This window comes from Rothia sp. HMSC064F07 (assembly GCF_001837265.1).
GTDB lineage: Bacteria > Actinomycetota > Actinomycetes > Actinomycetales > Micrococcaceae > Rothia > Rothia mucilaginosa.
Window position 1 is genome coordinate 1,164,132 of the sequence record NZ_KV831926.1, and the last position, 57,671, is coordinate 1,221,802.

At 60.6% G+C, this 57,671-nt stretch carries 47 protein-coding genes and 1 tRNA gene (1 of these 48 only partly in view); 28 read left to right on the plus strand and 20 right to left on the minus strand.

What is annotated here, in order from left to right:
• The first annotated feature begins 134 nt into the window (after positions 1–134).
• The 24 genes from HMPREF2712_RS07090 to HMPREF2712_RS07205 all read left to right on the plus strand — a co-directional run bounded on the left by HMPREF2712_RS07090 (position 135) and on the right by HMPREF2712_RS07205 (position 31,729).
• Complete coding sequence (locus tag HMPREF2712_RS07090) at positions 135–908, plus strand: 16S rRNA (uracil(1498)-N(3))-methyltransferase (RefSeq protein WP_070819604.1); 774 nt, start codon at positions 135–137, stop codon at positions 906–908.
• 127 nt (positions 909–1,035) lie between these two features.
• Entirely contained in the window at positions 1,036–2,163 is a 1,128-nt protein-coding gene (locus HMPREF2712_RS07095) for a PhoH family protein (protein ID WP_070819605.1), read from the plus strand.
• A 3-nt stretch (positions 2,164–2,166) separates the two neighbouring features.
• Positions 2,167–2,688: an rRNA maturation RNase YbeY gene (gene ybeY / locus HMPREF2712_RS07100; RefSeq protein ID WP_005505992.1), complete on the plus strand. Its 522-nt coding sequence runs from the start codon at positions 2,167–2,169 to the stop codon at positions 2,686–2,688.
• Between the two features lie 9 nt (positions 2,689–2,697).
• On the plus strand, positions 2,698–4,164 hold the full coding sequence (locus HMPREF2712_RS07105) for a hemolysin family protein (protein ID WP_070819606.1): 1,467 nt from the start codon (positions 2,698–2,700) through the stop codon (positions 4,162–4,164).
• 125 nt (positions 4,165–4,289) lie between these two features.
• Positions 4,290–5,447, plus strand: a complete 1,158-nt coding sequence (locus HMPREF2712_RS07110; protein WP_210401014.1) for a GTPase Era — start codon at positions 4,290–4,292, stop codon at positions 5,445–5,447.
• Between the two features lie 280 nt (positions 5,448–5,727).
• Complete coding sequence (locus tag HMPREF2712_RS07115; protein ID WP_371326250.1) at positions 5,728–7,113, plus strand: LCP family protein; 1,386 nt, start codon at positions 5,728–5,730, stop codon at positions 7,111–7,113.
• Between the two features lie 418 nt (positions 7,114–7,531).
• The gene (gene leuA / locus HMPREF2712_RS07120) at positions 7,532–9,280 is read left to right on the plus strand and encodes a 2-isopropylmalate synthase (protein WP_070819608.1); all 1,749 of its coding nucleotides are present in this window, start codon (positions 7,532–7,534) and stop codon (positions 9,278–9,280) included.
• A gap of 184 nt (positions 9,281–9,464) precedes the next feature.
• Positions 9,465–10,367, plus strand: a complete 903-nt coding sequence (locus HMPREF2712_RS07125) for a hypothetical protein (protein WP_070819609.1) — start codon at positions 9,465–9,467, stop codon at positions 10,365–10,367.
• A gap of 244 nt (positions 10,368–10,611) precedes the next feature.
• Positions 10,612–11,460: an undecaprenyl-diphosphate phosphatase gene (locus HMPREF2712_RS07130; RefSeq protein WP_044150432.1), complete on the plus strand. Its 849-nt coding sequence runs from the start codon at positions 10,612–10,614 to the stop codon at positions 11,458–11,460.
• A 158-nt stretch (positions 11,461–11,618) separates the two neighbouring features.
• Positions 11,619–12,935 carry a cysteine--1-D-myo-inosityl 2-amino-2-deoxy-alpha-D-glucopyranoside ligase gene (mshC, locus tag HMPREF2712_RS07135; protein WP_070634052.1) on the plus strand — a complete coding sequence of 439 codons (1,317 nt, stop codon included), beginning with the start codon at positions 11,619–11,621 and terminating at the stop codon, positions 12,933–12,935.
• A gap of 1 nt (position 12,936) precedes the next feature.
• Positions 12,937–13,059 carry a hypothetical protein gene (locus tag HMPREF2712_RS09235; protein WP_012903526.1) on the plus strand — a complete coding sequence of 41 codons (123 nt, stop codon included), beginning with the start codon at positions 12,937–12,939 and terminating at the stop codon, positions 13,057–13,059.
• A gap of 226 nt (positions 13,060–13,285) precedes the next feature.
• Positions 13,286–14,356, plus strand: coding sequence for a tRNA (adenine-N1)-methyltransferase (locus HMPREF2712_RS07140; RefSeq protein ID WP_070819610.1), 1,071 nt, complete (start codon positions 13,286–13,288; stop codon positions 14,354–14,356).
• Positions 14,357–14,490: 134 nt separating this feature from the next.
• On the plus strand, positions 14,491–16,317 hold the full coding sequence (arc, locus tag HMPREF2712_RS07145) for a proteasome ATPase (RefSeq protein ID WP_070819611.1): 1,827 nt from the start codon (positions 14,491–14,493) through the stop codon (positions 16,315–16,317).
• Positions 16,318–16,480: 163 nt separating this feature from the next.
• Entirely contained in the window at positions 16,481–18,286 is a 1,806-nt protein-coding gene (gene dop, locus HMPREF2712_RS07150; protein ID WP_070819612.1) for a depupylase/deamidase Dop, read from the plus strand.
• Between the two features lie 194 nt (positions 18,287–18,480).
• The gene (locus HMPREF2712_RS07155) at positions 18,481–18,675 is read left to right on the plus strand and encodes a ubiquitin-like protein Pup (protein WP_005506016.1); all 195 of its coding nucleotides are present in this window, start codon (positions 18,481–18,483) and stop codon (positions 18,673–18,675) included.
• Between the two features lie 27 nt (positions 18,676–18,702).
• Positions 18,703–20,175, plus strand: coding sequence for a Pup--protein ligase (gene pafA / locus HMPREF2712_RS07160; RefSeq protein WP_070819613.1), 1,473 nt, complete (start codon positions 18,703–18,705; stop codon positions 20,173–20,175).
• A gap of 217 nt (positions 20,176–20,392) precedes the next feature.
• The gene (locus HMPREF2712_RS07165; RefSeq protein ID WP_070819614.1) at positions 20,393–21,433 is read left to right on the plus strand and encodes an FKBP-type peptidyl-prolyl cis-trans isomerase; all 1,041 of its coding nucleotides are present in this window, start codon (positions 20,393–20,395) and stop codon (positions 21,431–21,433) included.
• Between the two features lie 130 nt (positions 21,434–21,563).
• Complete coding sequence (locus HMPREF2712_RS07170; protein ID WP_005508667.1) at positions 21,564–21,959, plus strand: FKBP-type peptidyl-prolyl cis-trans isomerase; 396 nt, start codon at positions 21,564–21,566, stop codon at positions 21,957–21,959.
• 208 nt (positions 21,960–22,167) lie between these two features.
• Positions 22,168–24,435, plus strand: coding sequence for a WYL domain-containing transcriptional regulator (locus HMPREF2712_RS07175; protein ID WP_070819615.1), 2,268 nt, complete (start codon positions 22,168–22,170; stop codon positions 24,433–24,435).
• A gap of 437 nt (positions 24,436–24,872) precedes the next feature.
• Positions 24,873–25,118 carry a Sec-independent protein translocase subunit TatA gene (tatA, locus tag HMPREF2712_RS07185; RefSeq protein ID WP_005506024.1) on the plus strand — a complete coding sequence of 82 codons (246 nt, stop codon included), beginning with the start codon at positions 24,873–24,875 and terminating at the stop codon, positions 25,116–25,118.
• 133 nt (positions 25,119–25,251) lie between these two features.
• Positions 25,252–26,133 (plus strand): twin-arginine translocase subunit TatC, encoded by an 882-nt coding sequence (gene tatC / locus HMPREF2712_RS07190; RefSeq protein ID WP_070819616.1) that lies wholly within the window; start codon positions 25,252–25,254, stop codon positions 26,131–26,133.
• Between the two features lie 282 nt (positions 26,134–26,415).
• Positions 26,416–29,466 carry a DEAD/DEAH box helicase gene (locus tag HMPREF2712_RS07195; RefSeq protein WP_070819617.1) on the plus strand — a complete coding sequence of 1,017 codons (3,051 nt, stop codon included), beginning with the start codon at positions 26,416–26,418 and terminating at the stop codon, positions 29,464–29,466.
• A 227-nt stretch (positions 29,467–29,693) separates the two neighbouring features.
• Positions 29,694–30,872: an amidohydrolase gene (locus HMPREF2712_RS07200; protein ID WP_070819618.1), complete on the plus strand. Its 1,179-nt coding sequence runs from the start codon at positions 29,694–29,696 to the stop codon at positions 30,870–30,872.
• Between the two features lie 122 nt (positions 30,873–30,994).
• The gene (locus HMPREF2712_RS07205) at positions 30,995–31,729 is read left to right on the plus strand and encodes a polyprenol monophosphomannose synthase (protein ID WP_070819619.1); all 735 of its coding nucleotides are present in this window, start codon (positions 30,995–30,997) and stop codon (positions 31,727–31,729) included.
• A 245-nt stretch (positions 31,730–31,974) separates the two neighbouring features.
• On the opposite strand, the gene HMPREF2712_RS07210 is transcribed toward HMPREF2712_RS07205, so the two are convergent.
• The 6 genes from HMPREF2712_RS07210 to HMPREF2712_RS07235 form a co-directional block, all read right to left on the minus strand.
• Entirely contained in the window at positions 31,975–32,313 is a 339-nt protein-coding gene (locus tag HMPREF2712_RS07210; protein WP_005506034.1) for an RNA polymerase-binding protein RbpA, read from the minus strand.
• 189 nt (positions 32,314–32,502) lie between these two features.
• The gene (locus tag HMPREF2712_RS07215; RefSeq protein ID WP_070819620.1) at positions 32,503–33,498 is read right to left on the minus strand and encodes an SPFH domain-containing protein; all 996 of its coding nucleotides are present in this window, start codon (positions 33,496–33,498) and stop codon (positions 32,503–32,505) included.
• 93 nt (positions 33,499–33,591) lie between these two features.
• Positions 33,592–34,041 carry an NfeD family protein gene (locus HMPREF2712_RS07220; RefSeq protein WP_070616350.1) on the minus strand — a complete coding sequence of 150 codons (450 nt, stop codon included), beginning with the start codon at positions 34,039–34,041 and terminating at the stop codon, positions 33,592–33,594.
• 542 nt (positions 34,042–34,583) lie between these two features.
• A complete protein-coding gene (trpD, locus tag HMPREF2712_RS07225; RefSeq protein WP_070819621.1) occupies positions 34,584–35,654 on the minus strand; it encodes an anthranilate phosphoribosyltransferase in 1,071 nt (356 codons plus the stop codon).
• Between the two features lie 113 nt (positions 35,655–35,767).
• The gene (locus HMPREF2712_RS07230; protein ID WP_049347628.1) at positions 35,768–36,121 is read right to left on the minus strand and encodes a HesB/IscA family protein; all 354 of its coding nucleotides are present in this window, start codon (positions 36,119–36,121) and stop codon (positions 35,768–35,770) included.
• A 234-nt stretch (positions 36,122–36,355) separates the two neighbouring features.
• Positions 36,356–37,750 carry a M20/M25/M40 family metallo-hydrolase gene (locus HMPREF2712_RS07235; RefSeq protein ID WP_070819622.1) on the minus strand — a complete coding sequence of 465 codons (1,395 nt, stop codon included), beginning with the start codon at positions 37,748–37,750 and terminating at the stop codon, positions 36,356–36,358.
• Between the two features lie 115 nt (positions 37,751–37,865).
• Between HMPREF2712_RS07235 and HMPREF2712_RS07240 the strand changes: the two genes are divergently transcribed.
• On the plus strand, positions 37,866–38,495 hold the full coding sequence (locus HMPREF2712_RS07240) for a DUF3043 domain-containing protein (RefSeq protein ID WP_070819623.1): 630 nt from the start codon (positions 37,866–37,868) through the stop codon (positions 38,493–38,495).
• A gap of 169 nt (positions 38,496–38,664) precedes the next feature.
• Here the strand turns inward: HMPREF2712_RS07240 and HMPREF2712_RS07245 are convergent, their stop codons facing one another.
• The 7 genes from HMPREF2712_RS07245 to HMPREF2712_RS07275 form a co-directional block, all read right to left on the minus strand.
• Positions 38,665–39,321, minus strand: coding sequence for a DUF6318 family protein (locus HMPREF2712_RS07245; protein WP_070819624.1), 657 nt, complete (start codon positions 39,319–39,321; stop codon positions 38,665–38,667).
• 270 nt (positions 39,322–39,591) lie between these two features.
• On the minus strand, positions 39,592–40,680 hold the full coding sequence (locus HMPREF2712_RS07250; protein ID WP_049341239.1) for a quinone-dependent dihydroorotate dehydrogenase: 1,089 nt from the start codon (positions 40,678–40,680) through the stop codon (positions 39,592–39,594).
• Between the two features lie 69 nt (positions 40,681–40,749).
• Complete coding sequence (locus HMPREF2712_RS07255) at positions 40,750–41,541, minus strand: isoprenyl transferase (RefSeq protein ID WP_049341241.1); 792 nt, start codon at positions 41,539–41,541, stop codon at positions 40,750–40,752.
• A gap of 175 nt (positions 41,542–41,716) precedes the next feature.
• The gene (gene recO / locus HMPREF2712_RS07260; protein WP_070819625.1) at positions 41,717–42,568 is read right to left on the minus strand and encodes a DNA repair protein RecO; all 852 of its coding nucleotides are present in this window, start codon (positions 42,566–42,568) and stop codon (positions 41,717–41,719) included.
• 184 nt (positions 42,569–42,752) lie between these two features.
• Complete coding sequence (locus HMPREF2712_RS07265; RefSeq protein WP_005509088.1) at positions 42,753–43,028, minus strand: hypothetical protein; 276 nt, start codon at positions 43,026–43,028, stop codon at positions 42,753–42,755.
• Positions 43,029–43,426: 398 nt separating this feature from the next.
• Positions 43,427–44,386: an L-lactate dehydrogenase gene (locus HMPREF2712_RS07270; RefSeq protein ID WP_012903553.1), complete on the minus strand. Its 960-nt coding sequence runs from the start codon at positions 44,384–44,386 to the stop codon at positions 43,427–43,429.
• A 275-nt stretch (positions 44,387–44,661) separates the two neighbouring features.
• A complete protein-coding gene (locus HMPREF2712_RS07275; RefSeq protein ID WP_070819626.1) occupies positions 44,662–46,236 on the minus strand; it encodes an amidohydrolase in 1,575 nt (524 codons plus the stop codon).
• A gap of 339 nt (positions 46,237–46,575) precedes the next feature.
• On the opposite strand from HMPREF2712_RS07275, the gene HMPREF2712_RS07280 reads away from it, so the two are divergent.
• A complete protein-coding gene (locus tag HMPREF2712_RS07280; RefSeq protein ID WP_070819627.1) occupies positions 46,576–47,661 on the plus strand; it encodes a 2,3-butanediol dehydrogenase in 1,086 nt (361 codons plus the stop codon).
• 173 nt (positions 47,662–47,834) lie between these two features.
• Here the strand turns inward: HMPREF2712_RS07280 and HMPREF2712_RS07285 are convergent.
• Positions 47,835–47,920, minus strand: a tRNA-Leu gene (locus HMPREF2712_RS07285).
• Positions 47,921–48,142: 222 nt separating this feature from the next.
• On the opposite strand from HMPREF2712_RS07285, the gene pepN reads away from it, so the two are divergent.
• Together pepN and HMPREF2712_RS07295 are read left to right on the plus strand one after the other, a co-directional pair.
• Positions 48,143–50,815 (plus strand): aminopeptidase N, encoded by a 2,673-nt coding sequence (pepN, locus tag HMPREF2712_RS07290; protein ID WP_060824805.1) that lies wholly within the window; start codon positions 48,143–48,145, stop codon positions 50,813–50,815.
• 388 nt (positions 50,816–51,203) lie between these two features.
• Complete coding sequence (locus HMPREF2712_RS07295) at positions 51,204–52,457, plus strand: HIRAN domain-containing protein (protein WP_070634072.1); 1,254 nt, start codon at positions 51,204–51,206, stop codon at positions 52,455–52,457.
• A gap of 210 nt (positions 52,458–52,667) precedes the next feature.
• On the opposite strand, the gene HMPREF2712_RS07300 is transcribed toward HMPREF2712_RS07295, so the two are convergent.
• From HMPREF2712_RS07300 to HMPREF2712_RS07325, 6 genes are all read right to left on the minus strand, one after another.
• Positions 52,668–53,843, minus strand: a complete 1,176-nt coding sequence (locus tag HMPREF2712_RS07300) for an LCP family protein (protein WP_070819628.1) — start codon at positions 53,841–53,843, stop codon at positions 52,668–52,670.
• 326 nt (positions 53,844–54,169) lie between these two features.
• Positions 54,170–54,424, minus strand: coding sequence for a type B 50S ribosomal protein L31 (locus tag HMPREF2712_RS07305; protein ID WP_005506069.1), 255 nt, complete (start codon positions 54,422–54,424; stop codon positions 54,170–54,172).
• A gap of 252 nt (positions 54,425–54,676) precedes the next feature.
• On the minus strand, positions 54,677–55,555 hold the full coding sequence (locus HMPREF2712_RS07310; RefSeq protein WP_070629680.1) for a TrmH family RNA methyltransferase: 879 nt from the start codon (positions 55,553–55,555) through the stop codon (positions 54,677–54,679).
• Positions 55,552–56,340, minus strand: a complete 789-nt coding sequence (locus HMPREF2712_RS07315) for an ABC transporter ATP-binding protein (RefSeq protein WP_049327170.1) — start codon at positions 56,338–56,340, stop codon at positions 55,552–55,554. Before HMPREF2712_RS07315 ends, HMPREF2712_RS07310 begins: the two co-directional genes overlap by 4 nt.
• A gap of 227 nt (positions 56,341–56,567) precedes the next feature.
• On the minus strand, positions 56,568–57,311 hold the full coding sequence (locus HMPREF2712_RS07320; protein ID WP_049356976.1) for an SDR family oxidoreductase: 744 nt from the start codon (positions 57,309–57,311) through the stop codon (positions 56,568–56,570).
• A gap of 73 nt (positions 57,312–57,384) precedes the next feature.
• A protein-coding gene (locus tag HMPREF2712_RS07325) for a beta-ketoacyl-ACP reductase (RefSeq protein ID WP_005509097.1) crosses the window boundary here: on the minus strand, positions 57,385–57,671 show its final stretch. It continues 430 nt past the right edge of the window; the window shows 287 of its 717 coding nt (coding positions 431–717); its start codon lies off the right edge, out of view — the gene reads right to left on this strand; the stop codon is at positions 57,385–57,387.

A 57,671-nucleotide genomic window follows, 5' to 3' on the forward strand; every position in this document is an offset into this window, starting at 1 on the left:
GGGTGCGGTACTCAACCCGCACCCGCCGCTTTCCTGTCAGCACAGCACTGCACGCGCCCGCGCTAAGCAGCACACCTATTTCACACGCCACCCGCACACTACCCACGCTTTCAAACCGCACCTCAAGGAGAACCATGAGCGCCCCCATCTTCTACATCAGCACGGAAGAATATGACGCACTCACCCCCGGCGCCACCTGCGCGCTCAGCGGCTCCGAAGGCAAGCACGCCCTCGTCAAGCGCCTTGAGCTTGGCGAACGCATCGACCTGGGTGACGGCACCGGCCGCCGCGCACTCGGTACGGTCGCCTCCATTAACGCGGACGGTGTGAGCGTGCAGGTGCAGGAGCTGCGCGCAGAACGCAGCGTGCCCTCCATCTACTTGGTGCAGGCGCTCGCGAAGGACGGCCGCGACCTGCTCGCCATCGAGACGGCGACCGAGCTGGGCGTGTACGGTGTGCTTCCTTGGAGTGCGGACCGCTCCATCGTGCGCTGGAAGGGGGAGCGCGCATCCAAGGCACACACCAAGTGGCAGAACACCGTCACCGCCGCGGCGAAGCAGTCGCGCCGCGCGCTCATTCCCGAAGTGTACGACCTGTACAGCACCGCCGACCTGGTGGAGCTCATTGAAGAAGTTGCCGGCTCTGAGCAGTCCGCCGCCGTGTTCATCCTGCACGAGCAGGCGACCGAACGCCTCAGCGCCCTGGCACGCAAGCTTGTCGAGGCAGAGAACCTGCCCGAAGAAATCTACCTACTCGTCGGTCCTGAAGGCGGCATTAGTGACCGTGAAGTGCAGCTCTTCACCGACGCCGGCGCGCAGCTGGCACTGCTCGGTGACGAGGTGCTGCGTTCCTCCACCGCCGGTTCTGCCGCCATGTGTACCCTGAACGTGGTGCTGGGTCGCTGGTAGAGCGCCCGCTACTGGATTCCCTCCGATAGAACCTAGCTGACAGGAATCCAACTGACAGGCATCCACCAGGGCGTGGTGCATCACGCGCATCTATACTTGTAAATACATCACTAGCCAAGGAGCCCATATGACTACCTCCCGACCTCTCTCGACCGCGCGCACCGTATCCTTCAAGAGCGCCGCAGAAATGATCGCCGTGCTCGGCCCGCAGGACGCGCACCTGGCAATTATCGAGGACTACTTCGAGCAGATTAGCCTGCGTCCCAAGGACCTGGACGTGCTCATCACCGGCCCCTCCGAGGCCGTCAACACCGCCGCAAAGCTGCTGAACGAGCTGCGCGTACTCTCCAGCCACGACACACAGATTACCGTGCAGGTCATTCACCGCCTCATGGGCATGCTCGGCGACGAACTGAGCAACCCGGCGCACTCGCTGTCCGCCAGCATCCTCTCCACCCGCGGCACCACGATTCGCCCCAAGACCATTAACCAGAAGAAGTATGTGGACGCTATCGACGCGAACACCGTCATCTTCGGTATCGGCCCGGCGGGTACCGGTAAGACCTACCTCGCCATGGCGAAGGCTGTGCAGGCGCTGCAGACCCACGAAGTGAACCGCATTATCCTCACCCGCCCCGCCGTGGAGGCTGGCGAGCGTCTGGGCTTCCTGCCCGGCACCCTCAACGAGAAGATTGACCCGTACCTGCGCCCGCTCTACGATGCACTGCACGACATGCTCGAACCCGAAACCATCCCCAAGCTCATGGAGGCGGGCACCATTGAGGTCGCACCGCTGGCGTACATGCGCGGCCGCACCCTCAACGATGCATTCATCATCCTTGACGAGGCGCAGAACACCACCGCCGAGCAGATGAAGATGTTCTTGACCCGCCTGGGCTTCGGCTCGAAGATGGTCATTACCGGTGACATCACCCAGATTGACCTGCCCGGTGGTGCGGCCTCCGGTCTGAAGCAGGTGCGCAACATTCTGCAGGGTGTGGAGGATATTCACTTCAGCATCCTGGAATCCTCCGACGTAGTGCGCCACACCCTGGTGTCGAACATTGTGTCCGCCTACGACCAGTGGGGCGAAGACCAGAAGGCGATGGAACGCAAGCGCAACCGCAAGGTCAAGCGCGCCACCATCGAGGCCGTAGCCGAGAAGCTGTTGGACCGCGCAGGCATCAACGGCGGCTCCGAAAAGAACGCCGAGCAGAACCCCGACAACGCACAGACCACCCCGGAAGGACGCTAAACGGTGGCAGAGATCGAATTCGACTGTGAAGAACCCGCAACCGGTGCCGACCCGGCAACCGACGCCTTCATCCGCGAATCTTTCGAAGCGGTAGACACCGAGGTGCTCACCCGCCTCGTCGAGCACGCCTTCAAGCGCATGCACCTTGCCGATGACACCTACCTGTCCATCGCTATCGTGAACGAAGACGAAATGGAACGCGTGCACATCGAGTGGATGGACCTGCCCGGTGCAACCGACGTGATGAGCTTCCCCATGGACGAGCTGGAACCGGGAACCCCCGAAAACCCCTCCAGCGGCATGCTCGGCGACATCATCCTCTGCCCACCCGTCGCCGCACGTCAGGGCGCAGACGCGGGCCACAGCACCCTCGATGAGCTGTGCCTGCTCACCACCCACGGCATTCTGCACTGCCTCGGCTACGACCACGGCACCGCCGAAGAGGAAGCTGAAATGTTCGGCATTCAGCGCTCCATCCTCGAAGAGTTCCTGGGCCGCCCGGCACCGGTCGAAACCCGACACTAGGGGAGCGGCGTGGACATTCTACTCACAGCCCTCCTCGCCGTTCTCGCGCTCTGCCTGACCGTGGTCGCGGCAATCGCCGAAACCGCATTCACCTACCTGCCGCACAACGAGGCCGAGGAGGCAGTGGAGGCACACCCGGACACCCTCGGCGCCCGCGTCCTGCAACGCACCCTCGACGGTGACTCCGAGGCGTACACGCACCCGCTGCGCCTGACCCGCCTCATTGCGGCAGCCGCCGCAGTGCTCGCCACCATGACCTGCCTGCTGAACCTGGTCGAGGTGCACGCGCTCGCCGTCGTGCTGACCCTCGTGATTGTTGCGCTGGTGGGCTACCCGATTCTGCATGTGCTGGCGCGTGCTCTGGGCCGTAACCGCCCGGTCGCGTCTATTCGTATGCTGGCTCGCCCGGTGCACTACCTGTCGGTTCTGTTGAGCCCGGCGACCGGTCTGCTCGATAAGCTCAGCGTGCGCCTGGCGCCGGAACGTTCGGCTGAGGCCCCGGTGGGCGTGTTCGATGAGGAGGAGCTGCGCGAGTTCCTGGACCGCGCCTCCGACGCTGAAACCATCGAGGATGACGAGGCGCAGATGGTGCAGTCCGTCTTTGAGATGGACGATACCCGCATCCGTTCGCTCATGGTTCCGCGTACCGACATGCTCACCGCCAGCCGTGACACCCCTCTGCGTGAGGCGCTGAGCCTGTTCCTGCGTTCGGGTTATTCGCGTATGCCGGTGATTGGTGATTCGAGCGATGAGATTCTGGGTGTGCTCTACCTGAAGGACGCGATGCGCGCCTTCATCCTGCACGGTGAGGCGCCGGAGGGTACCGCCCTGCCGACCGTGGTTGAGCTGATGCGCCCGGCTCGTTTTGAGCCCGAGTCGAAGCGCGCCATGGACCTGCTGCGTGAGATGCAGCGTGAGTCCACGCACGTGGCGATCATTGTTGATGAGTACGGCGGCACCGCCGGTCTGATCACGCTTGAGGATCTGATTGAGGAGCTGGTCGGCGACATCTCTGACGAGTACGACCACGAACGTCCCGAGTACACGCTGAATGATGACGGCACGTTCCGTCTGTCTGCCCGCCTGGGTATTGATGAGCTGGGCGAGATTTTCGGTCGTGAACTCGAGGATGAAGATGTTGATACGGTGGGCGGTCTGCTCGCTAAGCATCTGGGCATGGTGCCGATTGTCGGTTCTGAGATTGAGATTGACGGCATTCATATTCGTGCGATTGGTTCGTCGGGCCGCCGCCACCAGGTGGATATGTTGCAGGCGTGGTATGAGCCGCCTCATGATGAGCAGCAGAACGCTGAAGGTTCCGCGGCATCTTCCTCGGAGCCTAATTCCGCGGAGGCCGCTGACATCTTCACCGTGGATACGGAGCCTCCCGCTGTGGCTGAGCCGCACGCGCATCCGGATCTTCCGGGAGATGCTACAGAGGCTGAACCGGCAACCGATCAGCACGGCAACCGCTAGATATCGAACATAGACGCCGCATTTTCCCTAACACACTTTGAGTCGGCCGCCCCGCCCCGGAAGGCGCAGGCAGATGAAGCTGGCACCCCATACACCCCGCACGGGGTTTGACAAGGAGAAACACAATGGACCAGGAGTACACCCCGCTCGATTTGAGCACTCTGGACTTGAGCACCCCGCTGCCGACCTACCCGGCGGATTTCCGTTCAGGCTTCGCGTCGCTGGTGGGCCGCCCGAATGCGGGTAAGTCTACTCTGACGAACGCTATGGTCGGTCAGAAGGTGGCTATCACCTCGAACCGTCCGCAGACGACCCGCCACACGATCCGCGGTATTGTGCACAAGGACGAGTACCAGCTGATTCTGGTGGACACCCCGGGTATTCACCGCCCCCGCACTCTGCTGGGTGAGCGTCTGAACGACCTGGTGGCGAGCACCCTTTCGCAGGTGGATGTGCTGGGCTTCTGCATTCCGGCGAATGAGAAGATTGGCCCGGGTGACCGTTACATTGCGTCGCAGCTGGTGGCGTCGAGCAATAAGCCGGTGGTTGCTATTGTGACGAAGGCTGACACTGTGAGCTCTGAGGAGCTGCGTGAGCAGCTGCTGGCTGTTGAGGCGCTCGGCGAGGAGGTCATGAGCGCTGAGCGTGCGGCTCGTGCTAAGCGTGCCGCGCATCGTGCGAAGCAGAAGGGTAAGGGCCCCAAGGGTAAGGGCGGCAAGAATGATGCTGTGCCTTTCGCGAAGGGTTCGGGTCCTGCGGCTAAGCGCCGTGCCGGTGAGGTTGCTGAGCCGATGCCGGTTGACGGTAAGGGCGGCTGGGCTGCAATTATCCCGGTGTCTGCTGTGAAGCATTTCCAGGTGGATGCGGTTGCTGACCTGCTGGCGCAGTACACTCCGCTGTCGCCGCCGCTGTACCCGGACGGTGAGCTGACCGATGAGCCGGAAGCAACCCTCATCGCGGAGCTGGTGCGTGAGGCTGCCCTGGAGGGTGCGCGCGAGGAGCTGCCCCACTCGATTGCTGTGACGGTTGAGGAGATGGAGTTCCGTGAGGGCCGCCCGGCGGATAACCCGCTGCTCGATGTGCACGTGAACCTGTATGTGGAGCGTGAGTCGCAGAAGTACATCATTATCGGTAAGGGCGGCTCGAACCTGCGCAAGATTGGTACGAAGGCTCGTGAGCAGATTGAGGCGATGCTCGGTACCCGCATTTATTTGAATATTCATGTGAAGGTTGCGAAGGAGTGGCAGTCTGACGCGCGTGCGTTGAACCGCCTGGGATTCTAGTAGCTTTCCTGAGCGCATCGCCCAGAGACTTTACCTTGCGAGGTAGCCCTGAGAGGCAGCCCCGAAAGGTTGCCTTCGGGAGCGGCCGCGCATCCTTAGTTTTCACCCGGTGGCTTGCAGAAATATGTGCATGCCTCCGGGTGAAACTTTTCACTCTCATTCGGCGCTCATAGGGAAGAGTGTTACTCTGAGAAAGCACTTGCTCACCGGCAGAAAGAGAAAAGGTATGCCCCAGGCACCTCGTTTACGAAGCACCGGTCGTCATATGCGCACGACGGTGATGACTTCAAACCGCAATAAGTGGATTGCTCTGCTTACTGCTTGCATGCTCGTCATTGTTGTTGGCTTTGGTGGCGTGTTGGCTCTGCGTATGCGCAATAATCTGCATACTCAGGAGCTGAACATCAGCAATTACAAGGACGGCCTGGAGAACGGCGCCTTGGACATTCTCGTGATTGGCTCCGATACCCGTAAGGGTAATAACGGTGCGTACGGTGATGAGGATGACCGCAATTCTGAGGCTCGCGCGGACGTGATGATGCTGCTGCAGATCAGCAAGGACCGTAAGAACGTGAGCGTGCTGTCGTTCCCGCGTGACTTGATGGTTGATGTGCCGCAGTGTACTGATCCTGAGAGTGGCACCGTGTACCCGGCTGAGGAGAACGTTCAGATTAACGAGTCTCTGTCTCGCGGTGGTGCCGGTTGTACTGTGGCGACCATTAGCAAGCTGACCGGTGTGAATATTGACCACTTCATGTTGGTGGACTTTAACGCTGTGAAGGAGCTGTCGAAGGTTGTTGGCGGCGTTCAGGTGTGTGTGGACGCTCCGATTGATGACGAGTACAGCGGCCTGAAGCTGCCTGCCGGTACTTCCACTGTTGAGGGTGAGCAGGCTCTTGCGTTCTTGCGTAGCCGCCACGGCTTCTCGGATGGTTCCGATATTGGTCGTATTCAGGCTCAGCAGGGCTTCTTGTCTTCGCTGTTGCGTAAGGTGAAGAGCGAGGGTACTCTGTCGAATCCGGGCCGTCTGATTAACATTGCTGAGGCGATTACTCAGAACGTGACGGTGGATAAGAACCTGGGCAATATCAGCACTCTGGTGGGTGTTGGTGCGGCTCTCGGCGGCGTGGACCTGTCGAATGTTGTGTTTGCGACGGTGCCGACTGAGCCGTGGAGCCAGGATGAGAACCGCCTGCAGGTTTCTGCGGATGCTGCGAATGTGTTCCAGCGTCTGCGTGACGATAAGTCGCTGAAGGAGGAGAAGGCTCCGGCAGCTGAGGCTACTTCTGCCGCTCCGGTTCAGCTGGATCGTACGGTTCCGGTGAGCGTGTACAATGCGACCGGTCTGGATGGTCGCTCGGCTACGATTGCTTCGGTGATTGAGGGCCTGGGCTACACGAATGTTACTCCGGGTACTTCCGCTAACCCGACGAACTTCACCACGGTGTTCTACTCGACCGGTTACGAGGCAGAGGCGAAGGAGATCGCCGCGAAGCTGAACGTGACCCGCGTGGTGGCGACCGAAGAGGTTCAGGGCGTGTCGGTGACGATTGGTACTGACTTCCCGTCCGGTGAGGCGATGGAGAAGCAGGAGGCTGCGATTGCGGGTAACGCGACCGGTCAGACTGCTGATCAGAATAAGTGCCAGACTGCTTTCGCCTACTAGGTTGTATCTAGCTAGGGCATAGCGCAGATGCGTGAATAGCGAATGAAGGGGCGTAGCGCCAGTAATGGTGGCTACGCCCCTTCGTCGTTAATTCTCGCCGTTAATTCTTTCCAGATGATGGACGGCGCCCCGGGCGCTGTGCCACCGCCTCCGGGCGCTGTGATAGCGTGGAGGTATGACTATTCACGGTGAGAGCATGCACGGGGTTACCCGCCCGGCAGTGAACCTGCTGCTTATTCGCCGGAACGGGGCACGCTAGAATCTGCCGCAACCGTTCCGGCTTTTTGACGCGGCATCTCACCTTCGCATCCTTTACGATGCACCGCCTTGAACACGGCAGCCGGGGGACCGATATCCCGGCAGGTACGAGCCCCGAAACTGGGGTAGAGCGAGACGGACCAACCCACAGGAATTCATGATGAAAAACCACCAGAAGCCCAGCCCCATGCCGGTACACAAGTACCGCCCTTTCCACGAGCAGATTGTTGTTGACCTGCCGGACCGCACCTGGCCGGATAAGGTCATTGAGAAGGCTCCGCGCTGGTGCGCAGTGGATCTGCGTGACGGCAACCAGGCGCTGATTGACCCCATGGACACCGACCGTAAGCTTGCGATGTTCAAGCTGCTGGTGAAGATGGGTTACAAGGAAATTGAGGTGGGTTTCCCCTCGGCGTCCCAGACTGACTTTGATTTTGTGCGCACCCTGATTGAGGACGGCCACATTCCTTCGGACGTGACCATTCAGGTTCTGGTGCAGGCGCGTGAGCACCTGATTGCCCGTACTTTTGAGGCGATTGAGGGCGCACCGCAGGCGATTGTGCACTTCTACAACTCGACTTCCGTGCTGCAGCGCCGCGTGGTGTTCCAGCAGGACCAGGAGGGCGTGCTGGACATCGCCCTGCAGGGTGCACGCCTGTGCCGCAAGTACGAAGAGCAGATGATCTCTGACACTAAGGTCATCTACGAGTACTCGCCCGAGTCTTTCACCGGCACCGAGCTGGAGTATGCGGCTCGCGTGGTGAACGCTGTGGCTGAGGAGCTGGAGGTCGGTCAGAACGGCCGCGAGCTGATTGTGAACCTGCCCGCTACCGTTGAGATGGCTACCCCGAACGTGTACGCCGACTCGGTCGAGTGGATGGACCGCAACCTGAACCACCGCGAGCACATTGTGCTGTCGCTGCACCCGCATAATGACCGCGGTACCGGCGTGGCTGCTGCTGAGCTGGGTTACTTGGCGGGTGCTGACCGTATTGAGGGTTGCCTCTTCGGTAATGGCGAGCGCACCGGTAACGTTGACCTGGTGACGTTGGGTCTGAACATGTACACCCAGGGTGTGGATCCGCAGATTGATTTCTCTGATATTGACGGTATCCGTAAGACTGTTGAGTACTGCAACCAGTTGAAGGTGCACGAGCGTTCGCCGTATGGTGGTGACCTGGTGTTCACTGCGTTCTCTGGTTCTCACCAGGACGCTATTAAGAAGGGCTTTGAGGCTCTGGAGCGTACCGCTGCTGAGGCGGGTAAGACCGTGGATGAGGTGTACTGGGAGGTTCCGTACCTGCCGATTGATCCTCGCGACCTGGGTCGTACCTACGAGGCGATTATTCGTGTGAACTCGCAGTCCGGTAAGGGCGGTATGGCGTACCTGCTGAAGCAGGATCACGGTCTGGATCTGCCGCGTCGTGCTCAGGTTGAGTTCTCGAAGATTGTTCAGGCTCGTACTGACGCTGAGGGTGGCGAGATGACCAGCCAGAAGCTGTGGAACATCTTCGCGGATGAGTACCTGCCTGCTGCTGATCCGCAGAACCGTTGGGGTAAGTACCGTATTGAGTCGATTAATATTGATTCGGCTGATACTGGTGCGACTACTCTGCGTGTTGGTCTGAACATTGATGGTCACACGTACACTCGTTCGGCTTCGGGTACCGGTCCGGTGGATGCTCTGCAGAACATCCTGTCGGGCGAGGGCGTGGATATTCGCGTGATGGATTATTCGGAGCACACTATGTCGTCTTCGTCGACTGCTAATGCTGCGTGCTACGTTGAGGCTGCTGTTGGTTCTCGCGTGCTGTGGGGTATTGGTGTGGACAACTCGACGACTCGTGCGGCGTTGAAGGCGATGATTTCGGCTGTGAACCGTGCGCTGCGTGATGAGCGCCAGGCATAGGCGATAGCGTACATGCTTTGTGCAAGGTTTTCGGGTGACCGCTGGTGGGTGACCGTTAGCCGTGCATGATGTGGGGGCGGGATGCATACTGGGAGTATGTATCCCGCCCTTACGCGTTTAATGTGCGCAGGTGTTGTGCGCATCGGCGTGCTGTGGGGCGAATAGTCTGCAGGGAGGAACTCTCATGAAAAGCTACGCGATGGTGTTTAGCCCCGTTGATGCGGCGGGCACCGATTTTTCTGTTCGTGCCTGGAATTATGAGCTGCGCGGTGGTGATGATACTGCTCTGCCTGCCGGTTCCGCCGAGGTGTGGGAGGCTGGCTGGGTGGGTTCGACCGGCCCCGGTATTGAGCAGGATCAGTGGCCGCGCAGTACGTTTACTGGTTTGCCGATGCAGCATATTTTTACGGTGAGGTTGCCGGGGGAGTACCTGCCGGATGCGCAGAAGTATCCGGGCGTGGTGGCGTTCTCTTTCTTCGCCGGTGATGGCCAGTTCGCTGAGGATGAGGCGACTGAGGGTGTTGCTAATGCTGCTAGTGATGACCCGTTTGAGGTGCAGTATGCGCAGGCGCGGGTGCATCCGTATCAGTTGTTGTTGCGCGATATTTTGGATGCCGAGTTTGCGGTGCTGTACCTGAGTGAGGAGGAGTTCTCATCCCGTACGGAGCCGCCGCAGGATGTGCGCCGGCCCGGTGAGCATCGTGGTGAGGAGGAGAGCTTCAGCGCCTGGGCTTTGGCGGATCGTCAGCAGCCGCTGGACCGTAAGCCTGCTCTGGTGGGGTGGGTTCCGACGGATGACCCGAATGCCGGTAAGATCCCCAGTGATGTGTTTGAGAATGTTGACCCGCAGACTGGCTATCTGAGTCCTTTCGATTGGGATGCTGAGGATTCGGCGTGGTTTGAGTGGGCGAAGCCGCTAATTGCGGTGGGTACTCACCTGGGTGGCACTCATTTTTATGCGCAGGCTCTGCCGGAGGGTCTGACGGCTCGTTATATTGAGTTCGATGAGTTTGATGTGCTGAATTTTGGGTGCGGTAGCGCTGTTTTTGATTTTGAGACTGGTGTTTTCGACTGGTCGTGCGGCTAGTACGCTTGCGCCGGAGAGCGCGCCGCTGACGCACCTTCGACGCGCCGGAGAGCGCGCATTTGAGGTGTTTGAGCGGTCTCCTTGAACCGTAGATGAACCGTGAATAAGCCCCGGATGTACCGCGGTGTACCTCCTGAAATGGCACCCTGAGCGTTTCAGAGTGTGGACGGGGCGGTTTGCGGAGGTTCCACATCACCTTCGGCGAACCGCCCCGGGCGGGTGCGCCTCCTGTATCCTTGAATGCGTGGAATGGATTCAAGCAATTATTTTGGGCTTTGTTCAGGGCCTGACCGAATTTCTGCCGATTTCGTCATCGGCGCATCTGAACATTGTTGGCCAGATCCTGCCGGAGAAGGCTGACCCGGGCGCCGCGTTTACCGCAATCACCCAGCTGGGTACTGAGACCGCGGTCTTGATTTTTTTCTGGCGCGATATTGTGCGCATTGTGAAGGCGTGGTTTGGCGCTCTTACCGGTCGTGTACCGCGCAATGACCCGGATGCCCGCATGGGTTGGCTGATTATTATTGGCTCCCTGCCCATCGGCGTTCTGGGCCTGCTGCTGGAAGACTACATTGACACCCAGTTCCGTAGCCTGTGGATTGTGGCGACTATGCTGATTGTCTTCGCTGTGTTCCTGGGTCTTGCGGACCGTTTTGGCCGCGAGCAGCGTGAGCTGAAGGACCTGACGTTCCGTCACGGCCTGCTGTACGGTTGCGCACAGGCGCTGGCACTGATCCCGGGTGTTTCCCGTTCGGGCGGTACGATTACTGCGGGTCTGTTCATGGGTTACACCCGTGAGGCTGCGGCACGTTACTCGTTCCTGCTGGCCATGCCCGCCGTGTTCATGTCTGGCCTGTACAAGACCTTCAAGGTGGTCACCGGCGAGGAGGCAACCGGCTTCTACGGTATTCCCTCGACTATCGTGGCTACTCTGGTTGCGTTTGTGGTGGGTTACCTGATGATTGGCTGGTTCCTGAAGTACGTGTCGTCGAAGTCCTACGGCATTTTCATCTGGTACCGTATTGCGCTCGGTATCCTGATTTTCGTTGGTCTGGGCACTGGCGTTCTGAACGCTACTTCTTCGGCGTTCTAAGGCTTTAGCCCTCAGCGTGATATGACATACCCGTCCGTGAGTTTCTCACGGGCGGGTATTCTTATTGGAGTAGATTTTTTGGCACCCGCATGCCTTGAGGTTGGGCAGCGGGTGTGGCGCGTCCACCGGTTGTGGGCGTTTTTACGGAAAGGAAACCCATGCGAGCTTGGGATGCCCCCGCCTCTGTGACTCTGCCCGGTCAGGCTGCGCTGCCGCGTATTTTTGATACTTCTGCCGGTGAGATTGTTCAGGTTCAGGAGGATAAGGCGGCGAGCCTGTACGTTTGCGGTATCACCCCGTACGACGCGACGCATATGGGTCACGCCTCCACCTATGTTGCTTTTGACTTGCTGCACCGCGCCTGGCTGGATGCGGGCGTGCCGGTAACGTACGTTCAGAACGTGACCGATGTGGACGACCCGCTGCTGGAGCGTGCGACCGCGACGAATGTTGATTGGCGTGAGCTGGCTGAGGATCAGACGGAGCTGTTCCGCACCGACATGAAGGCGCTGAACGTGATTCCGCCGGCGCACTATGTGGGTGTGGTGGAGTCCATTGAGTGGCTGTTCCCGCTGATTGAGGATTTGCTGCGCCGCGGTCTGGCGTACCGCGTGCCCGGTTTCACGGACGAGCAGGGTGTGGTGCATCCTGACGGTGACGTGTACCTGGATTTGAAGGCTGTGCGTGAGCTGCCCGCGAACGCTGAGGGCTACTCGTGGGCGCCGGGCGAGGTCTGCCACTTGAGCCGTGATGAGATGCTGGAGATTTTCGCTGAGCGCGGCGGCGACCCGAACCGTGCCGGTAAGCGTGACGCACTGGATCCGCTGCTGTGGCGTATTGAGCGTGAGGGCGAGCCGAGCTGGGATGCCGGCGAGCTGGGCGCGGGCCGCCCGGGCTGGCATATTGAGTGCACGATGATTGCCCGCCGTTTTGTGGATGGTTCGCTGACTGTTCAGGCGGGCGGTAACGACCTGACCTTCCCGCACCATGATTTGGGTGCGGGCCATTCGTGGGCTGTGTCTGCACGCCCGCACGCTAAGCATTACGCGCACACCGGCATGGTCGGTTTGGACGGCCACAAGATGAGCAAGTCCCGCGGTAACCTGGTGCTGGTTTCGCGTCTGCGCGCGGCAGGTGAGGACGCGAACGCGGTGCGTCTGGCGATTATGGGTCAGCATTACCGTTCGGATTGGTTCTGGACTGATGAGCTGCTGGAGCACGCGAAGGCCCGCCTGGATACGTACCGTCATGCGGTGTCGGTGGCTGAGGGCCGTGAGGGTTCCGAAGGTGTCACCGATGAGGCGGCTGTTGAGCTGCTGGCCGCTGTGCGTGAGGCGCTCGGCGAGGACCTGAACGCTCCGGCGGCGTTGGCGGCTGTGGATGCGTGGGCTGTGAAGGCTCTGGCGGACACCACCGTCGGCGGTGGCGCGCTGGTGCGTGACATCCTGGCGGCACGCCTGGGCGTGGTCCTCTAAGATGGCTGCGTCTGTCATTGAGGAGCTGTATGCTCTTCGCCCGTACGACCGTGAGGCGGTCGATGCGCTCGCCGCAGAGATGTTAGCTGAGGTTCGCACGTACGAGGCGCAGAAGGAAGCGTAGGGCTTCTGAGAGCAATAAGAGGTGGGTGACCCTGGACTATTCCAGAGTCACCCACCCCTTGCGTTTAACCGGTTGTAGAACCGGATGACTGGTTATCACGCCCGCGGGGTAATGCGCCACAGCCGATTTGCAGACTCCGCTAAAATAGAAAAGGACTTTTTCCGTCCGCAGTTCGCCGCAAAGCGCGAACAGCACAGACTGACCCAAACCCGAGGAGAATCACCCCGTGAGCAGCGGCACCCCCACCCCCACCGGCGCAATCAACCGCCGCGGCCCCTTCCGCCCCGGCGAACGCGTCCAAATCACTGACGAACGCGGCCGCATCACCACCATCACCCTCGCCGAAGGCGGCGAATACCACTCCCACAAGGGCTTCCTCAAGCATGACGACCTCATCGGCGCACCCGAAGGCACCGTCATCCCCAACACTCACGGCATCCTCTACCAGGCACTGCGCCCCCTCTACAAGGACTTCGTGCTCTCCATGCCGCGCGGCGCAGCCGTCGTCTACCCCAAGGACGCCGCCCAGATCATCGTCAAGGCAGACATCTTCCCCGGCGCACGCGTCGTCGAGGCCGGCGTCGGCTCCGGCGCACTGTCCATCGCGCTGCTACGTGCAGTCGGCGACTACGGTTGCGTACACTCCTTCGAACGTCGTGAAGAGTTCGCAGACGTCGCCCGCGGCAACATCGAAACCATGTTCGGCGGCCCCCACCCGGCGTGGAAGCTGAGCATCGGCGACCTGCAGGACACCCTGCCGCAGGTCGAAGAGCCCGGCAGCGTCGACCGCGTCGTACTCGACATGCTCGCCCCCTGGGAATGCCTGGACGCTGTAGCGGAGGCGCTCGCGCCCGGCGGCGTGCTCATCTGCTACGTTGCGACCGTGACCCAGATGTCCCGCCTGGTTGAGGGCATGCGCCTGGACGGCCGCTTCACCGAACCCGAATGCGACGAAACCATTGTGCGCGGCTGGCACGTGGAGGGCCTGGCGGTCCGCCCCGACCACCGCATGGTTGCACACACCGCGTTCCTGGTCGTGGCTCGTCGCCTGGCTGACGGTGCGGTGCGCCTGGCGCCGAAGCGTCGCGCGTCCAAGACTGACTTCTCTGAAGAGGATATGAACGCGTGGATCCCCATGAATGTGGGTGAGCGTGAGGTGACCGATAAGAAGATTCGCCGCGCCGCACGCGATGCGAAGAACCTTGCCGCTCACGCCGCACGCGCGAACGAGATTGCGCTCGAACAAAACGGCGCAGCCGCTGACACTGACTCTGCGGTGACTGAATCCGCCGAATAATTTGAACTACCTTTGACCTGCGGGGGCACGGGCGTTGCCTGGAGCCCCCGCAGTGCACTCACCAGGCTACTCACTGTGCCCAATCACCCGCACCGAGTAGCCGCCGATTAGGACGAACAGCTAAAGGAGCTACCGTGTCCACCCACGAATCTGCAGATCAGGCAGGAACCCCCCAGTACGGCACCGCCCACAGTGCAGCCAGCGCGGCGCCGCACTACTCGGCTGCTTTCGGGTCGACCTCCCTGCCCGGCAGTCAGCCCGTCAGCGCGCAGGAGTATGACGCCGTGCTGCGTCGACTCTCCGCGGCGGAGGCAACCCGCGACAATATGAGCCGACAGATTCGTGGTGCGGGGGAGAAGAACCGCAAGCTCGTTGAGGCAATCACCAGCATGCGTTACCAGGTGGAGCGTCTGCGCGCGTCCCTGTCGCAGAACGTTATGCCGCCGCTGAATTCGGCGATTGTGCTGGCGGTGCATGAGGGTCAGACCATGACCTACGAGCAGGTCGCGGACGATAAGACCCCCGCCGAGATTGACACCTACCTGGATGTTCAGGTGAGCGGCCGCATGATGCGTATTCCCGTGTCCCCGCTCATTGACCTGTCCACGCTGACCCCCGGCATGACCGTGCTGCTCAACGACAAGACCGAGGCGGTCGTTGCCCTAGACACCGAACCTTTCGGTGACGTGGTGACCGTGCGTGAGGTGCTGGATGAGCAGCGCGTGCTGGTTGATACGTCCTCGGGTGCTCAGCAGGTGGCGCGCGTGGCTGGTTCCCTCGACATTGAGCAGCTGCGCACCGGTGACGCGGTCACCCTTGACACGCGCACCCGCATGCTGACCTCGCAGGTTCCCGCCTCCCGCTCGCAGGAGCTGGTTCTGGAAGAGATCCCGGACGTCACCTACGAGCAGATTGGTGGCCTGGGCGCGCAGATCGAGCAGATTCGCGACGCGGTGGAGCTGCCGTACCTGCACCCCGAGATTTTTGAGCGCTACCACCTGGCGCCGCCCAAGGGCATTCTGCTGTACGGTCCTCCCGGTAACGGTAAGACCATGATTGCTAAGGCTGTGGCGAACTCCCTGGCGGCTCGTGCGGCTGCGCTGAACCCGGGTTCGGCTACTCGCGGCTACTTCTTGAACATTAAGGGCCCCGAGCTGCTGGATAAGTTCGTTGGTGAGACCGAACGTCAGATTCGCGATATTTTCGTTGCCGCCCGTGAGAAGGCGGAGGCGGGCCACCCGGTCGTCGTGTTCTTCGACGAGATGGAGTCGCTGTTCCGTATGCGCGGTTCGGGTCGTTCCTCCGATATTGAGACGACCATCGTGCCGCAGCTGCTTGCTGAAATTGACGGTGTGGAGTCGCTGCAGAACGTCATCGTTATTGGCGCGACCAACCGTGAAGACCTGATTGATGCCGCCGTGATGCGCCCGGGCCGACTCGACCTGAAAATCCGCATTAACCGCCCGGACGCCGCCGGTGCGGCTGAGATTTTCGGCCTGTACCTGACCGAGGACCTGCCCCTGGACGCGGCGGAGGTGGCTGCCGCCGGTTCGACCCGCGCCGCCCTGACCGCGATGATTGCAGCGGCGGCAGGTCAGCTGTACGCGCGCACCCCCTCCACGGCGTACGCTGTGGCGACCGTGGATTCTTCCATGACGGTCGGTTCTGGCGCGAGCGCGAACCTGTCCACGCACACGCTGTACCGCGGTGATTTCGCTTCGGGTGCGGTGATTCGCAATATTGTGGATCGCGCGAAGAAGGCGGCGATTAAGGAGCAGCTGCAGGCACTGACTGCCGGCGCTAACGCAGCCGGTGTGGGTATTGGCACCCGCCACCTGCTGGAGGCGGTGCGCGCCGAGTTTGAGGATCAGGTGGACTTGCCGCCGCTGCCCGATATCGAGGATGCGCTCACCGTTGCCGGTGTGCGTGGCCGCCTGGTGTCGGTGGAGCCGCCGCGCTAAGCCGCGCGCCCGCACCCGCACGAGCCGGGCGGCGCGCGCCCACTATGCTGTGCACCCACTAAGCTGCGCGCTCAGCCCACACCCCGCGCTTATCCCGCATCAACCCCAGCATTACCGCAGGTCCAAAGCCTTTAGATGGTATAGATTTTTTCAGGAGAACCCCATGAACTCCACCCCCAGCTACGGCGTGCACCGCATTATGGGTGCCGAAACCGAGTACGGCGTCATCGCCCCCTCCGCGCCGGGCACCAACCCGACCGTGCTGTCCGCACTGGTGGTCAACACCTACGCCAAGCTCGCGTTCCGCCGTGGCGCCGCCTTCCGCGAGGAGCTGCAGCGCCGCGCCCTGGCGGATGAGCTGACCGCCGAGCAGGCACGCCAGGCAGAGAACTACTCGACCCCCGAGGGTCAGTGGCTGGGTGAGTCTGAGTCGCCGCTACGTGATGCATTCGGTCAGGTGCAGGACGCCTCCACCGCCCACTCGAGCCAGATGACGCACACCCGCACCGAGCTGACCAGCGAAGACATCGCCCTGGAGATTATGCGTGAGGCGGGCGTTCAGGCACCGGGTGAACCCGCCGAGCCGCGTAGCGCCCTGGATGCGCTCGCCGGTGTGCACGGCCGCGGTGGTTTCCCGGAGCGTTTGGATTGGGACCGCGTGACCATGAATGCGATTCTGCCCAATGGTGCGCGCCTGTATGTGGACCACGCGCATCCGGAGTATTCCTCGCCGGAGGTTCTGACCCCCGCCGACGCGGTGCTCTATGACGCTGCCGGTGACGCGCTGGCGTACGAGTCACTGGTGGAGTTGGGCAACCACGCGCAGGATTTGCCGCAGGTGAAGCTGTACAAGAACAACACCGATTCGAAGGGTCAGTCCTACGGCGCGCACGAGAACTACCTAATCAGCCGCGAGGTTCCGTTCGAGCAGGTTGCGGATGCGCTCCTGCCGTTCTTTGCGACTCGCGCGATTTTTACGGGTGCGGGCCGTGTGGGTATTGGTACGCACGGTGAGGTTCCGGGTTTTCAGATTAGCTCGCGTGCTGATTTCTTTGAGCGCACGATTGGTCTGGAGACCACGATTCGCCGCCCGATTGTGAATACGCGCGATGAGCCGCATGCGGATGAGTCGAAGTACCGCCGCCTGCACGTGATTCCGGCGGACGCGAACCTGTCGCACTATTCGAACCTGTTGAAGTTTGGTACGGCGGCGCTGGTGATGAACCTGATTGAGTCGCACAGCGAGCAGGCTCCGGTGTTACCGGGTGTGCGCCTGTCTGATCCGGTGGCGGCGATGCACGCGGTCAGCCACGACCTATCGCTGTCTGTTCAGCTGCCGCTGGCGCCGTCTTCGGCGACCCTGCCGAACCCGGTGTCCACGAGTGGTTCGGCGAGTGCCCTGCAGATTCAGCGCGCCTACTATGAGGCCTCCCGTGCGCACGAGGAGTCAAACCCGGCGGGTGTGGATGCTGCGACCGCGCAGATTCTCAACCTGTGGGGTGAGGTTCTGGATGCCCTGGAAACCAACCCGCTCTCGCTGGCGGACCGTCTGGATTGGGTGGCGAAGTATGCGCTGGTGCGCGGTTATGTCGCTCAGGGCGTAGATTATGCGAATCCGAAGTTGAAGGCGTTGGATTTGCAGTACGCTGATATTGACCCGTCGAAGAGCCTGTATCACCGTCTGGTGTCGCGTGGCCGTATGCGCACGCTGTTCTCTGCTGAGCAGATTGAGCGTGCGACGACCGAGCCGCCGCGTGAGACGCGCGCGTTTTTGCGTGGCACGTTGATGGCGCGTTGGCCGGAGGAGATTCTGGGTATTAACTGGGATACGGTCTCGTGCCGTGGCAGGTATTCGAAGGATCTGACTCGTTTTACGATGATGGAGCCGACCCGGTACGGTGCCGCCCAGGTGGAGCCGCTGCTGGATGAGGTGAACCATTCGGATGAGCTGCTGAACCGCCTGCGCTAGTAGCGCCTCACAGCCGCAAACCCACATAAACTCATATTCTTCCCCGGGGCGAATACCCCCATTCGGAAGAGTAAAAACCACATAACCCACAGGTAGGGTGCAGGAAGGTCCGGGTACCAAAACCCTCACACCCCGCACCCGACCCCACTCAAAACTTATTTGTCCACAACCGAAAACCCCTTGAGGAGAGAACCATGAGCCGCGAACGCATCAGCGCACAGCAGACCGAAACCACCGCAGCCGAGCAGGAGCAGGAACTGACCCTCGCCGCCTCCCACGTTGTCTCTGACGTGAGCGAGGTCGACGACCTGCTCGACGAAATTGACGGCCTGCTCGCTGAGAACGCTGAAGACTTCGTCACCGGCTTCGTCCAGAAGGGCGGCGAGTAACCGGCGCACCTGCGCCGGGTCAGCATCATGGAACACCGTATTTTCGGCATTGAAAGCGAATTCGGGCTCAGCTACGTCCCGCACGGGCTCGGTCGGCTGAGCATCGAAGAGTCCGCCGCCGCCCTTTTCAAGCCCGTCCTGGATCAGTGGCGTTCAACGAACGTCTTCCTGCCCAACGGCGGTAGGCTCTACCTTGACGTGGGTTCGCACCCCGAGTACGCCTCCGCCGAATGCGGCAGCATTGACGAACTACTCGCGCAGGAACGCGCCGGTGAGCTGCTGTTCGCTGACCTGGCGCGTACCGCCCGCAAGCGCCTGCTCGCAGGCTCGGAGGGCCGCCCCCTCGACGGTGAACTGTACCTGTTCAAAAACAACGTGGATTCGGCAGGCAACTCCTACGGCAGCCACGAGAACTACCTGATCAGCCGCAAACTGCAGTTCAACGACCTGATTGCCCAGCTCGTGCCGTTCCTGGTGACCCGCCAGATTCTGGTTGGTGCCGGTAAGACCCACCCGAAGGGCGGCCCGGTGCCCGGCTCGACCGACCCGGCGTCCAGCACGGGTGTGCCGTCGTATTCGTTCTCGCAGCGTGCCGACCATATTTGGGAGGCGGCATCTACCTCAACCTCGCGCGCTCGCCCGCTCATTAACACCCGCGACGAGCCGCACGCGGACGCGTCGAAGTTCCGCCGCATGCACGTCATTAATGGTGACTCGAATATGGCGGAGCCGACGACCCTGCTGAAGATTGCCAGCACCGACCTGGTGCTGCGCATGCTGGAGGACCGCTTCCCGGTCACGAGCCTGGATATTGTGTCTGTTCCGGCGGCTCTGCGCGCTATCAGCCACGACCTGACCGGCACCGCAACCTTCGAAACCACCGATGGTAAGCACTACACAGCGTTGAGCGTTCAGCGTCACTACCTGGATGCGGCACGCCAGTACGTGCAGCAGTACGGCGCGCACCACCACCACGTGGAATACGCCCTGGACCTGTGGCAACGCACCCTGGACGCTATCGAGTCCGGCGACTACAGCAGCATTGACACTGAGATTGACTGGGCGATTAAGAAGAAGCTTCTGGATGCGTATATTGCCCGCGCCCGCGCGGCTGGTCAGCCTGCCGATTATGCGAGCGCCCGCATCCGTCAGCTGGATTTGGCGTACCACGACATCGACCCGGAGCGTAGCGTCTTCCACGCGCTGGTTCGTCGCGATGCGGTCAAGCGCATCCTGCCTGAGGGTGCTGCGGAGGCGGCGAAGACTGCGCCGCCGAACACTCGCGCTCTGCAGCGTTCGCGTTTCATTAATGCGGCGGTTGCGGCGGGGGAGCAGTTCACCGTGGATTGGGTGCATTTGAAGCTCAACGCCTACCCGCAGCACACGCTGGTGTGTAAGGACCCGTTCGCAACTGACAGTGAAGGCTTGGAGGAAGTGCTGACCCTGTTGGCGTCTAAGGCGCGTCAGCATCAGGAGGCGGCATTCCCGCCGCCCTGCTAAACAGCGCCGCTAAACAGCATTGCTAGAAACGCTCTGATGAGGGGAAACCCGCCGGCGGTCGGGGTTGTGGGCCTTCGGGAACACCCCGGCCGCGACACAGCCTGAACACAGCTACGTGCCGTAGCATAAAACAGCTAAACCTATACCTGTAAACTGTTCTGTGGCACACGGGCACTCACACGCCCCACTCGCACAGAAAACCCCAGAGGATAACACTATGACCAAACGCTCTAAGCTCACTATCTTTGGTGCCAGCACGGCTGCTCTCGCGCTTGCACTGTCTGCATGTGGCGCGCAGTCCAGCAGCGACCTGTCTAAGGTGCAGTACACCCTGAAGAACGCGACCGCTGAGCCTGAGGCGTCCTTCGCGACTCCCTTCGCCGCTTCTAGCCCCTCCGCGTACGTGATTGAGGAAGGCAACGGCGACTCCATCAATGATGGTGACTACGTGCTCGTTGAGGCTGCCGTGTTCAATGGCACCGACGGCAAGCTTAACGGTTCCACTTACTCCAGCGAGCCGATTCTGCTGCCGATTAACGATCAGCTGAAGCAGGCTGCACCGCAGGTGTACGAAACCCTGAAGAAGATTAAGGTTGGCGGCTCCTTCTCGTACACCACCAACGTTCTGCAGCAGCGCAGCACTGCGGGCGTGACCACCACGACCGCTTCGCCCGGCGCCGCAACCAACGTTGAGGTGTACACCGTGAAGACGAAGCTGCCCAAGTACGCAACCGGTAAGGCTGTTGAGGCTGACCCGTCGCTGCCGTCCTTCACTCTGGATGAGTCCACCGGCAAGGCTGAAATCAAGCTGCCCGATAACAAGCCGGAGGTCACCGAGCTGACCGCTAAGACCCTCATTGAGGGCGAGGGCGCCGAGGTCAAGGAAACCGATACCGTGTACGTGCGTTACATTGGCGTGCAGTACTCCGACGGTAAGGTCGTCGACGGCAACTATGACGCCGCCACCCCGATGGGCATCTCCCTGCAGGGCGTTATCAAGGGCTGGACTCAGGGTCTGAAGGGCAAGAAGGTCGGCTCTCGTGTTGAGCTGGTCATCCCGGCGGACCTGGCGTACGGTAACGACACCGGCGGTTCCAAGCCTTCCGGCTCCCTCGTGTTCGTGGTTGATATTCTGGGTGCGGAGGAGAACCCGCAGACCCTGCAGCGTGCCCAGGCGGCTTCTAGCGCAGCTGCTGCGGAGGCGAGCGCCTCGGCAACCGCAACCCCGGCAGCTACCGCTTCGGCTACCGCGCAGTAGCCCGGGATCCATATTTTCGGGACCCACGTTTTTACGTCACATTTTTATACCGCGCTCGCCGCCTATACGGCTTAGGCGGCGGGCGCACCCACTATTTCGATGTATGTCGAACCAATCAAAGGAGACACCCATGTCTTTCGGTCAGCGTAACCTCGACCGCGAAAAGCCCGAAATCGATTTCCCCGAAGGCGACGCCCCCACCGAGCTGGTCATCACCGACCTGATCGAGGGCGCAGGCGCTGAGGTTGTTCCCGGCTCCCGCGTGCTCACCCACTACGTTGGTGTGGCTTTCTCCACCGGTGAAGAGTTCGACGCATCCTGGAACCGCGGCGAGCCGCTGCCCTTCCAGGTGGGCGTTGGCCAGGTTATTCGCGGTTGGGATGAGGGTCTGCTCGGCATGAAGGTCGGCGGCCGTCGTCGCCTGGAGATTCCCGCCGACATGGCGTACGGTGACCGCGGCGCTGGTTCGGTCATTAAGCCCGGTGAGTCCCTGATTTTCGTGGTGGACCTGCTGGACGTCCGCTAAGGACTAGCAAGGTTCTCGCGTTTTTCGCGTGAGAGACGCGTAGCCCGGTGCTTTCTCCCGATTGTGGGAGGGGCGCCGGGCTTTTTTGTACTGGGCTTTTTATGCCGGGCTATCGGCGCGCCCGCGAGATTTTATGCCCGCGCATTCTTCCCGCAGCCACCCCATACGCTGAGCAAGTGCCGCGGAACACACACGGTATGATGGAATCATGTCCACCGCAGCTCAGCTTTACATGACTCTTCACCGCCTCGCCACCGCCGCCGAGGCGCCCGATACCGCAACCCGAACCCAAGGCATCAGCCGCAACGAGCTACTGACCCTGCTCGGCATTAGCACGCGCGCTAACGGCTCCCTCAGCGAGGCCCAGGAACGCGCCTTTGAACGAGCCAAGCAGACCCTGCGTGATGCCGGCGCGCGCATCACCCACGTGACCACGGACCTGGGGGAGCGCTACCGCCTCGAAACCAGCAACGCCGGAGAACTACCTGCCTGGAACCCCACCGCTGAGGAGTTCCGCCTCATCAACACCATCCTGCGCGGCTGGGAAGGCACCGAACTGCAGGATGACGCCTACCGCATCCTGCGTAAGATTGCGCTGACCAGCGAGAACCTCACCGATGAGGCGCTTGCCGCCGCGAAGATCCTGGACCCGAAGACCGGCAAGCGTCAGCGCGCGAAGAACCTGCACACCTACCGCGAGCCTCTTCAGCGCATTTACTTTAGCGATAACCCGCACCTGAATGAGCTGTTCACTGCCTATGCGGAGCGTAAGACGGTCACGTTCACCTATCAGACGGCTGCCGGGGCGACCCGCACGCAGGAGAAGGTCAGCGTTGCCGGTATTGGGTACCGTTACGGCACCTGGTATTTTGTCGGCTACTACACTGAGAGCTCGGAGCGTAAGGAGTACACGTTCCGTGCCAGCCGTATTCAGAAGCTCACGATGCTCTCACGTATCGATTCGACCCCCATCAACGCGACGTTCAACGCCAAGAACTGGCTTGAAGACATTAAGGGCTACGAAGAGAGCCTAATCGTTGCCGAGGTCAACGCCGATTCCACAGTCTCGGAGCCCTTCACCGTGCCCTCGTACGGCACGATTGATAGCGCCGTGGCGGCGACCAGCTACAGTTGCGTGATCGAGCCGCCCGAGGAATCGGAGGATGCCTCTACCCGTCAGCGTGACAGCTACGCCGCCCAGCAGCAGCTGTTGCGCACCCTCACCGACCTGCACAGTGGCGCGGTCGAAGACCCCGGCACCTGGGCAGATATCAACCAGCGCAACCGTAACAACTCCCTCGACGACCTTGTGGACCTGCTCCTGGGTCTGCACCGTGCCGACCGCTGGGCGAGCGCCCACGGTGAGGCGCCCATGCCGTTGAACCAGCTCAACGCCCTCTACAGCGTGGACACCGAGAAGAACCGTGCCCTCGGCAAAACCATTGCCGAGATTTTCGCACAGGTAGACACCGTGCCCTTCGAGTCTGACCCCAAGGACCCGGACGCGCTCAAGCCCACCTACATTAACCTGCTACCGGACTTTGACGGCGCCACCCCGAACACGCTGCTGAACTATGCGCGCCTTACTGACACTGAGCTCGCCATTCTCGTCTTTACCCTCTCTGCTGCAGATATTCTGCACCCGGCGGATGCGCGTCTGGGCAGTATCCGTGCGGCGCTCGCCGCCGCGTACCCGAACGCGCCCGTCTATGCCCAGCACCTGTGCTTCGCCCCGGAGGAGCCTCTGTTGCAGGAGGCGACTGCCGCCTTGAGTAGCGGCAACGCCGTAACCATTGGTTACGGTACCTCTGAGCGTGCCGCGGATCGTCTGGTGGACCCGTATGCGTTGGTGTTGCACCGCGACCACATGTACCTGCATGCGTGGTGCCGTACCGCTGAGGAACGCTACTATACCGCGCGCGGTGAGGAAGTCCCCGAGTACGTACCCGAGGCTTTTGCTCACGCAGCCACCGGCGAGGCGGGAAACAACGAGACTGCCGACAGCGCGGCGGCGGATAATGAAGCGGGGGAGAAGGAACCCAACTTCTGGCGTAACTTCCGCCTCACCCGCATCAACCACATTCACGAGGCGGGCGCGGGTCGTACCCACCCGGTCACCGGTGACACCGTTCCGCATTGGCACGCGCAGCAGCACAGTACTCAGACCAACCCGTTCGCTGAGTTGCGGATTCACCCGACCGAGCATATTCCCAGCGGTGAACCGCTCGATACTCTCACCGCAACGTACATGCGTCGAAGCACCCACCACGTGAAGAAGGCTTCACGCACCCAGTACGTGCGCATCCACTACTACAACAACGCCCACGGTGCTGGCGATAAGAACATTCTCGATACCGTCATTGCGCACCGAGGTGCCCTCGAACTGGTCGGTCCGGCGCACCTGCGCGCGGCGCTACTTGACCAGTTGCAAACCCTCAACGCGAGCAGCCGCAGGGGTGCGCCCGCAGAAAAATAGAACTTCACCCACTAGCAAAAACACCCTAAAAACCCATCTAAGGGGCCAAAACACTAACCTAAAACTTGTATAATGGTGCTCATGTCTTGGTGGTTCTGGATTTTGCTATGGGGCGCGCTCATCATCTGCTCGCTCCTCTATTTGGCATGGTTCACCTACAAAGCACTCACTCGCGGTTTCACACTCCTTGACGAAACCGTAACCTGGGTCGAGTCAATCGAGGGACAATTCGACGCAGCGCAAGCGAACGCAAGCCGAAAACTCCCGCGAGACACCACCCTCGGGGTATTCACACCCATCACTGAGGCATACAATAACTACGAACAAGGTAAGCAGACACGCAGGTCTGAGCGGATCAAGCGACGGGTCTCCCGACGAGATCGACTCGGCCAACCTCAAAACATCGGAGACCTGCTCTAACAGAAAGGCACACCACCATGGGCCAGATTTTCAGCCACCCCGCGACCATCATCGTCGTTATCCTCCTCATCGTCCTGCTCTTCGGCGCACCCAAGCTGCCCGGTATGGCACGCAGCCTCGGCCAGTCCATGCGCATCTTCAAGACCGAAGTTGAGGGCCTGAAGAACGACTCCAAGAAGGACCCCCGCGAGAAGGACGGCGAAGAGGTCGTCACCGCTGAGGTCGTAGACAACGGCAAGGACGGCAAGACCGAAACCAAGTAACGGTCCCGCCACCGACGCACCAAACCCGTGCCAGCCCACCGGCCGGCACGGGTTTTGCGGCACCACCCCATAAACACCCCACCAGACCCCCTCAGCCGAATCACACACGGCACCGACACCCAGAGGACACCACGTGGCAACACCTGACCAGGACGTGCGCAACCGCAAAATCAATCCTGAAGCACGCATGGAACTCAAGGAACACCTGCGCGAATTCCGCGACCGCCTCATCAAAGCGGCTATCGCAACCGTCATCGCAGCCATCATCGGTACGGTCTTCCTCTACCAGCCTTTCATCGATATGATCTCTGCACCCCTGCAGCAGATCAACGCAGAAACCGGCCGCAACGCAAACCTGAACTACGGTAGCGTCGCATCTCCTTTCGACCAGCTGCTGAAGGTCGGTATGTACATCGGCTTGGTAATCGCCTCTCCCGTCTGGCTCTACCAGGCACTGCGATTCCTGCTGCCGGCACTGCACACCAAGGAGAAGAAGTATCTCTTCGGCTTCCTCACCGCATCTATTTTCGCGTTTGCCTGCGGTGTCGCCATTTCGTACTTCACCCTCCCCGGCGTGGTCTACGCGCTGCTGAAGTTCACCCCCCTCAACGACAGTAACTACATTGACGCGGGCGTGTACATCTCCTTCATCTTGAAGTTCGTCGTTACATTCTCTTGCGCCTTCATCATCCCCGTGATTCTGGTCGGCATTAACATGCTGGGTCTAATCCGCGGTAAGACCATCCTGAAGTCTTGGCGCTGGGTTGTTGTGCTCGTTGCAGTGATTGCAGCGCTGACTGCACCCGGTAGCGACATCATGATGATGTTCGTGCTCATGGCGCCGCTACTGATCTTCTTCTTCGCAGCAATCCTCATCTGCATGATTAACGACAAGCGCCGCGACCGCAAGCTCGCAAAGCTGGCGCAGGGTGCAGACGAAGCAAGCCTGAACACCGCAACCAGCGCCGAAGACCTGGCGAAGATGGGTTACTTCGAGGACGAGAAGACTTCCTAAATTGAATAGCTCGCTTTGAGCAACCTAACCGAAAGGGGCGGGGTACAGAGAACCTGTATCCCGCCCCTTTCGCGTCCCCGGAAAGCGTCTCGAGGCGCACAGACGAAGAGGCGCACAGACGAATTTTTACAACGCCCGCCGGTACATCCCGGCAGAAACTGAGCATAAATTGCGCCGAAACTGTGCCGCCGGTGCGCTCGCTGTTCGCCCGTACCGGATTAGTGCCCATCCGGGATGCTTTCGGAAGGTGGGCGGTGGGCGAGCGGTTACACTGGACATACTATGAGCAAGCACCACGCACAGCACACATCCGACGCACACACTTCTAACTCTTCTAACGAGCAGACCGGCACCGACTACGCTGCCGCCTACGCCGCATCCCGAGAGCGCGCCGCATACGCGAAGACCGCCCTCGGGGCTTTTGAGGCGTCCCTTGATTTTCCGCTGGATGATTTTCAGCGTCAGGCGTGTGCCGCTGTGGAGGCGGACCGCTCCGTCCTCGTTGCCGCGCCTACGGGTGCCGGTAAGACCATTGTGGGTGAGTTCGGTATCTACCTGGCGTTGCGCCGCGGCATGAAGGCGTTCTACACGACCCCCATTAAGGCGCTGAGCAACCAGAAGTACCACGACTTTGTGCGCGCGTACGGCGAGGACTACGTGGGCCTGCTCACCGGCGATACGAGCATCAACACGGAAGCACCCGTGGTCGTGATGACCACCGAGGTGCTGCGCAACATGCTCTACGCCAACTCGACCACGCTGACCGGCCTGGGCTATGTGGTGATGGATGAGGTGCACTACCTGGCGGACCGTTTCCGTGGCGCGGTGTGGGAAGAGGCGATTATTCACCTTCCCGAGCACGTGAACGTCATTTCTCTGTCGGCTACGGTGTCGAACGTTGAGGAGTTCGGCGCGTGGCTGGATACGGTGCGCGGCGGCACGGACATTATTGTTTCTGAGCACCGTCCGGTGCCCCTGTGGCAGCACATGATGGTCGGTCACCGCGTGGTGGACCTGTTCGTACCCGAAGACAACTCCGCGCAGGGTAAGAACCAGGAGCCGGAGGAGAAGCTCTCCCGCAAGCAGGCGAAGAAGGCACAGAAAGCTAAGCAGCGCGGCGCAACCGTGGAGGCGGGCGCCAACCCTCTGCTTGCCGGTCTGCGCCTGAACCCGCAGCTGAAGGCGCTACGCCCCGGCTTCCGTTCCGCACCGGGCCGCGGACGCTACGGCGGCAAGCGTGAACGTTTCCGTCACCGCCGTGAAGGCTGGCTGAATGAGACGTTCAGCAGCGGCGAGCGCGGCCGCTCGGACCGTCGTGACCGTTTCAGCAACGATCGTTTCAGTAACGACCGGGACTTTGATGCGCGCGGTGAGCAGAAGCCTCTGCGTCCGCAGCGCATTACCCGCCCGGAGATGGTGCGCGCCCTCGACAAGCAGGGCCTGCTTCCCGCAATCTGCTTTATCTTCTCCCGAGCCGGTTGCGACGGCGCGGTCAGCCACTGCGTATCCGCCGATATTACGCTGACCACCCCCGAACAGCAGCAGACCATCCGCGCCTACATTGCGGAAGCGACCGCTCACCTGGACACCCGCGACCTAAACACCCTCGGCTACTACGAATGGCGTGACGGACTGATTCGCGGTATCGCCGCACACCACGCCGGCCTACTGCCCCTGTTCAAGGAGGTCGTCGAAACCCTCTTCGCCCAAGGCCTCATCAAGCTGGTCTTCGCCACCGAAACCCTCGCACTGGGCATCAACATGCCCGCCCGCACCGTCATCCTGGAAAAGCTCACCAAGTACAACGGCGAATCCCACGTGGACATCACCCCCGGCGAGTACACCCAGCTGACCGGACGCGCAGGCCGCCGCGGCATCGACATCGAAGGCCACGCCGTTGTCATGTGGCGCCCCGGCATGTCCCCAGAACACGTGGCAACCCTCGCCTCAACCCGCACCTACCCGCTGAACTCCTCATTCCGCCCCACCTACAACATGGCGGCAAACCTCATCGCCTCCTACGGCGCCGAACGCACCCGCAAAATCCTGGAATCCTCCTTCGCACAGTTCCAGGCAGACAAGTCGGTCGTCGGCGTCGCCTCCCGCGTACGCAAAAACGAAAGCGCCCTAGAAGGCTACCGCGAAGCCATGGCATGCCACCTGGGCGACTTCACCGAATACGTCCAGCTCAGCCGCCACATCGCCGAACTGGAAAAGAAAGCGTCTAAGAGCAACGAACGCCACGCACGCGCGCAGGCACACCACAGCATCCAGCAGCTACTGCCCGGCGACATCATCTACATTCCGCACGGCCGCTCCCGCGGCTACGCAGTCGTCATCACCCGTTCCGATTCGCACTCCGACCCGCGCATCGGCATCGTCACCGAGGATGCACACCAGCGCACCGCCTCAACCCGCGATTTCGAAGGCGCCGTCGAACCGGTCTCACGCATCAAAATCCCCAAGCGCCTAAGCCTCAAAACCGCCAAGGAACGCCGCGACACCGCAAGCCGCATGCGTCAGGCACTCTACGACGGCCGCGCCCCGCGTGCGCTCGCACAGCAGAACATCCCGGCTCGTCAGAACAGCATTGACGCTCAGCTGGAGGCTCTGCAGGCTCAGCTGCGTAACCACCCGTGCCACGGCTGCTCGGACCGTGCAAACCACATGCGTTGGGCTGAGCGCTGGCAGAAGCTCAACTCTGAGACGGAAGGGTTGCGCCGTCAGATTGCCCGCCGCACCAACACGATCGCTCAGGTCTTCAACCGCATTGCGCGTCTGCTGGAGAGCTACGGCTACGTCGAACGCACCGAAGACGGCGAGTTGTCGCTAACCACCGGCGGCCAGGCTCTGCGCCGTATCTACGGCGAGCGCGACCTACTGACCGCCCTGTGCCTAGACGCGCACTTCCTCGACGGACTGGAGCCCGCCGCCATCGCGGCAACCGTCGCCGCACTAACCTATCAGGGTAAGCGCGACGCCGTGGAATACCTGGCTCATTACCCGCACCCGTCCCTGCGCGCACCCATCGCGACGATTACGCAGCGCCTCGCCGACCTGAACGCAGCCGAGGAACAGTTCAAGGTCAACCCGACCCCCGCATGCGACTTCGGCCTGGTCGAACCCATGTACGCCTGGGCAAACGGCGCCCACCTCGCAAAGGCAATCGAGGACACCGGCCTTGCCGCCGGCGACTTCGTACGCTGGGCAAAGCAGGTACTGGACGCCCTAGACCAAATTGCGCACATCCGTTCCCTGGACCCGGTCATCCGCGCCCGCTGTGAAGAAGCAATTGAGGCGGTACGCCGCGGCGTAGTCGCACTCGACGTCTAACCCGCACCGTAGTGCTACACCGCACCCGACCAGCTCGGGCCACCACCCCCGCTACTGTGCATTGTTCTGCATCATCTAAGTTCCGCCTCATCTAAGGACGAACGAACTACCACAGGCAGCGGGGGTGCTTCTATACTCAAATGAGACGCTCAGCTAAGCTACGCGAGCACAATTGAAGTGCCCGCCCCGTGTGCGCCTCGGCGCGCCTCAAAGGTGAAAGGAATCTAATGTCTACCCGTATTTTTGTAGATGGTAGCGTGTACAGCCCGGTCGACCCGTACGCAACCGCAATGCTCGTCGAAGACGGCTTCGTCCGCTGGGTTGGTTCCGACTCCGGGGCACGCTCCATTGCCGACGAATCAGCCACCATCACCGAACTCGACGGCGCCCTACTAACCCCCGCCTTTGCACGCGCCCTAGCACCGGTCGCAGGCAAAGAAGCACCCGAAATCCTCGACTACCTGCAGGCATACCGCGCAGCCGGCTACCACACCCACACCCTACTCGCCGGCATGGAAGACGTACCCGACCTCGTCTCCGCGCTCAGCTACTACAGCGCCGAACACGGCGTACCCGACATCCGCCTCATCCTCAACGCCACCGGCGTAGAAACCGACGAACTCATCAGCGCCATCAAGGCACTACGCCCCCTCACCGAAGGCGAACGCGCCATCAAGGGCCTGCAGCTAGTCGGCATCTTTGTCGCACCCGCCGAAGCCCCCGCAGCAGCACAGGTAGCCGAAGACGCCGCACTCCTACTCTCCATCGACGCATCCACCAGCTTCACCACCGCAGCCGACGCCGCACTCGCCGTACGCGAAACCCGCCCCTGGCTGTCCATCCGCCTCGACGCAGCAACCAGCACCCCGCAGGACCCCATCACCGACGAATACCTCACCCAGCTGGCAGAAGCACGCATCAACCTCGGCCTCAGCGTTTGCGAACCCGAAGAAGACGAAACCGCCAACGACACCGTCCAAGCACTCCTCGCACACGCCGGGGGAGAAGCACGCGAATCTGTGGCATCCGTAGCCCGCCGCGCAAACGCAGCCGGCACCTCCATCGCGCTGGGCTCTGATGCTCAGCTGTACGCACCCGGCGCCTGGTCCCTCATCCGCGAACTCGTCAACGACGAATACGGCATCTCCGCACGCAGCGCCTTCGCCGCCCTCACCCGCGGCGTATACCGCCTAGCCCACGAAGAAAACCCCTTCACCGGCCAGTTCGCACCCGACACCCCAGCATTCGTAGCACAGTGGCGCGTAGAAGCCCTCATGGTCCAGGCACCCGACTCCCGCGTAGCATCGTGGAGTACCGACCCTCGTGCTCGCATTCCGCTGCTTCCGGTGTTGGATGAAGATTCGCCTCTGCCCATCCTGGAATCTATTTACACTGAAAGTAACTAATTTTTAGCTTGTCAGAGGCTTTTTAAGGGGTTTCAACCCCTCAATAATTCATTGATTTGAATGTTTACCCGGTATACTGGACATCTACCGGTCTGTTTTATATACACCTGTGAGGGAGTAATATGCGCGTTCTAACTGTCATCCCGACGTATAACGAGAAGGAGAACCTACCCATCGTGGTAGAGCGTCTTCGTAAGGCAGCTCCCGAGGTGGACATTCTCGTGGTGGATGATAACAGCCCCGACGGCACCGGCCAGATTGCTGATGAGCTGTCGGCTAAGGATTCCCAGATTCACGTTCTGCACCGCACCGTTAAGGACGGCCTGGGCGGCGCGTACCTTGCTGGCTTCGATTGGGGCCTTGAGGCAGGCTACGACGTTCTGATTGAGATGGACGCTGACTGCTCGCATCAGCCTGAGCAGCTTCCTTCTCTGGTTCGTGCCGTGGAGGCAGGCGCTGACCTGGCTATTGGTTCGCGTTACGTTCCCGGTGGCAAGACCAAGAACTGGCCGGCTCACCGTCAGATTCTCTCTCGCGGCGCTAACCTGTACACCCGCCTGATTCTGGGTACCTCCATTAAGGACATTACCGCTGGTTTCCGCGCGTACCGTCGTGAGGCCCTGCAGCGTCTGAACCTGGACGGTATTGACTCTAAGGGCTACGTGTTCCAGGTTGATCTGGCGTGGCGTTCTGAGCAGGCTGGCCTGAATATTGTTGAGGTTCCGATTACCTTCGTTGAGCGTGAGATTGGCGCTTCGAAGATGGACGGCAACATTATCTTTGACTCCATGTCTAAGGTGACTCGCTGGGGCATGACTAACCGCATTCAGAAGCTGAAGAAGGCTCTGGGCAAGTAAGACTCCTTGCTCAGACGCTTCTCGCACCTGAGATTTATACGAAAGGACCGGGGGCGGATACATAATGTATCCGCCCCCGGTCCTTTCACTTTCTGTAGCGCTCTTTCTTAGCTCACGCCTGACTCACGTACCGACTGAATCCAGCAACACAACGAGAAAGCCCGCTAAGAGCACGAGTGGCGCTTAGCGGGCTTTCTTTACAGCGCGGGCTTCTACAGCGTTTCTACGGCATGTCTACGGTGCTTTTAGAGCGCGTAGTGCTTGCGGTAGTATTCCAGGCGGTCTTCCAGAGTCTTTTCCAGCTCTTCGATGCTACGGCGTTCCATGAGCATATCCCAGTGGGTACGTGCGGGCTTCTCTTCTTCGGCGTCTGCGGTAGAGTCGCCGTTGACGAGGTATGCTTCCTTGCCGGACTTTGCGGTCCATACCGAGGGGATTTCTGCTTCTGCTGCGAAGGTCACGAAAACGCGGTCACCGTCAGCGGTACGGTATTCGACGCGCTGGCGGGGCGCGGGCTGTACGTTCGATTCGGTTTCCATCGACTGGGAACCCAGGCGCATACCGCGCAGGCTACGATCGCTCATTTTTCCTCCAGTGTCGTCGGGTGCGCTCTTTGGCGCTTTAGGCATAACGTTGGGCGGGGGAGAGCTATTCCCTCGAACGTTTACAAAACATCCATTATATCGGTAATAGTCTCCACCCGCCCAACGTGGTGGTATTTATTCGGCGTGATTTTTGGTGATTCACGCCTTTTTATGCGTTAGATTTCGCGTTTAGCCGTTGATGCCGTAGCTTCCGGGTGCCTGCGGTGCGCTCTTGGGTGCCTCTGCTGCGGGCTTCTTCGGTGCGTCCGCAAGGTCGGATGCGGGCAGGGTGCCGAATGCGTTGCCCAGGCCGCGCAGTGCATCGCCGAGTTCGGTCGGGATGAACCAGAGCTTGTTGGCGTCGCCTTCGGCGAGCTTGGGCAGGGTCTGCAGGTACTGGTAGGTGAGCAGCTGCTGGCTGGGGTTGGATTCGTGAATTGCTGCGAAGACCTTCTGCACGGCTTCTGCTTCACCGTTTGCGCGCAGGATTGCGGACTGTGCGTCACCTTCTGCACGAAGGATTTGCGCCTGCTTTTCACCCTCTGCACGCAGGATTGCGGCGCGGGATTCACCTTCTGCAGTCAGAATGTCGGACTGCTTCTGGCCTTCTGCGGTGAGGATTGCGGCGCGACGGTCACGCTCTGCACGCATCTGCTTCTCCATGGAGTCCTGGATGGACACCGGGGGCTGGATTTCCTTGATGTCCACGCGGGAGACGCGCAGGCCCCAGCGGCCGGTGGTGGAGTCGAGTACACCTCGCAGTTCAGCGTTGATCTGGTCGCGGGAGGTGAGGGTCTGCTCCAGGTTCAGGCCACCGACGACGTTACGCAGGGTTGCGCTGGTCAGCTCGTCTACGGCGCGAATGTAGTTGGTGATTTCGTAGGTTGCCGAGCGCGGGTCGGTGACCTGGAAGTACACGACGGTGTCGATGCCGACCACGAGGTTATCTTCGGTAATCACGGACTGCGCGGGGAAGGAAACGACCTGTTCGCGCAGGTCGATGAGGGGCAGCACGCGGTCAACTACAGGGATGACGATGTGCAGGCCGGGGTTGAGAACGGCGTGGAATTTACCCAGTCGTTCGACGATGCCGGCTCGTCCCTGCGGGATGACGCGCACGGTCTTTGCGAGCATCGTCAGCACGAAGAGGATGAGTAGGACCGTCAGAATAAGGCTGATAGGCATTGTTTCTCCTTATCGGTGAGTTATATGGTGTGTTCTAGGGCATCTGAATTGGCATTTGGAGCCAGTATTCAGATGGGTCTTAGTTTGTTGGTCTTAGTCATGGGGGAGAGGCTCTACGATTGCGGTAGCACCCTCAATGGCTCGTACCCTCGCGTGTGATCCTGCTACGAGCGTTCCGGAGGCGGTGCGCGCCGTCCAGGTGTCGCCAGCCAGTACCACCAAACCGGTTTCGCTAGTCACATCTTGAGTGACGCGCACCTCAGCACCAACGAGTGCTTCGGCATTAGTGACAGCTCCGGTGGCTGATTTATTGAGCTTTTTCAGCAGCGGCGGGCGCAGGCCAAGAACCAGAATCAGGCAGATCACCACGAAAATAACGGTTCGAATCAGCATGTTATCCACGAAGGGCGATATTGCTGCGGTGATGCCTGCGCTAATCGCCAGCATAAGAAAGAACAGGTCGAGGCTGAGCATTTCTATGACGGCGAAAACGAGGGCGAGTGCAACCCAGAGTGTCCAGGGTGTCTCAAAGAGCCAATCCACGAGTTTTCTCCTTTGGTGTACATCAACCGGCGTGGTTGACGTTGGATCTGCACACGAGGCGACAGCACCTTCGTGATGCGGGGTATATCCATTATTTCAGGTGGATTGAGTGCTGGCGACAGTTCTGGTGACCGAGTGAGGTTAATACATGAACTGTTAAGACTTTATTTAGATACGGGGAATCTTTGGTTCATTCTAGGCCTCCCTAAAAAGCCGATAATATACATTATGTAAAGTAGACCTATTTTTCACTACCCCACCGACTGCTCACCGGTGCTTTCTACGCTCAGGCTGGCACAGGTCAAACCTGTGCTCCTCGCAGTGCGACTACACTGTTCCATCCGCGGTTCTGAACTCCGCTATTCTGAGCTCCACGCGCCTTGCGTCTTCCTCGACACTCAGCCGCACGCTCACATGCCCCGAACCTTCGGGCTCCTCAACGCATCCCGTTAAACGACAAACACCCGAGACTCCACACCTTTCGGTGCGCCCCATCTCGGGTGTTTGTCATCAGCTACTGAGCTTCTTTATGCTGGGCTTCTTTATTCTGCGTGCTTTTCGCTGAACTCTACCCATGCGTTGAGCACACGCTCCGCTGCACCGGATGCAATGGATTCGCGTGCATCAGCCAAAGCCTGAGTGAAGCGGGTCTCAAAGCTCTCCCCGTTGACCGGGCGGTACGCGACCAGGCCTGCGGCTGCGTTGATGAGCACAGCGTCGTGAATTGCGCGCAGCGGGCTCTTCGGGGCCTCGCCCTCCCCCGCCAAAATTGCGCGGAAAATGCCCGCGTTGTACTCGGCGTCGCCGCCTCGCAGCTGCTCCAGCGGTGCGTTCTGCAGACCGTACTCGGTCGGGTCAAAACGATACTCGGTCATCTCGCCGTCGACAGCCTCCCACAGGCGGCTCGTAGTCGCGATGGTCAGCTCGTCCAGGCCGTCATCACCGCGGAAAATCAGGGCGTGGTCGCCGCGCTCAGCGAAGACGTGAGCCATCTTCTCAGCCATGACCGGGTTAGCAACGCCGATAGCCGAAGACTTCACGCGAGCCGGGTTCGTCATGGGGCCCAGGTAGTTGAACGCGGTCGGAATGCCCAGCAGGCGGCGGGTCGGGCCCACGTGGCGCATTGCCGGGTGGAAAGTCATCGCAAATAGGAACGTGATGCCGGTCTCGCGAGCGCATTCGGCGACTGCGGGAATGGGCATGTCGAGGCGGATTCCGAGGGCTTCAAGGACGTCTGCGGAGCCGGATTTGGAGGTGGAGGCGCGGTTGCCGTGTTTGACGACGGTGGCGCCGGTGCCTGCGATGACGAGGGCCGCCATGGTGGAGATGTTGACGGTGTTTTGCTGGTCGCCGCCGGTGCCGACGATGTCTACGGCGTGGGGGTCGATGTCGACGGTTTCGGCTTTGGCGATCATGCCGGCTGCGAGTGCGCCGAGTTCTTCGGGGGTTTCGCCTTTGGAGTGGAGGGCGGTGAGGAAGGATGCGAGGATCGGCTGTTCGGTTTGGCCGGTCATGATGTGGTCCATTGCCCAGGAGACTTCGGTGTCGGTGAGGTTTTGGTGTTTGACGAGCTGGTTGAGGATGTATTTCCAGGTGATTTCGTGCGTAGTCATGTGTTAAGTGTAAAACCCCCGCCGCGTATCTGCATGGTTGGGTGCAGTATGCGAGACGGGGGTTTGTTAGGCGTGTTGCACCGTGGGGTGCTTAGCGCTGGGGTGTCTTCGGTTTAGTGGAAGGAGTCACCGCATGCGCAGGAGCCTGCTGCATTGGGGTTGTCGATGGAGAAGCCCTGCTTTTCGATGGTGTCTTCGAAGTCGATGGTGGAGCCGTCGAGGTAGGGTGCGCTCATCTTATCGACGATGACCTCTACGCCGTCGAAGTCGCGGACTGCGTCGCCGTCGAGGACGCGCTCGTCGAAGTAGAGCTGGTAGATGAGGCCGGAGCAGCCGCCGGGCTGGACGGCGATGCGCAGGCGCAGGTCGGTGCGGCCTTCCTGTTCGAGGAGGGTGCGGACCTTGGTCTGTGCTACTTCGGTGAGGTTGACGCCGTGGGTCGGCAGTTCGGTGGTGGTTTCACTCATTGGTGTTGTCCTTTTGTTTGGTTGGTTGCCCGTGTGCGCCGCGTGTGGGTGCGTGTGGGCGTTTTAGCCTTCACGATACGCGCCCGAGTGTTTGATGTACAACCTAGGGTGTGCATAGTTCGCCGGGGGCGTGAGTGTTGGTGTGGGGGCTTGACATGTAATTCTGCTTCTAGGATACCGAAAAAGTGGGGGTTGGGGTTTGTGACCCTTCTCCCCCACTTTTTGTGGATGTTCCTAGCGAGCGCCGAGTGCGCTCAGAAGCAGTGCCTCCGCGAGGATTGCGTTCTTGAAGTCCGGGATGTAGAGGGACTCGTTGGCGCTGTGTGCGCGGGTGTCGGGGTCTTCTACGCCGGTGACGAGGATCTGTGCCTGCGGGAAGAGGTCCTTCAGGTCGGAGATGAACGGGATGGAGCCGCCCATGCCGGTCTGTACGGGTTCTACGTCCCAGGCGGCGCGCATTGCGTCGAGGGCGGTCTGTGCACCGTCTGCGTCGACTTCGGTGGCGACGGGCATGCCGGAGTCGACGGCGGTGTAGTTCGCCTGGGCACCGTGGGGTGCGTGTGCCTTGATGTGTTCGGCAAGTGCGCGGTGTGCGTTTTCGGGGTTGTCGCCGGGTGCTAGGCGGGTGCTGATGCGTGCGCGGGATACGACGGCGAGGGTGTTGGAGGAGGTTGCGATGGAGGGGATGTCCATGCCGATGACGGAGATTGCCGGCTGGGTCCACAGGCGGGAGGCAACGGATCCGGTGCCTGCCAGGGGTACGGTGTCGAGGATGCCGGAGTCGTTGCGGAAGTCTGCTTCGGCGTATTCGAGTTCGGGTTCGGGGGCGCGGTGCAGACCTTCGACGGCTACGGCGCCGGTTGCGTCATGCAGGGTGGCGAGTAGCTGCGCCATGAGGGTGTGTGCGTCGAGCATGGGGCCGCCGAACATGCCGGAGTGGATGGCGTGGCTACCGACGCGCACTTCGATGTCGCCGGATGCGACGCCGCGCAGGCTGGTGGTGAGTGCGGGTACGCCGGCACGCCAGTTGGCGGAGTCTGCGACGACAATGTAGTCGGCGGACAGTTCCTCACGGTATGTGTTGAGGAAGGAGACGAAGGAGGGTGAGCCTGCCTCTTCTTCGCCTTCGATGAAGAGCTTCACACCGAGATTGAAGTCATCGCCGAGAGTTTCGTTGAGGGCTGCGAGCGCGGCGAGGTGCACGAGGATGCCTGCCTTGTCGTCTGCTGCACCGCGGCCGTAGAGGCGGTCGCCCTTGCGGGTTGCGACGAAGGGGTCGGTGTCCCACAGGTCGAGGTTGCCGGCGGGCTGCACGTCGTGGTGGGCGTAGAGCAGGATGGTTGGGTAGCCTTCTGCGGCGGGGCGGGAGGCGATGACGGCGGGCATGCCCTGCTTTTCGGTGCCGTCGGCGGTGGTGTAGGTGGCACGTTCGATGCGTACGTTGTTGAAGCCTGCCTTGGTTGCGAGCGCGGCGACTGCCTCGGCGCTGCGGTCTACCTGGGTGAGGTCGTGCGATTCCCAGGCGATGGAGGGGATGGCGACGAGCTCGGTGAGGGTCTGCAGGGTTGCTTCGAAGTTTTTGGTGACGGCGTCGCGTAGGGCGCTGTGGTGGGTGAATTCAGTAGTCATGTTTCTACCTTACCCCCACCTTACCCGCTGCCGCCGGGTGGTTGGGGTTGTTTCAGTTGCTGGTGTGGGCTTGTGGGGGCGGGTTTGGTGTGTGCCGTTCGGGTATGATGGGAGGGTGTTTGGTCGTAAGAAAGAGAAGGCTGAAGCGGAAGCTGTTCAGCCGCAGGTTGTAGAGGAGCCTCAGGCTCCGGTTAATCCGAAGTTCACCCCGAAGAAGGGCCGTCCTACTCCTTCGCGTAAGGAGCAGCAGGCGGCTCGTCGTCAGCCTCTGGTTGTTAGTGACCGTAAGGAGGCGAAGGCTCGTGAACGTGAGGCGATGGCGAAGGCTCGTGAGCGTCAGAATGATGCGTTGATGGGTGGCGATCAGCGTTACCTGCCCGCCGTGGACCGTGGTTCGCAGCGCCGTTATATCCGTGATTATGTGGATGCGCGCCGTAACCTTGGCGATTTTATGTTGGCTGTGCTGCTGGTTCTGCTTATTGGTGGCTGGATTGCTCAGGGTGTGTCGGGTACGTCTAGCGTTGGTGCAACGGTTTATTACGGTTCCGTGTACGCAATGTATGCGCTGATGATTCTGTGGGTTGTTGACTACTTTATTTTGTGGCGCAGCCTGAAGAAGAAGCTGATTGCGAAGTTCGGTGAGGTTCAGCGTGGTTCTGGCATGTATGCGTTTAACCGTGTAATGATGATTCGTCGTATGCGCCGCCCGGTTCCGATGGTGAAGTACGGCGAGTACCCGCACTAAGTCGTTAGTGCCTTATAGGTGCTTGGGGAGAGGTCCTGAAGGTTCAGGCCTCTCCCCTATTTTTATGCCCGCTAATCCTCTATACGCGAGAAGCCACATGTGTTTCGAGAAGCTACTTCTTTGGTGGCTTTTCGAAACACATGTGGCTTCTGGACGAATGTATCCGTGCCTAGGCTTCGATTCGGGAGTAGAGGATCTCCCATCTACCGTCGCGGTGTTCGAGGGCGAATGTGTAGATTTCTTCTTCCTTGTCGCTGCTCCAGGTTTCTTGGCGGCCGTCGGGTTCCACTTCGGTGTGTTTGTCCCATTCGTGGCTGGTTTTCAGGTAGTAGGTTTGGCGGTCGTCGCTCCAGGGTATGCCTTCGGGTTCGAAGTGTTCGATGCCGTCGATGACCCATCCGCCGCGCTGGTAGAGCGCTTCTACTTCCTTGTAGATTTTGAGTTCTCCGTCGTTTGAGGCGGAGAGGAATTCGCGGGCTTTGCTGTAGTCGCCGGTTTGGACGCCGTAGTTGATCCATTGGTTCCAGGCGTCCATGGTTTTGAGGATGCCGTCGGGGGTCTTTGCGCGGTATCCGTTTTCGGGGGCGTTGGGTTTGGGGACGTTCTGGGCGGGGCCTTTGGCATCTGCTTTGCGGTATTCGCCGTTACCGACGTTGTTGCCAGCACTGCTGCTTGAGCTGCTGTTGGTGGCAGGCGTGCCGGAGGCTGTGGATCCGTCTCCTGCAGTTGTGATGTCGTGCGGCACGCAGGCGGCGAGTAGGGTGCTGAGGCTGATGAATGTGCCGCCGGTCAGCATTGAGCGGCGGTTCAGAATGTTGGGGTTCATGGTTGGTCCTCCACATCGTTGTAGTGCATGGTCTCCCGCTTATCTCCATTATGCGCGAGCATACATCTTAAACGTCCAGAAGCCACATGTGTTTCGAAAAGCTACTTCTTTAGTGGCTTTTCGAAACACATGTGGCTTTTCGGCTGAATAGAGGGCACACAAAAGGGGCACCGCCTCCACCCCCTACGGGTAGAGAACGGTGCCCCCTTTCAGCACGCCGGGAGCGTGAGGCTCCCTCCCCCGCCAGTCACCCGGCGGGGCGTAAACCTTCTAGCGGCGAGCGCGGCGCAGCTTCACCAGGCCACGGTTAATGTGTGCCGCCCAGAGCGGACCCTCATACAGGAACGCGGTGTAGCCCTGCACCAGGTCAGCGCCAGCGTCCAGGCGCTCCTGCACATCCTCAGCGGTGGTCACGCCGCCAACGGAGATGATGGCGAGGTCGTCTCCAATTTCGCGCTTGAGCAGGCGCAGCACCTCCAGGGAGCGCGGCTTCAGCGGCGCACCGGAAAGGCCGCCGGCACCGATTTCCTTGACCTTGGTCATGTCGCTGGTCAGGCCCAGGCCGTCGCGGGCGATGGTGGTGTTGGTTGCGATGATGCCGTCCAGCTTCAGCTCCTTAGCCAGGGCTGCCACCTCGATCACGTCCTCATCGACCAGATCCGGCGCGATCTTCACGGTCAGCGGTACGTGGCGGTTGGGGCATACGCGGTCTGCCTCTTCACGCACGGCGGCAAGCAGCGGGCGCAACGACTCGATAGCCTGCAGGGTGCGCAGACCCGGAGTGTTCGGGGAAGAAACGTTGACGACCAGGTAGTCTGCCTGCGGTGCCAGGGTGCGGGTAGAAATCAGGTAGTCCTCGATAGCGTTCTCAAGCTCAACGACCTTGGTCTTGCCGATGTTCACGCCGATAACCGGGCGTACAGCGCCGCGGTATTCGGTTTCTAGGTCTGCGCGGGCGGCAGCAACGCGCGGGCCTGCCGCTGCGGCACCGTCATTGTTGAAGCCCATGCGGTTGATGACCGCCTTATCTTCCACAAGGCGGAAGAGGCGCGGCTGCGGGTTGCCGGGCTGCGCCTGACCGGTAATAGTACCGATCTCGACGTGGCCGAAGCCGATACCAGCCAGCGCGGCAATGCCCTTACCGCCCTTGTCGAAGCCTGCAGCCAGGCCGAACGGCGAAGGGAAAGTAATGCCCATGACGGTGGTTGCCAGTTCGGGGGCGGGCTGGAAGTACTTGCGCAGCGCGCGGGTGATGCCGACGTTGCGCAGGGTCTGAACGCCCCAGAAGCCGACGTGGTGTGCCTTCTCGGGGTCCATGCCCTTGAAGAAGATGTTGAAGAAGGTCGGGTAGATGCGCATTTGTTCTCCCTAAGGTTGGAGGGTATGGGTGGTTTATGGGGCTATGAGCCGGGACTGTATGCCGAGCCGCTACTTGTCGTTGGCGACGGCGTCGACAGCGCCACCGTAGCGGCGGTCGCGGCGCGCATACTCTTCGACAGCTTCCCAGAGGGTGCGGCGGTCAACGTCGGGCCAGAGCACGTTCATGAAAATCATCTCGGCGTAGGCGCTCTGCCACAGCAGGAAGTTCGAGATGCGCTGCTCGCCGGAGGAACGCAGGAACAGGTCAACGTCGGGCAGGTCGGGCTCGTCCAGGTACTTCTGGATGGTCTTTTCGGTAATGTTGCCGGGCTTGATCTTGCCCGCCACAGCGTCCGCTGCGATAGCTGCCGCCGCGTCAGCGATTTCTGCGCGGCCGCCGTAGTTCACGCACATGGTGAGGGTGCAGACGGTGTTGTCGATGGTTTCGCGCTCGCAGTGTTCGAGCTCTTCGATGACGTTCTTCCACAGCTTGGGTCGGCGGCCAGCCCAGCGGATGCGCACACCCCAGGTTTTGAGGGTTGCCAGCTGACGCTGCAGCACCTCGGTGGAGAAACGCATGATGAACGCGACTTCGCTGGGTGAGCGCTTCCAGTTTTCGGTGGAGAACGCGTAGGCGGTCACGTACGGGATGCCCATTTCGATAGCGCCCGCGACAACGTCCAGCAGTGCCGCCTCGCCGGCGCGGTGGCCCTCGGTGCGGGGCAGGCCGCGTTCGTTTGCCCAGCGTCCGTTACCGTCCATGACGACGGCGACGTGCTGCGGAATGAACTTCTTCGGGATCGGCGGCGGGGTTGCCCCGGTGGGGTGTGCGGGCGGGGGTACGGGCTGGGTGCGTGCCATGTGTGCCTTTCTTCCCTGGCGGGTTCTCCCCCGGGGTCGTTTGCCTAGATATGCGCCAGATATAAACCTGGCGTGCTGTTAGCTATTTTACCGTGACATAGCGCGCATGGGCGGGTGCTTCGGGGTTTATTTTGCCCTCTGATTGATGCCCGATTTACGCACCGAAGTGTATCTTTTACGACGCAGGAATTTCTGCCTCGAGGGCGCTCGCCGTTTTGAGGGGATGCTCGAGCAGGTTCTGGGTGGTTTTCAGGTAGAGTTCCAGAATTTTGGAGGCGACCGGCACCGGCGCCGCGTCAATAGTCGCCCAGGCGCGTGGATCCGCCGATGCGGTGGCGAGCGCATAGCCGAGCTCTTCGGCACGCAGGCCGGTCAGGGGTGTGTCGGTGGCGGGTGCACATTGGGGGCAGAGGACCGTGTGGTGCCCGTAGGTGTGGGCGGTGTGGAAGGCAATGTACCTGCCGCTTCCGCTTGTAGCGCCGGGGGTACTACTGTCTGCCCCGTTATCGCCCCGGCCATCGGTGCTCGCGAGCGGGTTGCCGCATCGGGTGCAGTTCTCCCCGATGAGCGGCCAGCCGGCGGCGTTCATGCTGCGCGCCAGGTAGCGGGTCAGGATCCTCTGCGGCACGTGCTGCCCGTGCGCGAGCGCGGCAAGCGCCCCATGGGTGAGGGTGTAAATATCGGCGGTGCTGTCGGTGTCTTTGGTGAGTGCTTCTGCCAGTTCGGCGATGGTGGAGGCGCACGTGTACGCATCGTAGTTAGCCATGATGGGTGCGGTGTAGGCGTGCAGGGTTGCCGCCTGGGTGATGGTGTGCAGGTTGGTTCTGCCGCGGCTGAAGGACAGGTCGGTGTGCATGAACGGTTCGAGTCGTCCACCGAATTTGGAGGTGGGTTTGCGTACGGCTTTGGCGACGGCGTGGGTGATTCCGCCGTCGCGGGTGAGCATGATGATGATGCGGTCGGTTTCGCCGAGTTTTTGGGTGCGGAGGATGAGGGCGGCGTCGCGCCAGGTGCGGGGTTCGCTCACGGGTGTCTCCGTTCTCGGTACATGCTCGGTGGGTATCAGGCGGGCGGGTTTTCGGTGGGCTCTCAGTAGGCGGTGAGGGCAGGGGCTGCGGGGGTGTTGCGGGTACGGTTCGACCCCTGCCGTATTACCCCACATAGGGGGTACCGGTCAGGGGTCGGTCCGTAACGTATGGGCGAGGCGCTATTTAGTCCTCGTACTCGATATCGTCGTCGATGTCGTCTTCATCGTCGAGGATTTCTTCAAGGTCATCCTCGTCTTCATCACCGTAGACGCTCAAGGGGGTGACCTCGTTGTACGCCTCGAAGAGGGCATCTTCGTAGGCTTCGAAGGCGTTGGCGATTTCTACGTACGCCTCATCGACGGCAGAGTCGTGCTCGCCGGTTCGGTTGACGACGGCGGTCAGGTGCGCCTCCAGCGCGTCAAGGAGGCGGGTGAGTTCGGTGCGAGGATCAATGCTCATGCCATTATTCTACTACCTACGCGCCTATGGTGTGCGCCGGGCGGTCATACGGCGGTTTAAACGCGGAACTATGAACGGGTGCGGCAGGTCAATCGGCAGGTAAATTCGGTGCCGTGCAGAGAACACCAAAGCCAGAGCGGTAAGCCCGGTTAGTCAAGCCAGGCTGGGCAAGCCAAGCTGATAAAGCCAGATTGGGCAAGCGAAGCAGCACGCGACACATCAAGCCCCGCATAAAAACCTTACAGACACAGCGAACCCGCCGTCCCCAGCTTCCCCACTCCTCAAGGGGCGGGTGCCGGGTGCGGCGGGTTCTTCTGTCGGTTAGCTCAGCTTGACGCTGCGCCTACTGAATGTTTGCTTCTTACGGGTTGAGCCCGAGAGAATGAGAAGCCGGGTTTTTAGAAGCCCAGGGAAGCTGCGGATGCGCGGATTGCCTCAGCGGATGCCTTCAGCTGTGCCAGCTCGGCCTCGTTCATGGGAACCTCGAGCACGCGCTGGATGCCCTCGCGGTTGACGATGGTGGGCAGGGACAGTGCAACGTCCTTGAAGCCGTACAGCTCGCCTGCAATGGTGGTGGAGACGGGCAGCACTGCGTTCTGGCCGCCGAGGAATGCCTCAGCGATACGTGCGCCGGAGATACCGATTGCGTAGTTGGTGGAACCCTTGCCCTCGATGACCTTGTATGCTGCGCGCATAGCTTCGGTTGCCAGCTCTGCACGGACCTCTTCGGTGAAGACGGGCTTGCCGTCCTGCTCCCACTCGGTCAGGGGAACCATGCCGATGTTGGCTGCGGACCAGACGGGGAACTCGGAGTCGCCGTGCTCGCCAACAACGTTTGCGTGAACGCTCTTGATGGAGACACCAGCCTTGTTAGCAATCAGCCAACGCAGGCGGGAGGAGTCCAGAACGGTACCGGAGGACAGCACGCGGTTTGCGGGCAGGCCGGTAATCTTCTGAGCCACAACGGTGAGAACGTCACAGGGGTTGGTGACGAGCATGATGATTGCGTTGGGTGCTACGGACAGAATGTTCGGCAGCAGCTTCTCGAGGATTGCGACGTTTGCGCCTGCCAGTTCGAGGCGGGGCTGACCCGGCTTCTGGCGAGCACCTGCGGTGATGATGACCATGTCGCAGTCGCGCAACAGCTCGATGTCGTCGCCACCGGTTACGGTTGCTTCGTGTGCGAACATTGCGCCGTGTGCGATGTCCAGTGCTTCAGCGTGTGCGCGCTTGCCGTCGATGTCGTACAGGACGATTTCGTCTGCGGAGCCGCGGACCATAGCTGCGTATGCGGTTGCGCTACCGACGCCGCCTGCACCGATGACGCCGAGCTTGGTGGGGTTGTTGACACCGTTCATTGCTGTATGCCCTCTTTCGTGAGAGTTATCCGTGTGGTGCGAGAGGATTCTCGCGTGGTTTATCGGGAAGCGGGTGTGTGCCTCGGGGTTGAATTTCCTTGGGTGGGCGTCCTTCCCCGGTGAGCTTGCTTCGTTATGTTCTATTATGCCGCAGATTTTGCGTTTTGTGTTGGGATATTTTGCTTTTTTCGATGGGTGCTGGTGACTTTATGAGCTATGAGGGGTGTTTTTCACTCACAAAACCAAATAATGACGTTCTGACCTTTTGAGCAAGCTCACATGCCGCTAAAGTAGCCCTCCACATCTACCGCGCCTCCAGAAGCCTCAAAATCGGCACGGACCGCCTGAGCCAATTCGTCATCAACCAGGAAGTCCAAAGCCACAGAAGCCAACCCGAATGCCGCATCCAGGGCAGCATCAACCGCCGCCGGAGTGTCCGCACAGTGCGCGAACTCCACCGTGTGCATACCGGTACCCTCGGGCGCAATCTGAATGAGCGGGTGAATACCGGGCACGCGCAGGCTCACATTACCGAAATCGGTCGAAGCCGCCAGCGTGTCACTGACCGTGCCGGGCGGGTACGGGTGACGGCCCACCGAACGCTGAGCCGAAACCCAACGCTTCAGCAGCGGACGGTTCGTGCGCACCGGCATGGTCATCGGCGAAGAATCCCACGTCACCTCCGCGCTCACACCAGCCATGAGCGCCGCACCGCGCAGCACCTCCTCAACCCGTCGCGACAGCGCACGCAGAGTCGGCGCGTGCTTGGAACGGATATTAATGTGCAGGCTCGCGGTCGCAGGGATCAGATTCGGGGCGTCCCCGCCGTGGTCGATAATCGCGTGAATACGGTCAGAACCGGGAATCTGCTGACGCAACAACCCTAGGCCCTGATACGCCAGATTCGCCGCATCCAGGGCGTTACGACCCATAAACGGATGCGAGGAAGCGTGCGCACTCACGCCCGTATAGGTTACGCGGCATTCGCGGCGACCCAACCACGCCTGATCAGCCACATCCATAAAGTAGGGGTGCACCATGATGGCGGCATCCACCTGCTCGAATGCGCCGGCGCGTGCCATCAGCTCCTTACCGGCGTCGGATTCCTCGGCGGGCGTGCCGTAGTAGAGGACCCTGCCACTGAACGCTTCGGGGCCGGTAGCGAGCGCATCCGCCAGGGCAAGGAAAGCGCCCAGCCCGGATACCGCGATGACGTTGTGGCCGCAGCCGTGACCGATGCCCGGCAGCGCGTCATATTCGGAGAGAATCGCAATGGTGCGGTGCTTAGCGGGGTTGTAGTCGGCGCTGGTGAGCTCCACCTTGAACGCGGTGTCCAGACCGAAGGCGGGGTACTCAATCCTGAGGTTCGGGTAGGCTTCGCGGACCGCATCAACGAGCGTGCGGGAGGCAAAATACTCCTCGTAGGCAGTCTCAGGGTGCGCGTGAATCGCCATAAGAATTTCGGTCAGGGAGTCCGCGCGCGTGGCGACGGATTCGGCGAGGTCGCGGCGAATATGCGCCAGCCCGCTGTCTTCGTCGAGGCGGTGACCGTGCCCCTTTCCATGACCGTGGCGGTTGCCGTGGCTACGTTCCTGCTCGGGCTGACCGTTGTCAGCATGTCCCTGTTCGGGATGCGCGTGCCCGCGCTTGCGGCGGTGGTCAGCGGCACGCTTACGCTGCTCGGTTTCGAGGGCGAGGATTTCGGAGTACTCGCTACCGCGCACGCAATCAGCGTCGGGTGCGTCGTAGTGGCGGGTTATTGCGGCGGGTCGGTTCGGTGCCGTTCGACCGGAGCTGTCAGAAGTGGGCTGGGTGTGGGCGGCGGTGCCCTGTGCGTTCGCGTCAGTCATGCTTCTACGCTACCGTCTGCGCTCGCCGGGCGCTAGATGCTCGGGCGTGATGGAGTCGAAAACGCCCAAAAAGAAATTTGTGTCACATAAAAGAAAATTTGTATATATCCTAGGAATCTTTGATTCAGTGGAGTAGCGTTAAGCACATGGGAGCGACAATCCAGCCGCACCCATCACCATCCGGCGCTAGCGATGCGAATGCCGGCAGGACAGTTCACAACCGGTCCAAACCATGTCGTTTGGGCCTCTGTCAACGCTGTGACAGACCCATGGATGCGAACCGTACCGGCAAGCACACACCGCTGTGAGCGCCACAACCACGCTAAGGAGCTCCATCCCATGAAGGCAGCACGCTTCTACGACCGCCACGACATCCGCATTGAAGACATCCCCGCACCCGAAGCCGCTGCGGGCGAGGTTCTGGTCAAGGTCGCATGGTGCGGTATTTGCGGTACCGACCTGCACGAATACCTTGACGGCCCCATCTTCTGCCCCCAGCACGGTCATCCCCACCCCATTTCTGGTGAGGACTCCCCCGTCACCCTCGGTCACGAATTCTCCGGTGTTGTTGAGGCACTGGGCGAAGGCGTAGACGACCTGCAGGTTGGCGACCACGTTGTCGTCGAGCCCTACATCATTCGCGATGACGTCTACACCGGCCCCGACTCCAAGGACTACCACCTGTCCAAGGACATGAACTTCATCGGTCTGGCAGGTCGCGGTGGCGGTCTGTCCGAGAAGGTTGCCGTCAAGCGTCGCTGGGTTCACAAGATTCCTAACAACATTCCCCTGGACGAGGCTGCACTGATTGAGCCCCTGAGCGTTGGCTACCACGCTGTTGAGCGTGCAGGCGAGTTCGAAGAGGGCGCATTCGCACTGGTTACCGGTGCTGGCCCCATCGGTCTGCTGACCTCCGCAGTTCTGAAGGCTAAGGGCGCTAAGGTTATTATCTCCGAGCTGTCCCCGCTGCGTCGCCAGAAGGCTCTGGACTCCGGTGTTGCTGACTACGCTTTCTCCCCCGCAGAGACCGACGTTCTGGCTGAGATTCACAAGCTGACCGACGGCCGTGGCGCCGACATCGCGTTCGAGTGCACCTCCGTTCAGCCTGCACTGGACCTGATCCTGGATGCTCTCAAGCCCACCGGTAAGGTCGTCATCGTCTCCATTTGGGGTAAGCCCGCTTCCCTGGATGTTCAGAAGATTGTGCTCAAGGAGCTCGATATCCGCGGCACCATCGCATACGTGAACTCCCACCCGGAGACCATCAAGCTGGTTGAGTCCGGCAAGATTGACCTCAAGCCCTTCATCACCGGCAAGATCGCTGTGGAAGACTTGATTGACAAGGGCTTCGACACCCTGATCCACCACAACGAGACCGCTGTGAAGATTCTGGTCACCACCGACCCGGAGCGTCTGGCTGAGTAATACTGATTCGTTCAGTTTCAGCTGATGCAGCTGTTCTTCTAGCTTCCTTAGCGCAGCTAGTGTGGGGTGAGGTTCTTTCAAGGAGCCTCACCCCACTATTTTTTGCGTGCTTTTACCGGACATACAACCGAGCATACAAAAATCCCCGGTTCCGAAGAACCGGGGATTATCTGTGCGCGAGGGGGGACTTGAACCCCCACCCTCTAATACGAGGACTAGCACCTCAAGCTAGCGCGTCTGCCTATTCCGCCACCCGCGCAGGTGACTTTCGAACGTTTTCCTTTCGGTGCCGTTCGAAGCAACACGTAATACTATACGGGCTTTCTGGACACTCCGCAAATCGAAAGAGTATGTTCTGCATCACATATTCGAGGTTGACTGGTTCCCCACACCCCCGGCGATCTTCTCGCACCTTGAGTAATATGACCGGCACGCCCACTCAACTGCCATATTTTCGGTCATAACGACTAGAATAAAGAGCATGAATAATGAGAACCTCTCCCGCGAAGAAGCCGCAGAACGTTCGGCTCTCATCAGTGTCGACACCTACGACGTGCATGTCGACCTGACTAACGCCAAGGACCCCGAATTCGAGTCCTACCCCACCGTCACCACCGTCCGATTCTCCTGCAACACCCCCGGTGCAGAAACCTTCATCGACTACATCCACCACAGCGTCGACTCCGTTAAGCTCAACGGCACCGAACTGACCCTGGCTGATGTCGTCAACGGCGCACGCATCACCCTGCCCAACCTGCAGGCAGAAAACGTGCTCACCATCCACGGTCGCTCCTACTACTCCCGCTCCGGCGAAGGTATGCACCGCTACTTCGACCCCTCCGACGGTCGCGTCTACCTGTACACCCAGTACGAGCCCTCCGACTGCCGCCGAGTCTTCCCGAACTTCGAGCAGCCCGACCTGAAGGCAGTCTTCAACTTCCGCATCACCGCACCCAAGGACTGGGTCGTCAGCTCCAACGGCGTACTCGAATCCCAGGTCGTAGACCCCACCGACGACTCCATCACCAAGCGAGTCTTCTCCCCCACCGCAAAGATCTCCACCTACATCACCGCAATCGTTGCCGGCGAATACTTCACTGCAACCACCACCTACAAGCCCAAGAGCAAGGTCAACAGCGGTGACATCCCCCTGGTCGTATACTGCCGCCAGTCCCTCAAGCCGCACTTCGACTACGACCACATCTTCAAGGTCACCGAAAACGGCCTGGACTTCTTCCAGGACCTCTTCGACTACCCCTACCCGTACCCCAAGTACGAGCAGGCATTCGTACCCGAATACAACATCGGCGCAATGGAGAACCCCGGCCTGGTCACCTTCACCGAAGACTACATCTTTGTCTCCGGCGCAACCGAGGACGACCTCGAAGGCCGCACCAACACCATCTGCCACGAAATGGCACACATGTGGTTCGGCGACCTCGTCACCATGAAGTGGTGGGACGACCTGTGGCTCAAGGAATCCTTCGCAGACTTCATGGGCACCCTCGGCGCTAAGGAAGCCAACAACTTCAACGACGCATGGGTCACCTTCGCGAACAACCGCAAGGCATGGGCATACATGCAGGACCAGCTGCCCACCACCCACCCCATCGTCGCTGACATCCCCCACCTGGAAGCAGCATCGCAGAACTTCGACGGCATCACCTACGCAAAGGGCGCATCCGTGCTCAAGCAGCTGGTCGCCTACGTCGGCTTCGACACCTTCATCGAGGCAGCACGCGTGTACTTCAAGCGCTTCGAGTGGGGCAACACCTCTCTGAACGACTTCCTGCAGGTACTCAACGAGGTGTCCGGCCGCGACATGCAGGCATGGGCTAACGCATGGCTGCAGACCTCCGGCGTGTCCGCACTGGGCACCAAGCGCGTCTACGGTGAAGACGGCCAGCTCACCGACCTGATCCTCACCCAGGAACTGCCCGCACAGCAGCCCGCAGGTCTGGGCCGCCCCCACGTGGCAAAGCTGGAAACCTTCGCGCTGACCGACGGCAAGCTCACCTCCACCGGCCTGCTCTCCCTCGAGTACCCGGCAGAGCCCGTCTCCGAGCACCGCGTGGATCTCACCGAGGAGCAGAAGAAGCTCGTTGGTGAAGCTGACCTGCTCATGCTTAACGCAGAGGACCACACCTACGCCAAGGTTGCCCTGACCGACGAAGACGGCCTGCAGGCAGCTATCGAAGGTGTCTCCACCCTCGAATCCGCACTCTCCCGCGGTCTCATCTGGGGATCCCTCTGGGAGAACGTACGCGATGCACGCCTGCCCGTCACCACCTACGTCGACGCAGTCGTACGCAACGTCTCCAAGGAACCGAGCGCATCCCTGCTGGGCACCATGGTCAACAACGCACAGGTCGCTATCGCAACCTTCTCCGCACCCACCGGCCGCGAGCGCCTCTACGACGCTCTCTACGACGCATTCGCAGCCGCACTGGCGCAGGCTAAGCCCGGCTCCGACGAGCAGCTGATTCTGCTGCGCGCCCTGATTTCGGTCTCCACCAACGCGACCAAGGGTGAAGAGCTCTGCCGCGATATTGCCCGCGGTGCTTTCGAAGACACCACCGGCGATATTGCTGACGCAACCGGCATTCCTTACGACCAGAACCTGGGTTGGAGTGCACTGGGTGCGCTCGCAAGCCGCGACCTGGTGACCGTTGAGGATCTGGACCGTGCGGCGAAGTACAGCCCCTCCTCGATCTCTTCGAATGGTTACGCGTACGCGATTGCTGCCCTGCCCTCTGCTGAGCGTAAGGCTACCGCGTACAAGACCATCATGGAAGACGAGTCGCTGTCGAACGACGCTCTGGCTTCGACCATTAACGGTTTTGCTCGCGGCCCGGTTGAGCTGCGTGAGTCCTACTACGACTCCTACTTTGAGGCTCTGCTGCCCATTTGGGCGTCCCGTTCGATTGGTATGGCGACCCGCATTGTGCGTGGCCTGTACCCGAAGGCTCCGTACAACACCGGCTCCACCGAGGGTCTGGGCGTTGAGGGTAACCCCTCCGTTGCATTGGCTCAGCGTTGGCTGGAGGCGAACCCCGAGGCTCCTTCGGCTCTGCGTCGTCTGGTTCTGGAGGCTCAGGATCACGGCCACCGTTCGATTGTGGCTCAGAAGTTCAACGCCTCCCTGCAGGACTAAGCTGCATGGTTTGAGGGCTTGTGGCGGGGTGTGAGCCGGTATCTAGACTAGGTTCCACTCTCCCCCGCTAGGTTCTCTAGCCTCTTTGAGAGACTGCCGTTCGGCACGCTCCCGGTAACGTACCGGGACGTGCCGGGCGGTGGTCTTTTTCTGGCTCATCTATAGAATTCATAGCGGCGGTATGCCGTCCAAATATTTCCCTCATACAGTGGTTCACATACTGACAAGGGCACTTATTACCGGGGCAGTTTCGCCAGGGCGCAAAACTATATGCACCCGGTGCTAAAAGACAGATAAATGTCACCCGTTTTTGTGAGCTGTCCACGCTGAAAGCATGAGAGAATAGACTAGGTATCCGCTCGCTTAGACACATCAGAAGGAGTTTTCAGTGGTCGATTACGCACTCGGTGACCGCGGTAGCGTTGACATTGTCACCGATGATTACTACGAAGCAGAAACCCTCCAAATCTTTGAGGAACTGCACATCGACCGTGAACGTATCTGGTACGGTGAAGCGCGCCTCGTTCCCGAACCGGATAACCCCTACGAGCCCAATAGCATTGCCGTCTACATTGACGAATTCAAGGTAGGCCGCATGAGCCCGGCAGACTCCGCCGCGTACTGGGATTCCATTACCCGCGTGGTCGCCTCCGGTTACGAACCCATTGCGCACCTGCAGCTTTCCGCCGTTGCCGTGCGTGCTGAAGGCGGCGGCATGCACGTGAAGAGCACCGGTGTGCTCTCCCTGTCCGCACCCGGCTCTCTCTTCCCCCTCAACGACGCACCGACCCGCGCGACCCTGCTACCCCAGGGCCCGTCGATGAAGGTGCTTGATGAGAAGGAACACTCCGAATACCTGCACAGCATCCTGCCGCCCAGCGGTGAAGGTCGCGTGATTCTGACCCTGGAAGCGAACCAGCTCAAGACCTCCGACGGCCGTTTCGTTGACAGTGTTGAGGTGCGCCACGACCGCAAGCTCGTGGGCCGCCTGAGCACCCAGATGTCTGAGCAGCTGACGCCCGTCATCCGTTACGCTTTTGAGAACGACCGCCTCACCAGCGCGTGGGGCACTATCCGCGGTAACACCCTCGAGCTGTCCCTGACCGTTCAGGCTGCACGCCCCGCCGATATTCCGCAGGAATGGTACGAGACCCTGCCCAACAACGTTCCGGCTCTGCTACCCGTTGGTGAAGAGTACGATGTGCCCGCCGCATTCGTGCCCACCGAAGGTGAGCGTCACTACCTGGAGTCCTCCGCACAGCAGGCACCGAAGAGGCGTCGCGGTTTCATGAGCTCCCTGACCGGCGGCTCCTCCGCACCCGAGCCGGCTCGTAGCGAACTCGCCGCAGAGAAGCCCGTCATCGAGTACAGCATTGAGGAAGAAGAATACTACGAGCCGAACGAGCGTGACCGTCTGCTGAACCTGATCAAGGGTGCAGGCCTCGCCGTTCTGGTCGCCGGCCTGATTTCAATGCTGTGGACCCCGATGCTTGGCATCCTCATCGCTATCCTAGGTGGCGCTGTTGCGGCAGTCGCTTTCTACTTTGGCCGTCAGCCCTACCACGAAGGCTACGGGGACTACGACGAGTACGAGGAAGAATATGAAGAGACCGACGAGGCTGAAGAAGACTCGAAGGCATAAATTCCTCTGCTACAGGGCGTAAAGATACAACGCAACGATACAAAAGGGGCGGCTACCCCACTATCACGGTGAGGTAGCCGCCCCTTTCGTATGCCCTGTACGCTGCCCCCGAAGCCCCGCGAGAATGCAGAAAAGCCTCGTTAGAACCTGAGGTTAAAACTTGAGGGGGTGAAAGCCTCATCAGCTTTCACCCCCTCAAGGAGTCGGATCTTAGTCCTGGCCGTAAGTCGCCATGAACTGATCCATCGTATCATTCTGCAAAGCATGTGCCAGCTGCGCATTTGCAGCCTGATCTACAAAAATGATTGACTGACCATCATAGGACCAACCCGGACCTGCGTTCGGAAGAGTGGTCATACGCATCGTGGTATCACCGCTAGTCAGCACCGGAGCCGCAATCTGAGCAATCTGCGCTGCATTCAGACCCTGGTCCACGCGCATATAGTCGGTCAGAGACTCGATAGAAGACTGGAAAGATGCCACGTTGCTCAACGCACCCTTAGCCTTCATCGTGTTGTACAGGCCGCGCAGGAATGCACGCTGGTTACGCACACGCTGGTAGTCGCCATCAGCGAACGAGTAACGCTCACGAACAAAGCTCAAAGCGCCGCTACCATTAAGGTGCATCAGGCCCGGAGTAAAGGTCCAAACGTTACTGGTGAATGCGAAGGGAACCTGAACATCCACACCGCCAATGGCATTCACGAGAGACTTGAATCCTTCAAACTCAATTTCAGCCACATGGTCGATCTTGACGCCAACCAGGTTTTCGATGGTAGCAACCTGTAGGGAAACACCGCCGTAGTTCAGCGCCGCGTTCACCTTAGCCGTACCGTAACCGGGAATATCAACCCAGGTGTCACGCATAATCGAGATGATGTACACACCCTTGCCGTCAGCCGGGATGTGCATCAGCATGATGGTGTCCGCACGGGAACCGCTCACCAGAGCTGCATCAGCACCAGTACGGGTATCACTACCGAGCAACAGAATGTTCTTGCCGGGTCCCTTAATAACGCCGTAATTGTATCCGTTGTCCAAGATACCGTCGCCATCTGCATCGTGTTCGCTGGCGTTAGCTGCAAGAGCCGCAGCAGCATCGGTGGTACCGTTCTTGCCGGTATCCGAGTTGGCGACGGTCGGAGCCTTCAGCTCCGTCACGTTGAGCTTCTTAGCCTCGCCAAGATGCTCCTTAATTTTGCTGAGGTCTTCGTCCACCTTAGTGATGGAGTCGAACTTCTCGGTCTTGCTATCCCAGGTGTGGCCAGCACGCCAAATAAAGAAACCAATACCGAGGGTAATAACCAGCAGAAGAATCAGCAGGATCAGCAGGACACGCTTGACCCATTTCTTCTTCTGCGACGGTTCAGAGTGAGCGTCGCTCATTAAGTTGTCCTTTGTTTGAGGTGGTGATACGCGAGGCGCGTAGCGCATCCAGCGAAGTCTCTAGAGTACAGAGAGCCGGAAAATAACCCGCCGATATGGGGCGGTGCTGGAGGGCACAGAAAATGCACAGCTCGCAAAATACTTTCCCATTGTAACGCCGTCAGCGGGTCTACGCACCAGTGAGCGAAAGGTTTTACATTACAACTTTCCTCACGTTCACGCGAACCATTCTGCTACCCGCATAGAACGCGCAATGCCCCGCCTCCCTGAAAACCAAGGAGAACGGGGCATTGATTTCGCTAAAAAGCAAAACTGGGAAAGAAGATTTACTTCTTGCCGAAGTTGCCGAAGCGTGCGTTGAAGCGCTCGACGCGACCTGCGGAGTCCATGATGCGCTGCTTACCGGTGTAGAACGGGTGCGACTCGGACGAGATTTCAACCTCGACGATCGGGTACTCGTTGCCGTCTTCCCACTTCTCGGTCTTGTCCGAGGTCATGGTGGAACGGGTCAGGAAGACCTTGCCGGATGCGAGGTCGCGGAACAGAACCAGGTTGTAGTCCGGGTGGATTTCTGCCTTCATTGATTACCTTCTTCTGCTACTGGATTTTGCCAGTAGCCCTTATATAGATGGAGTAGGTTTTTCGATGTGCAGCTATCGAGAAAATCTCAGAGCGCATCACCATTGTGCCCGCATAGGGCGCGCACAACCCATTAAGGGTACCACCTTCACGGATTAAATCCCAGTACGTTCCCTCGCAGGCGCCAACCCGCACACCGCAAGGGCACCCCCAGAAGGCACTCACGCGGGTTAAGAATCAGGTGAGAACTCAGGTTATGAACGCGGGCGGGTCTCCCAGAACGCCACGGCACTCGCCGCCGCAACATTCAAAGAATCCACGCCGTGCGACATCGGAATCATCACCGTATCGTCACACGCAGCCAGGGTGCGGGGCGACAGTCCGTGCCCCTCCGTGCCCAGAATCAGCGCAAGCTTCTCATCCCGGCGGGCAGACAGCTCCTCCAGGGTCAGCGAGTCCTCTTCCAGTGCGAGCGCTGCGCTCTTAAAGCCCAGCTCGTGCAGGGCCTGCAGGTCTGCAGGCCACGACTCTAGGCGAGCCCACGGCACCTGAAAAACGGTACCCATCGACACGCGAATCGAGCGGCGATACAGCGGATCAGCGCACCGCGGAGTCACCAGTACAGCATCCACGTTCAGCGCGGCAGCCGAACGGAAAATAGCTCCCACATTCGTGTGGTCCACAATATCTTCCAGGATTGCCACGCGAGAGGCACCCTGCAGCAACTGCTCCAGAAGCTGCGGCGCAGGACGAGCCATCGCCGCCAACGCACCACGATGCAGATGAAAACCGGTCACCTGCTCCAGCTGCTCCTCACTACCCACATACGCGGGAGTGTCAGGATGGGCGCGCAAAACATCCGCCAAATCATCAGCCCACTTCTCACTCATCAGGAAAGAAACGGGCTGATGACCGGCAGCGAGCGCACGACGAATCACTTTGGAAGACTCCGCAATGTAAATACCCCACTGCGATTCCATGGCGCTACGGAGCTTCACATCGGTCAGCTGCGTGTAGTAGCGCAAAGCCTGCTCGGGTGCCTGCGCCAGAGCAGTGACCGACTCGATGGCGTAGACACGCTCGGCACGCTCAGCGATCTGTTCGGCGCTCAGCTGCTTCGGGGCACGGCTCATGCGCGCTTGAACGCGGAGTAACGACCCGCGGAGGTGACGGTCAGAGCCAGGTCCATGTCGTAGGTTGCTGCGAGGTTCGCCTCGGTAATGGTGGACAGGATCGGGCCGGCGGCGACCACGCCACCGTCACGGACCAGCAGGGCGTGGGTGAAGCCCGCCGGGATTTCCTCGAGGTGGTGGGTGATGAGCACGGTAGCCGGTGCGTAGGGGTCGGCGGCAAGTGCGGTCAGACGCTCGACCAGGTCCTCACGGCCGGAGATGTCCATGCCTGCGCCGGGCTCGTCCAGCAGCAGCAGTTCGGGGTCGGTCATGAGGGCGCGGGCAATCAGTGCACGCTTACGCTCGCCGTCGGAGAGGGAGCCGAAGGTGCGGTCAGCGAGGGTGTCGACACCCCATTCAGCCAGCAGCTCGGTGGCGCGCTCGTCGTCCATGACGTCGTATTCTTCCTTCCAGCGGCCGGATACAGCGTACGCTGCGGTCACGACAACGTCGGAAACCTTCTCGTTGGCGGGAATCTGGTTTGCCGAAGCACCGGAGGACAGACCAATGCGCGGGCGCAGGTCGAACACGTCAACAGCGCCGAGGGTCTCGTCAAGGATTTCAACCTCGCCGCTGGTCGGGTGCAGGCGGGCTGCCGCAACCGACAGCAGAGTGGACTTACCGGCGCCGTTGGGGCCCAGAACAACCCAGCGTTCACCTTCGTTCACAGTCCAGGAAACGTCGTTGAGAATCTTGCGGCCGCCGCGAATCACGGAGACATTCTGAAGGTTGAGTACGGTGCTCATGGTTCTTCTTCCAGTGAGTTAGATGGATGGGATGCGCCCCCACCCCGCAACCCGTGCCGGGTTATCGGAGCGGTTGGCGCATAGTGCGCGGGTACCCCACATTGGGTTCCTCGCGCGAAGCCTTATGGGCTATAGGTGCCGCCGCGTCAGGGGCGGCGCGCCTGATCAAATGTACCTTGTCAGAGGGGCGGGCGCATCCGCAACGGCACCTATAGCAGCTGAAGTTATTAGTCGATGAAGCCGCGTGCGCCACCGACCAGCTCAACGTGGCCGGTCTCAACGTCTGCGGTGACCATCTTCGCGATTTCCTGCGCGAACTCGTTGACGGTGTAGAGCTTGCCGGCGGTCTCGCGGCGCTGCTCAATAGCGCCGGGGTGCAGGCGGTTCAGCAGGGTTGCGGTGACGGTGCCTTCAATCATGTCAGCGGACACGACGACCAGGGAGATACCCTTCTCGGAAAGTGCGGGAATCTCGGCAATCAGTGCGTCTTCGCCTGCGCGCTTGGACTCTGCGACGGGCTTGTACTCGTCCATGGTCTCAACCTCGCGGATGAAGTGCGCCTGGTGGCTGGTCACGAACACGATGCGTGCGCCTTCGGGCATCTTTTCTGCAGCCAGGCGTGCCAGGTTCAGCTGTGCGTCACGGTTCAGGCGCATTGCGTAGTCTTCGCCCATGCCGGTTTCCATGCCACCCGAAGCGTTCAGAATCAGGTAGTCCAGGGAACCGAAGGTCTCCACGGCGGTGTTGACGAGGTTCTGCAGGTCATCATTGTTGGTCACGTCAGCCTGCACTGCAATTGCCTTGCCGCCAGCCTCTTCAATAGCCTTGACGATCTTGTTCGCGCGCGGTGCCTTGGAGCGGTAGTTCACCACAATGTTCGCGCCCTCAGCGGCGAGAATCTGTGCGGTGTCTGCGCCAACGCCGCGGGAGGAGCCGGTAATGATGATGGTCTTGCCGGTCAGCTGTGCCATAGTTTTATGTCCTTAAAGTCTAGAAAGGGTGCGCCCACGTTCGGGCGCTTCGTGCAGTCCGTACGGGGTGGGGTTAGTGACCCATGCCCAGGCCGCCATCAACGGGGATGACAGCGCCAGAAATGTAGCTAGCCTCATCGGATGCGAGCCAGCGAATCACGCGAGCGACCTCTTCCGCCTCCGCGAAACGACCAGCGGGGATGGACGCCAGGTAGTTCTTCTTGGTTTCCTCGGGCAGAACCTCGGTCATTGCGGTGTTAATGAAGCCCGGTGCCACCACGTTAGCGGTGATGTTACGGCCGCCCAGCTCACGGGTGATGGAGCGTGCCATACCGACCAGTGCAGCCTTAGATGCGGAGT

Bases quoted from the DNA above. Each gene is read 5' to 3' on its own strand.
- HMPREF2712_RS07090 (WP_070819604.1), top strand. From the start codon at position 135: ATGAGCGCCCCCATCTTCTACATCAGCACGGAAGAATATGACGCACTC.
- HMPREF2712_RS07095 (WP_070819605.1), top strand. From the start codon at position 1,036: ATGACTACCTCCCGACCTCTCTCGACCGCGCGCACCGTATCCTTCAAG.
- HMPREF2712_RS07110 (WP_210401014.1), top strand. From the start codon at position 4,290: ATGGACCAGGAGTACACCCCGCTCGATTTGAGCACTCTGGACTTGAGC.
- HMPREF2712_RS07115 (WP_371326250.1), top strand. From the start codon at position 5,728: ATGACTTCAAACCGCAATAAGTGGATTGCTCTGCTTACTGCTTGCATG.
- leuA (WP_070819608.1), top strand. From the start codon at position 7,532: ATGAAAAACCACCAGAAGCCCAGCCCCATGCCGGTACACAAGTACCGC.
- HMPREF2712_RS07125 (WP_070819609.1), top strand. From the start codon at position 9,465: ATGAAAAGCTACGCGATGGTGTTTAGCCCCGTTGATGCGGCGGGCACC.
- mshC (WP_070634052.1), top strand. From the start codon at position 11,619: ATGCGAGCTTGGGATGCCCCCGCCTCTGTGACTCTGCCCGGTCAGGCT.
- HMPREF2712_RS09235 (WP_012903526.1), top strand. From the start codon at position 12,937: ATGGCTGCGTCTGTCATTGAGGAGCTGTATGCTCTTCGCCCGTACGAC.
- dop (WP_070819612.1), top strand. From the start codon at position 16,481: ATGAACTCCACCCCCAGCTACGGCGTGCACCGCATTATGGGTGCCGAA.
- HMPREF2712_RS07155 (WP_005506016.1), top strand. From the start codon at position 18,481: ATGAGCCGCGAACGCATCAGCGCACAGCAGACCGAAACCACCGCAGCC.
- pafA (WP_070819613.1), top strand. From the start codon at position 18,703: ATGGAACACCGTATTTTCGGCATTGAAAGCGAATTCGGGCTCAGCTAC.
- HMPREF2712_RS07165 (WP_070819614.1), top strand. From the start codon at position 20,393: ATGACCAAACGCTCTAAGCTCACTATCTTTGGTGCCAGCACGGCTGCT.
- HMPREF2712_RS07170 (WP_005508667.1), top strand. From the start codon at position 21,564: ATGTCTTTCGGTCAGCGTAACCTCGACCGCGAAAAGCCCGAAATCGAT.
- HMPREF2712_RS07175 (WP_070819615.1), top strand. From the start codon at position 22,168: ATGTCCACCGCAGCTCAGCTTTACATGACTCTTCACCGCCTCGCCACC.
- tatA (WP_005506024.1), top strand. From the start codon at position 24,873: ATGGGCCAGATTTTCAGCCACCCCGCGACCATCATCGTCGTTATCCTC.
- HMPREF2712_RS07195 (WP_070819617.1), top strand. From the start codon at position 26,416: ATGAGCAAGCACCACGCACAGCACACATCCGACGCACACACTTCTAAC.
- HMPREF2712_RS07200 (WP_070819618.1), top strand. From the start codon at position 29,694: ATGTCTACCCGTATTTTTGTAGATGGTAGCGTGTACAGCCCGGTCGAC.
- HMPREF2712_RS07205 (WP_070819619.1), top strand. From the start codon at position 30,995: ATGCGCGTTCTAACTGTCATCCCGACGTATAACGAGAAGGAGAACCTA.
- HMPREF2712_RS07210 (WP_005506034.1), bottom strand. From the start codon at position 32,313: ATGAGCGATCGTAGCCTGCGCGGTATGCGCCTGGGTTCCCAGTCGATG.
- HMPREF2712_RS07215 (WP_070819620.1), bottom strand. From the start codon at position 33,498: ATGCCTATCAGCCTTATTCTGACGGTCCTACTCATCCTCTTCGTGCTG.
- trpD (WP_070819621.1), bottom strand. From the start codon at position 35,654: ATGACTACGCACGAAATCACCTGGAAATACATCCTCAACCAGCTCGTC.
- HMPREF2712_RS07230 (WP_049347628.1), bottom strand. From the start codon at position 36,121: ATGAGTGAAACCACCACCGAACTGCCGACCCACGGCGTCAACCTCACC.
- HMPREF2712_RS07235 (WP_070819622.1), bottom strand. From the start codon at position 37,750: ATGACTACTGAATTCACCCACCACAGCGCCCTACGCGACGCCGTCACC.
- HMPREF2712_RS07245 (WP_070819624.1), bottom strand. From the start codon at position 39,321: ATGAACCCCAACATTCTGAACCGCCGCTCAATGCTGACCGGCGGCACA.
- HMPREF2712_RS07250 (WP_049341239.1), bottom strand. From the start codon at position 40,680: ATGCGCATCTACCCGACCTTCTTCAACATCTTCTTCAAGGGCATGGAC.
- HMPREF2712_RS07255 (WP_049341241.1), bottom strand. From the start codon at position 41,541: ATGGCACGCACCCAGCCCGTACCCCCGCCCGCACACCCCACCGGGGCA.
- HMPREF2712_RS07265 (WP_005509088.1), bottom strand. From the start codon at position 43,028: ATGAGCATTGATCCTCGCACCGAACTCACCCGCCTCCTTGACGCGCTG.
- HMPREF2712_RS07270 (WP_012903553.1), bottom strand. From the start codon at position 44,386: ATGAACGGTGTCAACAACCCCACCAAGCTCGGCGTCATCGGTGCAGGC.
- HMPREF2712_RS07275 (WP_070819626.1), bottom strand. From the start codon at position 46,236: ATGACTGACGCGAACGCACAGGGCACCGCCGCCCACACCCAGCCCACT.
- HMPREF2712_RS07280 (WP_070819627.1), top strand. From the start codon at position 46,576: ATGAAGGCAGCACGCTTCTACGACCGCCACGACATCCGCATTGAAGAC.
- pepN (WP_060824805.1), top strand. From the start codon at position 48,143: ATGAATAATGAGAACCTCTCCCGCGAAGAAGCCGCAGAACGTTCGGCT.
- HMPREF2712_RS07300 (WP_070819628.1), bottom strand. From the start codon at position 53,843: ATGAGCGACGCTCACTCTGAACCGTCGCAGAAGAAGAAATGGGTCAAG.
- HMPREF2712_RS07305 (WP_005506069.1), bottom strand. From the start codon at position 54,424: ATGAAGGCAGAAATCCACCCGGACTACAACCTGGTTCTGTTCCGCGAC.
- HMPREF2712_RS07310 (WP_070629680.1), bottom strand. From the start codon at position 55,555: ATGAGCCGTGCCCCGAAGCAGCTGAGCGCCGAACAGATCGCTGAGCGT.
- HMPREF2712_RS07315 (WP_049327170.1), bottom strand. From the start codon at position 56,340: ATGAGCACCGTACTCAACCTTCAGAATGTCTCCGTGATTCGCGGCGGC.
- HMPREF2712_RS07320 (WP_049356976.1), bottom strand. From the start codon at position 57,311: ATGGCACAGCTGACCGGCAAGACCATCATCATTACCGGCTCCTCCCGC.